The sequence below is a fragment of the Mycolicibacterium aurum genome (assembly GCF_900637195.1).
Taxonomy (GTDB): domain Bacteria; phylum Actinomycetota; class Actinomycetes; order Mycobacteriales; family Mycobacteriaceae; genus Mycobacterium; species Mycobacterium aurum.
The window spans coordinates 5777296-5833187 of sequence record NZ_LR134356.1 but is presented as its reverse complement, the minus strand read 5'-3'; the positions used below and the strand labels follow the sequence as shown (position 1 = coordinate 5833187).

Below are 55892 nucleotides of genomic sequence, written 5' to 3'. Positions count from 1 at the left end.
GCAGCCGCGAGGACGATGGGAGCGGCTGTTGCCAGCCGACGACCGATCTTGTGCATGTGCGAACCGCCTGTACTCGATCTCAGACCCCGCGGCCGGCTCCGTTGCCCCTGGGGACGGCGGGGTTGTACCCAGGGTATTCGAGGTCGAAACGCGGCGCCGTATGGTGGCACCGAATGACGGACCCGGCCGACCGTGGAGGAAACGCGTTGTCGAGCAACGAGCAGTTCTGGCAGGCCGCCGATCAGCATCTGGTGCGGTACGGGGCACCGTTCGTGCCGCGGATCATCGAACGCGCCAGCGGAAGCTACGTCTATGACAGCACCGGAGCGGCGATTCTGGACTTCACGTCCGGCCAGATGAGTGCGGTTCTCGGCCACGGGCATCCCGACATCGTGGCCACGGTGTCCGGCGCGGTGGCCAGCCTCGATCACCTCTACAGCGGGATGCTGAGCCGGCCGGTGGTGGATCTGGCCACGGCGCTGTCGGCCACGCTGCCTGCGTCGCTGTCCCGTGTCCTGCTCCTGACCACCGGGGCCGAGTCCAACGAGGCGGCCATCAAGATGGCCAAGCTCTACACCGGCAAGTACGAGATCGTGTCGTTCGACCGCTCGTGGCACGGGATGACCTCCGGCGCGGCGTCGGTGACCTTCAGCGCCGGGCGGCGGGGCTACGGCCCCGCCATGCCGGGCAGCCTGACGCTGCCCACCCCGAACTCCTACCGATCACCCTTCCGGCACCCCGACGGCACCCACGACTGGGAGTCCGAGCTCGACTACGGCTTCGCCATGGTCGATGCCCAGTCCTCGGGCAGCCTGGCGGCGTGTCTGGTCGAGCCGATCCTGTCGTCGGGCGGAATCGTCGAACTGCCCGCCGGTTACCTGCGCGGCCTCAAGGAGCGCTGCGCCGAACGGGACATGCTGTTGATCGTCGACGAGGCCCAGACCGGTATCGCGCGCACCGGCCTGATGTATGCGTTCGAGCGAGACGGGGTCGCACCGGATCTGCTGACGCTGTCCAAGACCCTCGGTGCGGGATTGCCGGTGGCCGCCGTCGTCACCAGCGACGAGATCGAAGCCACCTGCCACGACAGGGGATTCCTGTTCTTCACCACCCATGTCTCCGACCCCCTCGCCGCATCGGTCGCGTGCACCGTGCTCACCGTGGTCGACCGCGACGGACTCGTCGAGCGGGCCGGAGTGCTGGGCGGACAACTCGGCGAGCGCCTGGCAGACATGAAGGAGCGTCACGAGCAGGTCGGCGACGTCCGCGGACGTGGGCTGCTGCAGGGGATGGAGCTCGTCACGGACAAGGCCACCAAGGCTGCCGCCGACGACCTCGGCGCAAAGGTCACTGCGGCCTGCCTCGACCGAGGACTGCACATGAACATCGTCCAGTTGCCGGGCATGGGCGGCATCTTCCGCATCGCGCCACCGCTGACGATTTCCGAAGCCGACCTGCACCGCGGGCTCGACATCCTCGACGAGTCGCTCGCGTCGGTGCTGGGCAGCGTACGCTGAACCGGCCCGAGCACGCGTAGCGCCTGTCCGAAAAGCGAAATCCGCTATGGGCGTTGGCAACACGTTGAATCTGACGTCTTGGGCAAAGCTGTAACAGCACACCGCCCGGGGTCGATACACTGGCGACCGTCGACTTGTCCGACACGTTCTCCAACGACGCCGGAACGTCCGTTGCAGGCGTGACGCGGGCAGGCTTCTTGCGGGTCGGTCCCGCACAGCGTCACTCACTTTCGCCGGGGGAGCACTGTGCTGAGCCGGGCTGACGACGGATGACCGATCTTTGGAACAAAGGATTGCACCTTGTCACCCAAGTCCCCAGTGGACCGCCGCGGCGCGCTCAAGCTGCCGATCGTGCTTGCCGCCGGTATGGCGTTGTCGAGTGTGCCCCGGGCCTCTGCCGAGCTCACCCGCTGGTCGCCTGACCGCGCCCATCGGTGGCACCGGGCCCAGGGTTGGCTGGTCGGGGCGAACTTCACCCCCGCCAACGCCATCAACCAGCTCGAGATGTTCCAACCGGGTACCTTCGACCCGCGGCGTATCGACAGCGAGCTGCGGATGGCGAAGTTGATGGGCCTCAACACAATTCGCGTCTTTCTGCATGATCTGCTATGGGTGCAGGACCGCGTCGGTTTTCAGCGGAGGCTGGCCCGGTTCGTGGACATCGCGGCGCACCACGGCATCAAACCGCTGTTCGTGCTGTTCGACTCCTGCTGGGACCCGCATCCGCGGCTCGGTAAGCAGCGCGATCCGACCCCGGGCGTGCACAACTCCGGCTGGGTGCAGAGTCCGGGCGCCGAGCACCTCGACGACCGGCGCCACCGCCGGGTCATGCAGGACTACGTCATCGGCGTGCTGAGCCAGTTCCGCCACGACAAGCGGGTCCTCGGGTGGGACCTGTGGAATGAGCCCGACAACCCGGCCGACGCGTATCGCAAGGTCGAGCGCAGCGACAAAGTGGAACTGGTCGCGGATCTGCTGCCCCAGGTGTTCCAGTGGGCCAGGTCTGTCGACCCGATCCAGCCGTTGACCAGTGGCGTCTGGGACGGTGAATGGGGCGATCCGCGTCGTCGCAACACGATCAACCGTCTTCAGTTGGACCTCTCCGACGTGATCACCTTCCACAGCTACGCCGAGCCCGAGGGCTTCGAGGCGCGGCTGGAGGAACTCACGCCGCTGGGACGGCCGATGCTGTGCACCGAATACATGGCCAGGACATTGGGCAGCACCGTCGAGTCGATTCTGCCAATCACCAAGCGGCGCAACGTCGGCGCGTTCACCTGGGGCTTCGTCGCAGGCAAGACCCAGACCTACCTGCCGTGGGATTCGTGGGACCGACCGGTGATGGAGCCGAAGCTGTGGTTCCACGATCTGCTGAACACCGACGGCAGTCCCTATCGCGCGAGCGAGATCACCACGATTCAGGAACTGACGGGACGCCGGCGCCCCAGCTAGACCGGCGGGCCGGAGAGTCGCGACGGCAGGCACAGCACGGTGACCACCAGGCTCAGTGCTGCGGCAACCGCGAATGCCGCGTAGACGTTCAGAACGTCGGCGGTGCCACCGAGCACGGCCGCCGCGATGGGCCGCGAGCCCAGGAACCCGACGAGCCACAGCGCCATGATCCGCCCGCGAAGTTCCACCGGTGCCCGCTCCTGCACGACGGTCGCCAGCCCGGTCATCGCGCAGCCGAAGCCGAACCCGGCCACCACAAACCCGGTGAAGGCCACCCACGGCTGCATGCCGACGGCGAGTGTCACGCTGCCGGCGGTCAGCGCGACCATCCCGATGGACGAGACGGACGCCGACGCGATCCGGCCCCGCAGCAACGCCAGCGCGCCCATCCCCACGGCGGCGCCGACGCCGAAGACGGCCGACAGTGTGCCGACCATTCCCGCGCCGCCGCCGAGCTCGTCGGCCATCGACGGGGCGAGCGTGATGGACGGGTCCGACACGATGCCGACCGTCGTCACCGCGAGCAGTGCCAGAAGGAGCGGCCGGTCCCGCAGCACGTACCGGACGGCGACGCGTACGCGGTAGTCGGTGTCGGCCAGCTTCGCCGGCGGGGCCGGGAAGCGCACCGCGAGCAGGAAGATGGCAAACACCAGGTGCAGCACCGTGCTGACGGCGAAGGCCGGTGCCGGGCCGACGTGTGCGGCCAGGTAGGCGCCTGCGGCCGGTCCGAGGATCCGCCCGACGGTCATCGGGATGCTGTTGAGTGCCATGGCCGTCGGCAGCTCGCCGTCGCGAATCAGCGTCGGAACGATCGACTGCATGGCCGGGCCGCCGATGACGAAGCCGAACCCCACCAACGTCGTCCCGAGCAGGATGGGAATGGCCGCAGCGGTGCCGCCCGGGGAGGGTTGGGCGAACATCCACGCCGCGATCGACCCCGATCCGGCGACACAGAACACCCGCCCGAGCAGGATCTGTCGGGCGGGGTTGCCCGTGTCGGCCCATTTACCGCTGGTGGGACTCAGAATCAGCTGCGGCGCGAACTGCACGACGCCGACCAGACCGACCATCAGCGCCGACCGGGTGGCCTCGTACATCACGATCGCGGCGACGATCCCATGTGTCCAGACCGCGACGACGGCGAACATCTTGCCCCAGAACAACGCGCCGAACACCGGGTCGAACATCAACCCGAGCGCGCCACGCGACGGCAGCGCCTTCGCCGACGTCTCCGCGGTCACCGGCCTGCCTCCTGCTCGAAACGTCGCGTCAGGCGGTCCAGAAGTGCCACGAGGGTGTCGACGTCGGTGTCGGGCCAATCCGCAACGGTGTCTGCCACCAGGTCACGCCGGCGATCCGTCATGGCCGCCAATTCCTTGCGGCCGACGTCGGTCAGGGTCAACGCGCAGCGCCGTTGGTCATCGGCCGCCGACGACTTCGACAGCAGTCCGGCAGCGACGACGGCGGCGACTATCCGGCTGGCGGTGGAATGCTCCACGGCCAGGAAGTCGGCGACGTCGCGGATCGACGCGCCCCCGGCGTCCTGGCAGTGCTCCACCGCGCGCAGCGCCCGCAGGGTCGACACGGTCGACACCGGGCTGTCGGTGCCCAGCACGCGGTGCCGCCACTGGGGACGCTGCCGCGCGACGTGGATGCGCGTCAGCAGATCGTCGAGCTGGTCGTAGCGGGACGGCGGCACGAAATATGCATAGCACATACATGTTTGCCGTCCGCACTCTCCTAGGTGTGTGCCGGGGTGGCGGCGAACTGGTCGGTGATCGCCTGGCAGAACCCATCCAGATCCTCCGGCGAACGGCTGGTGATCAGGTTTCCGTCGATGCAGACCTCTTGATCGACCACGGTGGCGCCGGCGTTTCGCAGGTCAGTTCGCAGGCTGGGATACGACGTCAGCGTGCGGTCGCGGACGACGCCCGCTTCGATCAGCGCCCAGGGCCCGTGGCAGATGGCGGCGACGGGCTTACCCGAGCGGACGAAGTCGCCGACGAATGCCACCGCCGACTCGTCGAGTCTGAGCTTGTCCGCGTTGACGGTTCCACCCGGGATGACCAGCGCATCGAACTCATCGACACTGGCGCCGGCGACCGCGCGATCCACGGCGAACGTCCCGGCGGGTTCCAGGTCATGGTTTCGGGCCTCGATCTCACCCGTCTCCACCGACAGCAGTTCCACCTGTCCGCCGGCATCCTCGACCGCGGCGCGGGGGCGCTCCAGTTCCACCTTTTCGACACCGTCGGTGGCAAGGAAGGCGATTCTGCGGCCTTGCAGTTCATTCGGCATTCGCGTGCTCCTTTCGCTCCGGTAGGGCGGTTACCCGCTGCGGTGCGCCGGAATCCTGCTGATCTACCGTCGAACCCATGACCGCACAGTCCGACACCGACCGGCTCGACAACGTCGCCCCCGGTGACGTCATCTCGCTGACCCCGCCGAACGCGCCCGACGGCGACGCCCAGCAGTACAAAGTCGTGCACACCGACACCCGAGATGATCCGGCGGGTACGACGATGATCGTCACCGTGGAGAGCGACGACGGCCAGATGCGCGATCTGGAACTACCGGCCGACACCCTCGTCACCCGCACCCTGGAATCGAAATGGGAGTCGCCGCAGAGCCCGACTCCGCATGACGGCACCGGCGAGGCATGACGGCGCCGCGGGAGATCCCCGCGGCGACGGAAACCACCGCTGACCGCTGAAAAGGTCCGCACCTGTTGCACGTTCGTCCCGCGCCGTCACATTTCGGCCACCCGCATGGCCGTTTGGTCGGTCAGCAGCGGTGGTACGGGACACACGCGCACCTCTGTGTGCCCAGGTGGAAGGAATACGCATGAAGATCAGTCGAATTGCCGGCGCGACCAGCGCCGCGGTGGTGGGAGCATGGACCGCTGTACTCGGGTTGGGCGTACCGTCCGCCGTAGCCCAACCGCCGGCACCCGCGTGCCCGGATGTCGAGATCGTGTTCGCGCGCGGTACCAGCGAGGCGCCCGGAGTCGGTGGCGTCGGCCAGGGCTTCGTCGACGCGGTGCGCGCGCAGGCCGCACCCCGCACCGTCGGCGTCTACGCCGTGAACTACCCGGCGGGCAACAACTTCGCCGACCGTGAGGTCTTCGCCTCCACTGTCATCGACGGTATCCGCGACGCGGGCAACCGACTGCGGACCATGTCGGTGGACTGCCCCAACACGAAGATGGTGCTCGGCGGTTTCTCCCAGGGCGCCGTCGTGTCGGGGTTCGCAACCTCCGACACCGTCCCCAGCAGCGTGCCGGCAGCCGTCGCACCGGCTCCACTGCCGCCCGAGGTGGCCGACCACGTCGCCGCTGTGGTGCTCTTCGGCACCCCCTCCGGCCCGTTCCTGGAGAAGTACGGCGCACCGGCCATCACGATCGGCTCGCAGTACGCGGACAAGACGCTGCAGCTGTGCGAGCCCGGTGACACCATCTGCAACGGCGCCGCGGACGCCGGGCCCAACGTGGCCCATGCGCTCTACGGGTTCAACGGAATGGTGAATCAGGGCGCGACCTACGCGGTCGATCGGTTGTAGGGCGCATCCGCAGGGGAACGAACCGCAGACCGTCGAACACGGTCGTCGGCACTGGCGTCCTTCGGCGCGCACCCAAGGGCGCCTTTGTCGTGTCGATGGGTGCGGTCGTGGCCGGGTGTTCTCGCCGCGGCGTCGACAACCGTTGGCCGGGAAACGTTTGGGCGGTCCGTAAGCGGGCATCAAGAATCCGTGACGAGCGCATATACCGAATTCTTCGCCCCGGAAACCTCGGGAGAGGTCTATCCCCCGCAGGAGGATTCACTCCTGCTGATCGAAGCGATGACCGACGCGGGTCTGGCACCGGGAGCCCGGGTCGCCGATCTGTGTACCGGGAGTGGCGTCGTCGGGATCGCGGCCGCATCGGCGGGCGCGGAGGTGACCGCGTTCGACATCAGCGGAAAGGCAGTGCAGCGCAGCCGGGAGAATGCGCTGGCGGCGGGCGTCGACATCGACGTCCATCGGGGTTCGTGGGCACGCGCAGTCGAATTCGGTCCGTTCGATGTGGTGCTGGCCAATCCGCCCTACGTGCCACAGGCCCCCGCCGACGACTCCGGCATGATTCCGGCCACCGCGGGACCCGCGCAGGCATGGAACGCCGGCCCCGACGGCAGGCAGGTGCTGGACCCGATGTGTGCGGCGGCGCCGCTGCTGTTGGACGAGGGCGGCACGATGCTCGTGGTCCAGTCGCAGTGCTCGAACGTCGGGCGCACGGTGAGCATGCTGCGTGAGCAGGGAATGCGCGCGGAAGTGGTTGCCCAGCAGATGATCCCGTTCGGCCCCGTGATGTCGGCGCGCGCGCCGTGGCTGATGCGCACGGGTCTGCTGCCGCGGGGCAGTCGCCTCGAGCGGATCGTCGTGATCCGCGCGGACGCGCCGTGACCGACAAGCCGTCGCGGGCGGTCCGGGTAGTCCCCGGTGGCCCCGTCATGGTCGAAGGCCCTGTGCGCATAGAACTTCCGGATGGCAGCGCGGTGGAGTCAGATCGCTTCATGGTGGCGATCTGCGCGTGCCGTCGCTCGAAGACCTACCCCCTGTGCGACACCAGCCATCGTCGCCGTGAGCGAACCGGCGGCGAGTCAGCCCAGGGCGAATCAGTCCAGGGGGCGCCGCAGTGACGTGCGCCCGCCGCGCCAGCACTGCATGAGGTGATCCGCCAGGCGGTTCTCGACGAGATCGAAAGCCCGGATCCCGAACACGACGTCGCGGTCCAGGTGCGGCTCGCGCGCCACCAGATCGCCGACCACATCCGTACGCACCACCTGTTCGTGGACAGCGTCGGCCTCCACGTGCTCGGCGTAGAACCCGCGGCATTCCGCCGGTGCGCCAAGGCGTTCCAGCGCCTGCACCATGCGGCGCGATCCGGGGGGAGAGGTGACCTCGGTCGCGGCGAAGTGACCCACCGCCGCGCCGCGCAGGCGACGGTGCAACCCGAACAGTGACATCAGATTCACCACCGCCAACGCTTCGGCGGGCACGTGGTCGAGGTAGGCCAGGTAGGCGGTGTCCAGGTCTGCGGCCGCCATCAGATCGGCGAACAGCTGTTGGTGCAGCCGGGCACCTTTACCCGCGCCGAATTCGTCGTACTCGACCGCCACGAACGACGCCTTTGCCTGCCCGGTCAGGCGCGGAATGGCCCACGCATGCGGATCGCCCTCCTTGAGGTGATACAGCGACCGATGCGCAAAGTACTCGCGCATCTGATCCCAGCTGCCCTCGTCGCGCAGGAAGTACGACGGCCCGTCGCCACTGACCGGTTCGATGCAGAGCTTGTCGAGTTCGGCGAGGCCGGCGGCGTCGGGCTCGATCTCGCCGACACCGGAGGTGACGTCGCTCAAGAACAGGTCTTCCAGGCGGCCACGCAGGGCCAGCAGGCCGGGATTCCACTCCCAGCGGCCGTCGACACCGGCGAAGCTGCGGTAGTGCAGCTCGTAGCAGACGTAGAGCGCCAACTGCAGATCCAGGCCCGTCGGGTCGGCATCGGCCAGCGACGTCTCGACCTTCTGCAGATAGTGCAGCGGGGCCCGCTCGGCCAGTAGCTCGACCACCGAATTCGAGATGGGACCGCGAGGCTCGGGCAGAGTTGGTTGGACCAGCAGGGGCATCACGAGGCGGTAGATACCCGCCGGTTGGGACGCCAAACCGGATGGGGCGACTCGGCAGATCACCGCGGTCTTCCCGTGCGGTCGCGCGGGGGTACCCGCGGGGTGCACTTCTCTACACATCTTTGAATCGTTTGTCACAAGGTGCGCACAATCCGGTGCTGAGCGCCGCAGTGGGTAACCGATGAGGGAGTGCAAACCGAGCGCTGAACAATCGCGACACAAACCCACAATCGACAAGGGGTGACACCAGACTTATGGCTACACCAACCGCAACGATCGAGTCCACCACCGCCACACTGATCGCCCAGCTGCGCACCGTGCTGGACCTCACGCACACCGAGATCCAGGTCGCCGAGACCCGGGTGGCGCAAGCACGTACGGACGCCGTGCGCCGCGAGCTGACGCAGAACGCGGACAACGGGCGGCTGCGTGCCGCCGCGATCGAGAAGACCATCCGCGACCTCGGCGGATTCCCCGACGTCATCGGCCCGTTCCTCGGTCGCGCCGCGGCCGCGGTCAAGGCGCTGACCGAGCAGGCGGAGCCCTTCGACGAGGCCCTGCTGGGTGACCTCGCCCTCGAAGGTCAGCTGCTGGATCGCTCGCGTTACGTCAAGGCACTCGCGGTCGCCGCGAAGAACCAGGACGTCGAAGCTCTGGCCACCCGATTGATCACCGCGCACTCTGCCACCGTCGAGTGGCTGACGACCGTGCTCGCCGAGGACGCCCTCGGTGGCCCCGCGGCACTGCGGCGGACGCCGCTGCAGGCCGCCGCCGGGCTGGCCGTCAAGCTGGCCAACCTGCCGTTCACCTGGTCGACACGACGGGCGGACCAGCTCGCCGAGTCGCTGCGTTCGGTGCGTCCCGCGGTTGCCGAGCTCGTGGAGCGCGGTTCGCGCACCAGCGACGTTGCCGTCAAGGTGCTCTCGGGTGCGCGTGATTCGGCGCTGCAGACCGCCGAGCGCATCTCCCGCGAGCAGGGCGCCGAAGACGCCGCCGATGCGATCCACGCGGCCCGCGGGACGACGGGAATCCTTGCAGCCGAAGAACTTCCGATCGCCGACTACGACGACCTGAATGTGGCCGACGCTGTCAACGCGGTGAAGGATCTCGAGGATCCGTCCGACATCAGGGTGGTCGTGGCCTACGAGGAGGCGCACAAGAACCGTCAGCGCGTGGTTTCTGCGGCGCAGACCCGAGTGGCTGCCATCGCGCAGGACGTGGTGGGCATCAACAACTGAGATATCGATTCTCTCGCCGGGCCGGCACGGGATATCCGTGCCGGCTTCGGCGTGTTGACGGGGCCACCTAGTCTCGAACGGTGACGATCAGATACGACGACGCGCTGCGGAACCGGATCCGGGAGCACCTGACCCGACACGACCGGCGCGTCGTGTCGGACCCGTCCAAACGCCATGCCGCCGTCGCCGTGGTTCTGGTCGACTCGCAGGTCGGCGAGGACAGGGTGGACCCAGCGCCGGTCGAGGACTGGATCGCAGGCCGGCCGATGCCCGAGGACCTGGACGGGCGAATGGTCGACGTCTCCGGGGGTGCATCGTTTCTTCTGTGCCGCAGGGCATCTCGTCTCTCGTCGCACTCGGCACAGTGGGCGCTGCCCGGTGGCCGGCTCGATCCGGGGGAGACCGTGGTCGACGCTGCGCTGCGGGAACTCGACGAGGAGGTGGGCGTGGCGCTGACCGACTCGACCGTCCTCGGTCTCCTGGACGACTATCCGACGCGTTCGGGCTACGTGATCACCCCCGTCGTGATGTGGGGTGGAGGTCGGCTCGACCCGCGGCCCGCTCCCGACGAGGTGGTCGCCGTCTACCGGGTCGGGCTGCACCAACTCTTGCGTGAGGACTCGCCGCGGTTCATCGACATCCCCGAGAGTCCGCGACCGGTGGTGCAGATCCCCTTGGGCAACGACCTGATCCATGCTCCGACCGGTGCGGTGCTGTTGCAGCTCAGGTGGCTGTGCCTGGAGGGCCGCAACGACCCGGTGGCCGATCTGGAGCAGCCGGTCTTCGCCTGGAAGTAGCGCCGCACCGCTTCGGAAGGTGTTTCACTCCGCATCTGCGGGGTAGTCAGGAGTCGACAGCGAACATCGCCGACCTGGATGCGACGGATATGACAACCATTCATCACACCGGACGACACCGGCGCTCACGGTGGCGCCATCACGTCACCACGGCATCGATGATGGGCGTGGCCGGGGCCGCAGGCTGGTTGATCACTGCGCAGGCCGCACAACCGCAGGCCGCGCCGGAGGCCACGCCGCCCCCCGCCGCCGCTCCCACGCCGGAGCACATCCAGCAGACGGGCCAGGTGATCGCAGCAACCGAGGACGCGCTGACGACGAGCACTCCGGACGGACAAACCACCACGTTCCGCATCACCCCCGACACGGCCCAGATCGGCGCCCCCGGTCTGAAGAAGAACGTCGTGGTGCTCGGGCACGTGCACGACGGGGTGGCAGTGGCCACCGCCATCGCCGACCAGGCAGCCATCGGCCCCGCCGGACCGCCGATGGACTACGGGCTGCCGACCTGACGCACTGGCCACCGCGCCGTACTCATCGGCAAGAATCGACCCATGGAGCATGGGAGCGTCAATGCGATGGCGGTCAGCGCCACGCTGCACTGTCTCACCGGATGCGCCATCGGCGAGATACTGGGCCTGATCACCGGCACCGCCCTGGGTCTGGACACCGTCGTCACCATCGCGCTGAGCATCGCGCTGGCGTTCCTGTTCGGCTACACGCTGTCCACGCTTCCGCTGCTGAAGGCGGGTCTCGCACTGGGTTCGGCGCTGAGTGTCGTATTGGCGGCAGACACGCTGTCGATCCTCACGATGGAAGTCGTCGACAACGCTGTCATGGCCGTCCTGCCGGGCGCGATGAACGCCGGCCTCGTCAACCCGATGTTCTGGGTAGGCATGATGATCGCGTTGACCGCGGCGTTCTTCGCCGCGTATCCCGTCAATCGCTATCTCCTGCAACGGGGTAAGGGCCACGCGCTGACCCACCGGTACCACGGGGCGGGGCGCGAGGTCGGCGGCATGCGGCGGTACATCCCGTCGCTGAGCACGGCAACGCTGATCGCGGCCGTCGGAGCCTTCATGCTGGGTGGTCTGGTGGTCTCGATCGCCGATCAGCTCAGCTGAACGGCTCGGTGTCGCGCCACTCCTGCACTGCCGCGGTCATCGGGCCGGCCAGCAGTGGCAACTGGGGAACCAACGTGACGCACCCGACGAACTGCAGGCGTCGGGCACAGTCCATCACCCGCTGTACCTCCGGATCGGCGGTGCGCAGGCCGCGGGCACGCGCGGCACGGTTGTACTCGGCAACGGCGTCGGCGCCCAGCAGTGCGAGATCCCATTCCACCGGCCCGCACGACACGTCCTCGAAATCGGAGAACTTGATCCCCGTCTTGGTCCGGATCACGTTGTGCGACGGCCCGTCTCCCTGGATCGCCTGCACGGGCACATCGGGAAAGGCGGAGCGGAATGCGCCCCGATCTCGGAGGATCCGGCGCAGGCTCTCGAACTCCGTTCGGGCGCGGTCGATGTCGGCGGGGGTCAGTACCGCGTCCCGTCGTCGGTCTGCGGGCAGGTCGGCGAGCATGTCGGGCAGGCCGTCGTTGAACGGCGCAAGGAACGGCAGATCGCCCGGATATCCACCGAGGCGGCCGTGCAGTTCGGCACTGTAGGACACCTCGACACCGCGATAAGGCTCATGGTCGTCGGCGACGTCGGCCAACTCCCAGAACGTCATCGGGAAGCCGTCGCGGCGGACCGGCACGCGCGGAAGCCCGGGGGCGGGCGCCACCACCGGGACACCGTGACCGTCGAGCCAGGCGACGACATCGAGTTCGCGCTGCTGACGGGCGGCTTGCCGGTGCGGGTCCGTACTTGCGGTCAAGACCACCGGGATCCGTGCCACCACGGGTTCGGGTGCGAGGTGCACGACAACCGAGAAGACGTCATGCAGAACCGTCGCCTGCTCCACCCGCAGGCCGAGGTCGCGGCCCGCATCGACCGCCGCTCGGGTGGCGCGTCGCGTGCGGTCGGCGAGCTCGTCAGGCAACACGCGTCCATGCTAGGACGCCGGCTGTCGCCGCTAACCGTCGTAGTGCACGCCTGCCAGCGCCCGGCCGCGACGCTCCGCTTCGGCGTTCCCGCTGAACAGCCCGGAGTCGGCCTGTGACGTGCCCAGGTGCGCCACACCGTTCGACACGTCCCGCTCGGTGTCGGTCTGGTGCTCGATGCGCTTGCGGGGCAGTGCGCCCGGATTCGTGCGCTGCAGCCACTCGACCATGCCCTCACGGATATCGCACCTCAGATCGAACAGAGCGCCCGCGTTCGACGCGCTGACAAGCATGCGCACCCGGACCAAGCCTTCGACGGCATCGGTGACCTGCAGGACGCCGACCCGGCCGTCCCACAGCGTGTTGGCATGGAGTATCCGGTCCAGCTCGGCACGCATCGCAGCGAACGGAATCGTGAAATCGACATCGAGCTCCGCGGTGCCGAGCAGCTCGGTGGCGTTGCGGGTCCAGTTCTGGAACGGCGTCGTGGTGAAGTACGTGCACGGCAGCACCAACCTGCGTTCATCCCACAGGTGTACGACCACATAGGTCAGCGTGATCTCCTCGATCCGCCCCCACTCCTCCTCCAGCACAACGACATCGCCGACGCGGATCGCGTCGGAGAAGGCGATCTGGATTCCCGCGAACACCGAACCGAGCGACGTCTGCGCGGCCAGGCCGGCGACCACGGTCAGCACCCCGGCCGAGGCGAACAGTGTCTTACCGATGTCGCTGAACGACGGGAAGGTCATCAGCGCTGCTGCGGCGCCGAGCACCACCACGATGGCGACGACGATTCGGCGCAGGGTCAACACCTGGGTCTTGATCTTGCGGCGGTGCCGGTCGGCGTCGGTAAGCCCGGTGTCACCACCGGCGAACCGGGCGATGACCTGCCGCTCGGCGACCCGCACGAGGCTGACCAGCACCCAGGTCAGCGTGCCGATGAGGAGGATGACCAGCATGTGGTCCACCCAGCCCCGCCATCCCGACGCCGGATCCGTGGCGTGCCTCAGGGCTGCGCCGGCCGCGATCACCACCAGGGTGGCGCGCAGCGGAAGACGGGTCAGGGAAGCGACGTCGGAGAGCACCGCGCTGCGTCTGCCCAGCCGCTGGAGCAGCCACGAGATGGCGAGGCCCACCACATAGGCGACGGCTATCGCGCCGGCCAGCCACGCTGCGGTGACGGCGAGTTGGGTTGCAGAGTCGAAGGGGATCGCGTCGTCCATGCCAGAGAAGAGCTCCTGGGTCGGCGTCGAGGAATCTCGGAAGCGCGACAACAGCGTCGCGTCCTGAAGGCGTTCCCGGCAGCCACGGGTGACCAAACCGGCCGTCGTCGTCGCCGGCCGGTTTGAGATTCAGTTCACATCGGGCTGCATGCCCGGTCGATCGGGCGGGCGGTCCGACGCGGGCCTCAACTGTGCTTGGCCACCTGCTGCTTGATCTTGTCGGGCAGCGCATCGGCGGGGGCCAGTGCCGGCCACAGCGTGCGTTCACCCATCAGCGCGCGGAACACCATGCCGATGGTCACCGCATGGTCGGGACGCGACACCACCTCGATGCTGTCACCGGCCCGCACCGTGCCCGGCTCGATGACCCGGAAGTAGGCGCCGGGCAGGCCCGCGGCGGTGAACGTCTTGATCCAGCCGGGGATCTCCAGCCGCTTCACGAACGTCTGGCAGGGGGTGCGCGGGCTGGTGACCTCAAGCAGCAGGCCGTCATCGCCCACCGACCAGCGTTCCCCGATGAGGCACGCGGTCAGGTCCGCCCCTGCGGTCGTCAGGTTCTCCCCGAACATGCCGTTGGACAGTTCACGGCCCAGCTCGCCCTCCCAGCGGTCCAGGTCCTCCCGCCCGTAGGCGTACACGGCCTGGTCGTCGCCGCCGTGATGCTTGCTGTCGCAGACGGAATCACCCACGACGCCACTGCCGAGGCCGCCCTTGCGCGGGCCCGGCGCGCGCACGGCCAGCGGCTCGGCGCTGGGCCGCTTGTCGATCCCCGAGCGGCGCGTACCGAGGCGGATAGGGGCTGCCGCCATGTTCACCGTCAACACCGATGCCATACCGAAAGCTAACCGCATCTCGCGGGGACGGATTCCTACCGGCTACCCGGAACCGCGATTTGCGGCCAGCAATGGCGACACGGTGTCCCGCGAGGACGAGGGTCGAGGCATGACCCAGACATCGGCGACACCGGACACCGACGGCGCCCACCTGGTCGTGGAGGCGCTGAAGCGCAACGGCGTGTCCACGATCTATGGACTCGTCGGGATCCCCATCACCGACCTGGCGCGGCTGGCCCAGGCCGAAGGGATCCGCTTTCTGGGCTTCCGCCACGAGAGCGCGGCAGGCCACGCCGCCGCGGCAGCCGGGTTCCTCACCGGCAGGCCGGGCGTCTGCATGACGGTGTCGGGACCGGGCTTCCTGAACGGCCTGGTGGCACTGGCCAACGCGACCACCAACTGTTTCCCGATGATCCAGATCGCCGGCTCCAGCGACCGGGCGATCGTCGACCTGGGCCGCGGCGACTACGAGGAACTCGATCAGCTCGCGGTCGCCAAGACCCTCGCGAAGGCTGCCTATCGGGTGAACCGCGCCGCCGACGTCGGTCTGGCGGTCGCGCGGGCCATCCGCACCGCGACGTCAGGCAGGCCCGGGGGCGTCTACCTGGACATCCCGGCCGCCGTGCTCAGCGAGGTGATCGACGGCGACGTCGGCGCGGCCTCCCTGCGCACCGTCGTCGACCCGGCACCGCGGCAGTACCCGTCCGACGCTGCCGTCGACCGGGCCGTCGCGCTGCTGTCCGGTGCCGAGCGGCCCCTCGTCGTCCTCGGTAAAGGCGCCGCGTATTCCAGGAGCGAGGGCTCGATCCGTCGTTTCGTGGAGGCCACCGGGGTGCCGTTCCTGCCGATGTCGATGGCCAAGGGACTGCTGCCCGACGACCATCCCCAGTCGGTGGCAGCCGCGCGGTCGCTGGCAATGCGGCAGGCCGACGTCGTCATGCTGGTGGGCGCCCGGTTGAACTGGCTGCTGGCTCACGGGGATGCGCCCCGCTGGAATCCGGAGGCACAGTTCATCCAGGTCGAGATCGACCCGACCGAGCTGGACAGCAATCAGACCATCGCGGCCCCGCTGGTCGGCGACATCGCCTCGGTGATGGAGGCGGTGAACCGCCACCCGGGAACGGCGCGCATCGCCGTGCCGCCGTCCTGGCGGGACCGGCTGGCGGAGAAGGCCGCCGCGAACAAGGCAGCGTTGTCGGCCAGACTGGCCGTCGACACCGACCCGATGGGTTTCTACCCGGCGCTGCGTGCGATCCGCGACGTGCTCGCCGACCATCCGGACGTCCACCTGGTGAACGAGGGCGCCAACACCCTCGACCACACCCGCAACGTGATCGACATGCCCTTGCCGCGGCACCGCCTGGACAGCGGCACCTGGGGGGTGATGGGCGTCGGACTCGGGTATGCGGTGGCGGCGACTGTCGAGACCGGGGGACCGGTGGTGGCGATCGAAGGCGACAGCGCATTCGGGTTTTCGGGAATGGAGATGGAGACCATCTGCCGCTACGGGCTACCCGTCACCGTCGTGATCTTCAACAACGGCGGCATCTACCGCGGCGACGAGGCCGACCCGGCGTCCCCCGACCCCGCACCGACCCGGTTGCTGCAGTCGACGCGTTACCACGTGCTGGCCGAATCTTTCGGGGCAACAGGTTATCTCGCCACCAACCCGGCCGAACTGGGATCGGCGCTCAGTGCGGCCATCGCCTCACGCACACCGACGCTGATCAACTGTGTCATCGATCCCACGGACGGCACCGAGAGCGGCCACCTGACCGACCTCAACCCTGTACTGAACGGAGCCCGGCGATGACGACCATTGCGGACCACCCCCCGCACGCGACGGCACTGATCGTGGGCGCCGATCGAGAGGTCCTGACCTACGCCCGGCTACACGACGCGGTGGGCGAGGTCAGCCGCACCTTGCTCGGGCACGGGTTGCGCACCGGCGACGTCGTCGCGGTGCTCGCGGAGAACACCGTGGAGTTCGTGGTCGCCCTCCTCGGTGCTGCGCGGGCCGGGCTGGCCGTGGCGCCGATGGATCCGGCACTGCCCGAGGCGGGAATCCGCAGCCGTCTGGACATGAGCGGAGCGCGAGTGGTGCTGGCGGGACCGGTTCCTGCTGCAGAAAGCCTTGCCGGCCAGCGGGTCTGGAAGGTGAGAGGACTGCGCGTGCACGCCGACGGGCCACCGCGGACGGCGGCGCCGCCCGTCGGCCTGACCCCCGACGATGTCCTCATCATGTTCACGTCGGGCACCACCGGGACCCCCAAGATGGTGCCGTGGACCCGTCAGGCCCTCGGCGCGTCCGTCGCGACGATCGCCCACACCTACGGGCTGACCTCGGGTGACGCGACGGTGGCCGTGATGCCGCTGTTCCACGGACACGGGCTGGTCGCCGCCCTGCTCACCAGCCTGTCGGGGGGCGCCGCCGTGCTGCTGCCTGCAGGCGGCAGGTTCAGCGCGGGCACGTTCTGGGACGACATGGCTGCCGCGGGTGCGACGTGGTACACGGCGGTGCCGACGATCCATCGGATCGTCCTGGATCGAGTCGACGACCGCGACGTCGGCGCACTGCGCTTCGTCCGCAGCTGCAGCGCGCCGCTGGCCCCGGAGCTCGCCGCACGGATGGAATCCGTCTACGGGGTGCCCGTGCTGGCGGCATACGGGATGACCGAGGCCACCCATCACGTCACCGGATGCACACCGGCCGACAGCGCCGCGGTCCGCCGGACCACGGTCGGGGTACCGACAGGCGCGAGGGCGACGATCGTCGACGGCGAGGTCTGGTTGTCCGGGCCCACCGTCGCGCGTGGATACCTGGGGGACCCGGCGCGCAGTGACGGCGCATTCACCGACGGTTGGCTGCGCACAGGAGATCTCGGGACGCTCGACGACCGCGGCAACCTGGCCATCACCGGGCGGATCAAGAACGTCATTAACCGCGGCGGCGAGAAGATCTCACCCGAGCACGTCGAGCAGATCCTCGCCGGATACCCCGGCGTCGCGCAGGCGGCGGTGTTCGGAATGCCCGACACCGTCTACGGCGAGCGGGTGGCGGCCGCCGTCGTCGCGGCGGCGGGAACGCGATTCAGTGAAGCGGATCTCGGTTCCTACACCCGCACGCGACTGGCGAAATATGAAGTGCCTGAACGTCTCTCGATCGTCGAACGGCTACCCCTGACCGCAAAGGGGGATGTCGACCGCACCGCTCTTCGGGAGGCGATCAGTTGAGCAGTTCCCAGCTGTCGTCCTCGCCGACCGGCGCCGCGGTGATCTGCACCGTGCGTTCCAACCCTTGCGGATCGGTTGCCGTGCAATCGAGCGTCTTGCCGACCTCGACCGTCGCGAGCCCCTCACCGCAGTCGACGGTCACCGGGAACCCCACCTGCCGCGACACCTCATCCGACAGGGTGGCCGACACCGTCGGCAGGTCGTACAGGGTGTCCTTGGTCTCGTAGGCCACGTTGTTGTACTCATCGTCTTTGACGTCGACAACCACCCGCACCGTCTGGCCGCCCACCTCGGCCGTGCACTCGAACGTGTCGCCCGCCTTCGGGCTCGGGGACTGTTCGGGACAGTTCACAGCCGAGACCTGCTGATCGATCGACGAGTAATTGCTGTTGAGCTCGTTGGTGATCTCGCTCTCGAGCTTGTCGTAGTCGAGGCCGCCGATCGAGAAGCTGCACGCGGACAGCGCCGCGGCGGCGCCGCAGCCGAGCAACAGGGCGGGTGCGGTGCGCGTCCGAGACAGGGCCATGAAACCAGGATGGTATTGACGAGGGGGTCACATGTAAAGGGCGGGCTCTCGCCACTGGCGTTTGCTACAACCCCGCAAGGTCATCGGGCACGTCCACTGCGTAGCGCGCAAGCACGTCCAAAGCGACCACGTCGAGCGTCCGTTCGTGTGTCGAGGCGAGCACCACCGGGCACGCCCGTCCGTCCTCATGGGCGCGTAGCCAGTTCAGCGCGGTCACGCACCAGCGGTCGCCGGGGGACAACCCAGGGAACCGATAGGCGGGCATGGGCGTCGACAGGTCGTTGCCGATGGAGCGCTGATGAGCGAGGAACTCCTCCGTCACCACGGCGCAGATCGTGTGCCTGCCGAGGTCCTCATCGCCGGTGCTGCAGCAGCCGTCCCGGTAGAAGCCCGTCACGGGGTCGGTGCCGCAGGGGTCCAGTGGGCCGCCCAGCACATTTTTCTCCAGCATCGACCCAGTATCACGTAGCGTCGCCGGATGAGGTCGGCGCGATACGTGGCGTGGCTGCGGGGCATCAATGTCGGCGGGCGCAACAAGATTTCGATGGCGGACCTGCGCGGGATCTTCGACGATGCCGGCTTCGCCAACGTCAGCACCTACATCCAGTCGGGCAACGTCGCGTTCGAATCCGCCGCTGCGCCCGCGACGCTGGAATCCGAGATCGAGGCGCTCCTGACCGAGCGGCTGGAGAGCCCGCCGGTGGCTGTCGTGCGCTCACACCGCCAGCTGCGCAGCGTCGTCGTCGACGCCCCCGCAGAGTTCGTGGAGCGCACCGCCGACCATCACCGCGACGTGGTCTTCCTGAAGGCGCCGCTCACCGCGGAGCGGGCGATGGGTGTGGTTCAACTACGGGACGGGGTCGACGACGCGTGGGCCGGTCCGGGGGTGGTGTACTTCAGCAGGCTGATCGCCGAGAAGGCCAAGAGCAGGATGAGCCGAATCGTCGGAACCCCCGAATATCGGCTGATGACCATCCGGAACTGGGCGACGACGTCGGCGATGCTGCGGGTGCTCGACGGGATGCCCTGAATCAGATGCTGAGCCGGCGATAGCGCTGGAGCCGTCGAATGCCCTGTGCGGGTGTGGTTCCGGTGACAGGTGCCAGGGCGCAGCGCATGCGCTCCCGCACGTCGTCGGTGTCGAGGTTCATCCCGATCGCGACGAGGCTGTTGGCAGTGGAACGAGAGGGCGCCACGGCGATGTGCACCGACGGACCCACCACGTTCACCGTGTAGTTGCGCGTGCCGGCCCGGTAGCGGACACCGACGGTCCCCTTCATCCGGTACACCCCGGCCGGCGGCTGCTCAAGAAGGTCGATGACCGCGGCGGGATCGACACAGCCCTCGCCAATCACGGTGACCGAATCGGCATGGACGTGGTGGTGGTCGCCGTCACCGTGGCCGTGTGCGGCCGGTGCGGGCTCGGCGTCGAACAACAACTCGCGGAACGTGAGCTGGCCGGCCTCCTCCGCGGCGGCGGGGACGTCGTAGAGCAGTGCGGGGTCGATACGTCCGCCAACCGCCCCGACGACGTACGCGTGCGGGTTGAGTGCGCGGACCCGGCTCTCGATGCGCGCCAGCGCGGCCGGCCGCTCACCCTCGGGGACCTGGTCGAGCTTGTTGACCACGACAAGGGTGGCGGCGCCATAGCGTGCCGGCGGGGTGGCGTCACGGTCGACGATGTGGAAGTGGGTGGCTGCGTCGAGCACGTCGACGACACCGCCGGGACGGACGCCGTCGACGCCGCTGAAGCGGATGATGCGGGACACCGCGACAGGATCGGCGAGGCCACTCGCCTCGACGATGATCGCGTCGAGGCGGAGCTTGGGGTCGGCGAGGCGTGTCAGTGCGACGTCGAGGCCGCCGTCGTCGGGCAGGCAGCAGATGCAACCGCCCGCTATCGAGGCGGGTTCGTCCACCTGACCCGTGACCAGTCCCGCGTCCACGTTGAGTTCGCCGAAGTCGTTGATGACGACGCCGATCCGGGCGTTCGGGCTGCGCAGCACGTGGTTGAGAAGCGTCGTCTTACCTGCGCCGAGATAGCCGGTGAGGGCGATGACGGGAATCGGCTGCACAGCACCGCAGGCTACCGTTCCCCATCCCCCGCCGACCACGCGCGGCGGCGCAGTGATGTGGGTAACATGACTTTCCGTATCGTCAGCATCGGGGCGTTGGGGGATCTCAGTGCACGGGCCCGCAGCGCCATATGAGGCCTCGATCGAGGTGCCCGTCCTCAGAGCTCTGCTCGGGATCTCCGAAGCTGTGCTGCGCGCAGACTATTTCGACGAGGTGCTCGAGGTCATCGCCGAGCAGGCACGAACTGCGTTGGCAGCCGCGTCCCTGTCGATCTGCCGGTGGGAACCCGACCGCGCGGCGATGCGGATTCTCGTCAATGTCGGTGATCTCGCTCCGCACGAACAGCGTTGGCCCGAGGACGTGTTCTACCCCGTCGAGTCCTACTCGAACATCAACGCATTGCTCAGGCAGGGCGTCTCCTACGCGTTCGCACTCGACGACGCGGACTGCCCACCCGAATCACGGCGCGCGCTGGTCGGCCTCGGCAAGGAGAGCGAACTGGCCGTTCCGGTGATGGTCGCCGAATCGATGTGGGGAATCATCTGGGCCACCGGTGCCGGCAGTCGGAAGTTCGGCAGCGCCGACATCCAGCTGCTGCAGGCCATCGCTGCACACACGGCCGTGGCGATCGGCCGCTCCGAGCTGCTGACCACGGTGTGGCGGTACGCCTACGAGGATCCGCTGACCGGTATCGCCAATCGGCGGGTGATCGACCAGCGGCTCGCCGAGATCGACTGGGAGCGTGCCTATCCGGTTGTCCTGCTGTGTGACCTGGACGGTTTCAAGCGGATCAACGACCGCAACGGTCACCCTGCGGGCGATCAGCTCCTGCGCGACGTCGCCCGCGAGCTGGACCGGCAGACCGCCACGATCGACGGAGCCGTCGCCGGGCGCCTCGGCGGGGACGAGTTCTGCGTGCTGCTTCCCGATGGCACGCTGGCCTCAGCGCAGGTGTTCGCCATCGACGCGACCAAGGCGATCCGCGGCGCGGTGGGCCCCGATGTCAGCCTGTCGTGGGGAGCCGCGGCCGCCGGTCCCGATATCCGCGACGGCCAGCATCTGCTGGCCGCAGCGGATGCCGCGCTGATGGAGTCCAAGCGGCAGGGGCCCGCGCGGTTCAGCACCGGGGTGTCGACGACGATGGTGCCGGGTGGCATCGACCGTCGCGACCGTCTGCAGGGTGAGCTGCGCGGAGTCGAGCAGCTGGCCGGCATCGTCGTCCACGCCCTCGACCGCCAGCCGGAGTTGACCGTGCCCGCCGCGCTGGAGATCCTCGCGATGCAGGTGCAACAGGTGATCAGTACGTCCGGCTGGTCCATCTCGGTGTGTCCGGAGGGCTCCACGACGCTGCGTGCGGTTCGCAGCGTCGACTTCGTGCTGCGGCCGGAGTCCGGTCTGTCGGTGATGACCGAGCTCGGGCCGGGTGCGTACGACGTGGCCGACTACCCGGCCACGGCGCAAGCCCTGGCCGAGGGCACCACGTTCGTGGCGGCCGTCGGTCTGGAGGGCTCCGATGCCGCGGAGATGGCGCTGCTGTCCAGATTCGGGTATCGGGCGGTTCTCGGCGTGGGGGTGCCCGCCGGGCGGCAGGCATTCCTGCTCGAGTTCTTCTCACACGGCGGCCATCAGGAACTTGTCGAGATCGCGCCGCTGATACGGGTTCTCGCCAACTACTGCGCGTCGAAGCTCAGCGGAAGCCCGCTGCCCCACCGTCCAGCATGATGGTCTGCGCGGTGACGAATGACGCCTCGTCGCTGAGCAGGAAGCACACCGCGGGCCCGATGTCGTCGGCGACGTGGCCGAGCCGGCCCAACGGCACCGCGCGCACGGTCCGCTCGTAGGTCTTGGGGTCCCACTCGCTCCACGCCTTGATGCTCTCAGTCTCGGCGTACGGGCACACCACGTTGACCCGGATGTTGTGCTTGCCCCACTCCAGCGCAGCAACTTTCGACATACCCCGGATCGCCTCCTTGGCCGCCGCGTACGCGCCGAACCTGGGCAGCCCGATGGTGCCCGACCCCGATCCCAGGTTGACGATGCTGCCGCCGCCGTTGGCGAGGAACACCGGGTACACCGCCTGCATCAGCTCGAACGTGGCGCGGGGGCCGACGTCGAACACGAGGTCGTAGTCCTCACGGGTGATGTCCTGCAGTGGTTTCGGTTCGTTGGTGGCGATGGCATTGTTCACCAGCCCGTGCACGGTGCCGAATGCCTCGATCGCGGTCGCCACTATGCGCTCGGCACAACCGGGCTCACGCAGGTCGGCCACCAGTGGCTGCACCGGCCTGCCGGACTCGCGGAATGATTCGGCGGTCGCGGCCAGGGCTGCGTCCTCCCGGTCGACGATGAGCACCGATGCTCCGCGTTCGACCAGCGCCGTGGCGATGCCCTTGCCCACCCCACGCGCGGCACCGGTGACGATCACGGTGCGGCCGGCCAGCAGCGTGGTCGGAACCTGAGTGTTCACGTCGCCACCGTAGTGCGGGGCACGCGGTTCTCGACGGCGACACCTCCGAGCGCGCGCAGGAGGTGCGCTGCACACCAGAAAGGCCGAGCCCGTGTGGGGCCCGGCCTTTCCGAAGCGGTTATGTGCTGGTGGACAGATCAGGGAGCGGGAATGGTGGCGCAACCGATGCCGGGGATGCAGCCCGAGGCTCCACCCGGTCCGGCGGTGCCGGAGGGCCCGCCCGGAATGGCGCCGGTGGCACCCTCAGGTCCCGCGGCGCCGGAGACACCGCCGGGGTTGGTGCTGCCGCTGACGCCGCCGGGGCCGGCCTCGCCTGCGGGGCCGCCGGGGATGGCACCCGCCGCGCCGCCGGGGCCGGCTTCACCGCCGGGGCCACCGGGGTTGGTGCTGCCGCTGACGCCGCCGGGGCCGGCTTCGCCGCCCGGTCCGCCGGGGATGACGCCCGCGGCGCCGCCCGGTCCGGCCTGGCCGCCCGGTCCGCCGGGAATGGCGCCGGCGGCTCCGTCAGGTCCGGCCGTGCCGATGCTGGCGCAGGCGGTGCCGTCCGGGTTGACGCACGGCGGCGGTGCCGGCTGCGCGAACGTCAGGGGCGCGGTTGCGATGGCGGTAGCGGCAGCGCCTGCGAAGAACAAGGATCCGAGGTTCAGAGTCTTATGTCGCATGACAGTTTTGTTGCCCGGCGGTCGATGCTTGAAACCATTTCGATTCTGAAGGTTCTCTAAGCAAGGCATGAGGTCCGGCAGTGGCATTGTGGCGGTGTGGGCCTCGTCATCCGACTGATCGAACTGTTGCTCATCCTGCTGCCGCTCATCGGCGTGGGCTACGCGACGTTCAAGGGCATCGTCGCGCTGCGGGGCCGCTCCACGCCCGAGATCGCCCCGGTATCCGATCCGGTCCCCGGTCCCGCTGCCGATCCCGGCGCCGCGCAGCGTCGGGCGATCAGCCGCGCCATGGAGGAGCACGATCGCACGCACACCCGCTGGCTCGACTACGAGATCGACGTCGCGAAGCTGCTCGACTACCCCCTGATGACCGACATGCGCAACCCGCTGACCGAGCGGTTTCACCGGGCGAAGCTGCGGGCGGACTTCCACCGTCCCGACAACGTGGCCGACCTCCTCGACGACCGCGACACCGCGCGCGACTACCTCGACGCCGTCCAGGAGTACGTCACCGCGTTCGACATCGCCGAGTCCGAGGCGATCCGCCTGGGCCGCGCCGCCTTCACCCAGGAGAATCAGGAACGCCTCGAGAGGGGGCAGCGCCTGTTTCGCGTCGCGGCCGACGGCGGCGCGACACAGCAGGAACGCGACCGGGCCTACCAGCTCGCACGGCGCGAGCTCGACGGGCTCATCGTGTTGCCCGAGCGAGCTCGCGCCGCGCTGGAGCGCGGGATCAGCGGGGAACTGGACTAGGCGTCGGCGATCGCCGCGTCTGCGACGTCGAGGGCGCGGTCCAGGATCGCCAGACCTTCACGTGCCTGTTCCTCGGTGACGATGCACGGCGGAACGACGTGGATGCGGTTGTAGTTGGCAAAGGGCAGCAGGCCCAGCTTCTTACACTCGGCGATCACCGAATTCATTGCGGCGCTGGAACTTCCGTAGGGTGCCAGTGGTTCGCGGGTCTGCTGGTCTGCGACAAGTTCGACCGCCCAGAACACACCCGCGCCGCGCACCTCACCGACGCAGCGGTGACGGGCCGCCAGATCGGTGAGCGTGGGACCGATCACCTCGCTGCCGATGCGCGCCGCGTTCTCGACGATGCCCTCCTCGGCCATCGCGTTGATCGTGGCCACCGCGGCGGCGGTCGCGAGTGGATGGCCCGAGTACGTCAGGCCACCCGGATATGCGCGGTGGGCGAAGGTTTCGTAGATCGTGGGACTGATGGCCACGCCGCCCAGGGGGACGTAGCCGGAGTTGACGCCCTTGGCGAAGGTCAGCAAGTCCGGGACGACGTCGAAATGGTCGATGGAGAACCACTTTCCGCTGCGCCCGAAGCCGGCCATCACCTCATCTGCGATGAAGATGATGCCGTACTCGTCGCACAGTGCGCGTACGCCCGCGATGTAGCCGGGCGGCGGCACCATGATGCCCGCGGTGCCGGGAATGGACTCGAGAATGATGGCCGCGATGGTCGACGGGCCCTCCATCCGGATGACGTTCTCCAGGTGGGCCAGGGCGCGCTCACTCTCCTCTGCCTCGGTGGTGGCATGGAACTGCGACCGGTACAGGAAGGGGCCGGAGAAGTGGACCACACCCGCGTTGCCGTGGTCGTTGGGCCAGCGCCTCGGGTCGCCGGTGAGGTTGATCGCCGTCTCGGTGCCGCCGTGGTACGAGCGGTAGCGGGCCAGCACCTTGTAGCGGCCGGTGTGCAGACGGGCCATCCGCACCGCGTGCTCGACCGCGTCCGCGCCGCCGTTGGTGAAGAAGATCTTGTCGAGCTCGCCCGGGGTGCGCTCGGCGATCAACCGCGCCGCCTCCGAGCGGGCGTCGTTCGCGTGCTGCGGTGCCACCGTGCACAGTTTGGCGGCCTGGTCGGCTATGGCGGCAACGACTTTCGGGTGCTGATGGCCGATGTTGGTGTTCACCAGCATGGAGGAGAAGTCGAGCAGCTTGTTGCCGTCGCCGTCCCAGACATGGCAGCCCTCGGAGGCCACGATCGTCATCGGCGAGATGTCGGCCTGGGCCGACCACGAATGGAAAACGTGGGCGCGATCGAGCTCGTACGTGCGAGCGGCTTCCGCGCGCGCCGCCTCGACGGTCAGGCCATTGGGAAGCAGGGTTTCTTCAAGAGTCTCGTTGAGCACAGTCAAACGGTAGATCCCCGACGTCAGAACCGGAAACTGCCCTACGGATCTGTCAGTCCACGACAGAAGAACAGGCCCATTGTCGGGAGGTTGGCAGTACTTCAGGCCCGACAGTTGTCGGTGGCTGCTGGCATACTCGAACACATGTTCGACAGATCGCTTCCGGAGCCGACGGAACTGGCTGCTGCCAGCGACGCCGCGCTGGCGGCGGCGGTCTCGGGCTGGGCCGCCGCGTCGGCAGCCGCGGAAGCGCGCAAGTTGGCCGCGATCGCGGAGGTGCAGCGCCGGGCTGCGACCGCAGGAGTGCGGGACCTGGACGGCGTCGATGATGTGGACGCCGCCGCAGCGGTCGTGTCGTGCGCGTTGACCGTCAGCCACGGCAAGGCGGTGCATCTGGTCGATGTCGCGCTCACCTTGCGGGATCGCCTCCCGATGACCGCAGCGCGGTTCCTCGCCGGCCAGATCAGCGGCGCGATGATCGCCACGATCTATGACCGCACGTTGCTGGTCACCCCTACCGCACTGCCCCACATCGACTACGAGGTCGCCCAGCGCGCCTCCGCGTGGGGGGTGCTGACGAAAACCAAGCTCGAACACGCCATCGATGTGTGGATCGACCACTATGACCCCGATGCGGTACGCCGCACCCGTGATGCGATGCGCGGCCGCTACATGAAGGTCGGGTCACGCACCGATGCGGCCACCGGCACAGTCAGCGTGCACGGCCGGTTGTCGGCCGGTGACGCCGCCATCGTGGCTCAGCGGCTTGCGGCGATGATCGGGTCGGTGTGCCAGGACGATCCCCGCACCAAGGACCAGCGCCGGGCAGATGCCACCGGCGCGGTCTACGCGGGATCGTTTTTCCTCGCGTGCAAATGCGACAACCCGGACTGCGCCGCCAAAGTCGATGACGGGCGCGCCAGCAGCATCGTGATCCACATCGTCGGCGAGAAGGAGTCCCTCGACGCTGCCGAGGACCCGCTGATGGACGGTCCCGAACCCCAACCCGAGCCCGAACCTGCACCGGCTGCGTCGAAGCCCGAACCTCCGGCGCGGCGCAAGGCAGCGCTGATCCCGTCGCTGCACGGTGCGATCGTGCCTGCACCGCTGCTGGCCGAGCTGATCGCCCACGGCGCGAAAGTCCGTCTCGTCGCCCTTAAGGACTGCACCGCCGAGCACCGCTACCGCCCCTCGGCCGCATTGCAAGAGTTCGTCCGCACCCGAGACCTGACCTGCCGCTTCCCCGGGTGCGACCTGCCCGCCGTCAACGCCGACATCGACCACACCGTGCCGTATCCCGCCGGCGCCACCCACCCCGCGAATACCAAGTGCTACTGCCGAAAACACCACTCGATCAAAACGTTCCTCGCCGGCTGGCGTGACCGCCAACACCCCGACGGCACCGTCGTGGTCACCACCCCCGCCGGGCTGTCCTACGCCACAACTCCGTTCAGCCGCTTGCTCTTTCCCGGTTGGAACACCCGCACGCCGCCGCCACCACCCAGCCAGGCGCCATCGGCACCGGCCCACCCCGGCCGGCACCTGATGATGCCCACCCGTCAGCGCACCCGCGCCCAGAACCGGGCCGCCCGCATCACCGCCGAACGCCGGCACAACGCCCTCGAACGCGCGCGCAAACGCGAAAAGGCTTCGGCGGCAACGCCGACAGCCTGGCACGACGACTACTGGAGCTTCCTCGACGAACCTCGACCCGATTACGGCGATGACCCTCCGCCGTTCTAGTGGCCTAGTCCTCGGAGGCCTTCTCCAGTGCGTCAAGGGCGTCACCGGTGTACACGGCCAGACGCTGCAGATGCGGCAGACGGTCGCGGCAGCCGACGAAACCGAAGTTGATGGTGTCGGCATAGCTCTGCAGCGTGATGTTCAGCGCCATGCCGTGGATCGGGATGGATACCGGGTAGGTGGCTTCCAGGCGAGAACCCCTGAAGTACAACGGCTCCCGAGGTCCCGGCACGTTGGAGACGCACAGGTTGAAGGTGTAGGGCCACGGTGGCTGCACACCCGTCAACGCCCCGGCGATCTGACTGCCCGCAGGAGCGAGAAGCGCTGCGCTGTAGGCGATGATCGCCGCAGGCGACATCGTCTGCAACTGGGCCTTGGACGCCCTCGTCGCCGAGGTGATCGCCTGCAGCCGCTCCACCGGGTCCTCGATGTCGGTGCCCATGGGCGCCAGGATCGCCCCCACGGCGTTGCCGCCACCCTCGTCTCCCTTGGGGCGGACATTGACCGGCAGGAAGGCGACCAGCGACCGGTCCGGGAGCTTGTCGAAGTCGGTGAGGAACTTACGCAGTCCGCCGCCGATGAGCGCCAACGCCACATCGTTGATCGTCGAACCATGCTGCGCACTCAGCTTCTTGAGCCGGTCGAACTCGTACTGCTGGGTGGCGAAGCGGCGATTGCGGCTGATGCGGGCATTGAGAATGCTGTGCGGCGCCGACGCGGAGCCCGCGATGTGGCCGTAGTCGCCGTCCCGCCGGATCTGCGTCTTGACCAGTGCCGCCGTCAGGTCGAGCGCCGAACTGACGCCCCCGGATACCGTCGCGCCCACCCCGCTCAGCGCGCGCAGCGTCGCGGTGAGGGGATTGGCAGGCTCCGCCGCCGCGACGGCGCGGCGTTCCCGCGGCGGCACCGGCACGTTGAAGAACATCTGGGTCTGCCGGTCCTCCGGATCGGTCGACATGCTGCGGCCCAGCATCCGCATCGCGCTGTAACCATCGACGAGCGCGTGGTGGATCTTCAGATACAACGCGAAGCGACCACCCTCGAGACCCTCGATGACGTGGAGCTCCCACGGCGGCCGGGTCAGATCCAGGTGGTTGCTGTGCAGCCGCGACACCAGGATGCCCAGCTCCCTCTCGTCACCGGGGCTGGCCAGCGCGGAGCGCCGCACGTGATAGTCGAAGTCGAAATCCCGGTCGGTCACCCAGCTGTGCAGCGGACTGAACTGCAATCGCGGATTGGCGAGCTTGCGGTTCCACGGCGCCAGCACTTCCTGCCGGCGGGCTTCGTCGACCATCTGCCGCAGGTAGTCGCGTCCTGCATCCGCGGGCGGCGTGAACGGCAGCAGCCCGCCGACGTGCATCTTCGAACTCGACGTCTCGCCGTAGATGAACATCAGATCCTGCAGTCCGAGACGGACACTGTTGGCGCTCACCGTTGCACGCTATCGGTACCGCTCAGGTTCCACAGAACGTTTGGAAGGAGGCGCTGAACTCCTTCTCGCCAGGTTCGGCATAGCGCTGAAGATGCGGGCGCTCGTCGAACGGCGACCGCACCGCATCGAGCAGCAGTCCCAGCGGCGCCAGGTCGCCGCCCGTCGCAGCGGTCAACGCCTCCTCCACGAGATGGTTGCGCGGCACATAGACGGGGTTGACCCGGTCCATCGCGTCGGGATCCGGCCCCAGCGCGCGCCACCGATCCAGCCAGGCGTCGAAACCGGCGAGGTCGATGAACTCGCCGCGTACCGGTTCGCTGTCACCCCGGGCGGCCGTCGCGAGTCGCCGGTAGAACGACGTGTGGTCGACCCCGCTCTGCTGCAACTGCGTGAGCAGCTCCTGGATCAGCGCAGCGGAGACCTCGGGAGGGGCTCCGGGCACGCCGAGCTTGGCCAGCATGCCCTCGGTCCACGCGGCCTCGTAGGTCTCCTTGAACTTGCCCAGCGACGCCTCGGCGAGCGCGATGGCTTCGTCGGCGTCGGGAGCGAGCAACGACAGCAGCGTCTCGGCGAAACGAGCCAGGTTCCACAGTGCGATCGACGGCTGGTTGCCGTACGCGTAGCGGCCCCAGCTGTCGATCGAGCTGAAGACGGTCGCAGGGTCGAACGCCTCCATGAACGCGCAGGGCCCGTAGTCGATGGTCTCGCCCGAGATCGTCATGTTGTCGGTGTTCATCACCCCGTGGATGAAGCCGACCAGCATCCACCGTGCCACCAGCCGCGCCTGCACCGCACTGACGGCCTCGAGCAACGCCAGGTAGGGGTGCTCGGCATCGGCGGCCTGCGGGTGATGCCGGGCGATCGCGTGGTCGGCGAGCCGGCGCAGCAAGGGGGCGTCGCCCGTCGACGCGGCGTACTGAAACGTGCCGACCCGAAGATGACTCGATGCCACCCGGGCCAGCACGGCGCCGGGCAGTGCGGTCTCCCGGTACACGGTCCTGCCGGTGGCCACCACGGCCAGGGCGCGTGTGGTCGGGATGCCGAGCGCGTGCATCGCCTCGCTGATGATGAACTCGCGCAGCATCGGTCCGACCGCCGCCAGCCCGTCGCCGCCCCTTGCGAACGGCGTCCGTCCCGAGCCCTTCAGGTGTAGATCGCGCAGTTGCCCGGAGGTGTCGGTCAACTCGCCGAGCAGCAGCGCGCGACCGTCGCCCAGCCGTGGCTGGAAGCCGCCGAACTGATGACCGGCGTAGGCCTGCGCGACGGGCGTCGCATCGGCGGGGACCATCGTCCCCACCAGGAGGCCCAGGCCGTCGCGGCTGCGTAGCCACTCCGGATCGAGGCCGAGTTCGGCAGCGAGGGGCTCGTTGAGGGTCAGCAATCGCGGTTCGGGTGCCTCCTCGGCCTTCCATTGCACGGTCAGCTCGGGTAGCTCACGGACGAACCGGCCCTGCAGCGAAAGAGTCACCCCACCAAGCCTACGGAGACGGCTCGATCACCGCGATGGCGTCGACATCCGGTTTGAGCGGGATCCGTCGCGAACTCTCCTCGAACACCAGCGCGCCCGAGAGTTCCGTCGGTGCGTCGCTGCGCGGCAGGATCAGTGCCCGCTGCCCCGGCGCGATCTCCGCGGCCTGCAGGGCGGACGTGGGCGGCGTCGTCTGGGCGATCTGGTCACCGGACACCTGCCACACGACCGGCGGGTACGTCTGCGGCTGGCCGCACTGCCAGGTGGTCAGGCTCAGCTTGGGCGCGCCGGCAGGCGGCCACCACAGTTTGGTGACCCGGGAGCCCGCGCTGGCATCGGCACCCGCGACGTCGAACGTCTGCTGCGTACCGTCGGCGCCGGACGTCACCACGGCCGCCGTTCCGCACCCGCTGTCCGTTCCGCGATACAGCGCGTACGCCAGCTGTGCCCCGTCGGGGCTGAGCCGGGCGACCGAGACCGGACTGTTCGCATCGGCCTGGCCGAGTGGGGCGGGCGCGCCTGGCCCGCGAACCGCGTAGAGGGTGTCCGGCCCGCCGAACGGCGAGGGCGGGGCCTCCAGCCGGGCCAGCACAGCGGTGCCGCCGCGCGCGACCAGCAGACGCGGTTCACCCGGCCGCACTCCGGCGACGGGCGGCAGGTCGACGATCTGACCCAGTTCGGGCTGGGAGTTCGGGTCGGCCAGATCCAGCCGCATCAACCGGTTCGGCTGCTCCCACCACACGATCGTGCTGGCACCGCCGGTGCCAACCGACGGGCCGACCGCCACCGGGCGCAGGGTGCCCGTGCCGGTGGCGACGTCGAGCGCAGCGAGTTGATTGTCGGTGGTCCGGGCGAAGACGAACTTGCCGTCCTCGGTGGTGATCAGGTCGTTGGACGGGCCGAACGTGCCCGGTACCGATCCGACCACGGTGGTGCCCTCGATCACGCCGATCTCGTCGGCGGCACGGTAGGCCAGCAGCGGACCTGTCAGCTCGGGCCGTGGGCGTGATGTCGTCGGGTCGAACGGTGAACCGGTGGTGGTGGTGGCCGACGTGGCCCCGGGTGGGCTCTCCACGCCGGTGCAGGCGGCCAGCAGGCTCACGAGTAGGGCCAGCGCTACGACGAGAAACGGATGTCTTCTGGGTGTGTGTGTCTTCTGCGGCATTGTCATGGGGGATCTACCCCATGAAAGCTCACTCAGGCGCCGGGTGTCGCCCCAGGTATGGTGATTTTTCCCCGCCCAAGGGGGGAGTGCGAGGCCACGACGACGAAGTCTGCTGGCCGCCGGGGGACAAGCCATCGGATCTGGAGCAACGCTGTGAGCCTGAACACCATCGCCCTTGAGCTCGTTCCGCCGAACGTCGAGCGGGGTCGCGAACAGGCAGCCGAAGACGCCGAGAAGGTGCTGCGGTGTTCGGCCGAGGCGGGCCTGGCCGGCCGGGTCCGGCACGTCATGATCCCGGGAATGATCGAAGAGGACGGCGACCGTCCGATCGAGATGAAGCCCAAGCTCGATGTCCTCGACTTCTGGACGATGATCAAGCCCGATCTGCCCGGTATCAAGGGACTGTGCACCCAGGTGACCGCGTTCATGGACGAGCCCACGCTGCACAGCAGGCTGACCGAGCTTGGCGCCAGCGGGTTCGAGGGAATCGCCTTCGTCGGTGTCCCGCGCACCCTCAGCGACGGTGAAGGCTCGGGAGTGGCACCGACCGACGCGCTGTCGATGTTCGACGAGGTCGTCGACAACCGCGGCGTGATCCTGATCCCGACACGCGACGGCGAGCACGGCCGGTTCAACTTCAAGTGCGACCGCGGCGCCACCTACGGGATGACGCAGCTGCTGTACTCCGACGCGATCGTCGGCATGCTCACCGAGTTCGCCGACAAGACCGATCACCGCCCCGAGATCCTGCTGTCGTTCGGCTTCGTGCCGAAGGTGGAGAGCCGGGTCGGCCTGATCAACTGGCTCATCCAGGACCCCGGCAACGAGGCCGTCGCGCGGGAGCAGGAGTTCGTCCGGACCCTCGCCGAGACCGACCCGGCGGGCCGCCGCAAGCTGATGGTCGATCTGTACAAGCGGGTCATCGACGGGGTGGGTGACCTCGGGTTCCCGCTGAGCGTGCACTTCGAGGCGACCTACGGGGTGAACACCGCGGCCTTCGAGACTTTCGCCGAGATGCTGGCGTACTGGGCTCCCGACGCCCCCTGACCGCCGCTACTGCGGGACGGGCCCGAAAACCCCGGCCGGACCTTCGCGAACCGTTCCCGGCGTCTCCAGGATCGGCGCCGGGTAGCCGCCCGGGGTGCTCAGCTCCTGGGGCTGGTCCGACTCGATCGGCGCTGAGGTCTGCGGTGGCTGACCGGTCGGCGACTCGCCGGCCAGCTCGCCCGCGATACCGGCCCGGGCGTCGATGCCGGGGTTGGCCGGCTGCGGCGGTTCGGCTCCCGCGGAGATGCCGTACCGGGAGTTCGACGACACCAGAGGGCCGTCCGCCTGCGGGGAGTTGCCCAGGCTGCTGCCGGGCAGACCGGTCGATTTCATGTCGGTGTCGACCGACGCGCTGATCCGGGTGCCGCGCGAATCCGTCGCGGGCGGCGGCCCCACCACGATGACGTTGTACGGATACGAGAAGCTGCCGGGCTCGACATCGGGCGCGCCGGGCACATATCCGGGGGCGCCGGGCGTGGTCGGCTGTGCGCCGGCAGGCGACGCCAACGACAGTGCGACGCCGGCGACGGATGCCGCCAGCAGGTGCCGCGTCACGTGCCCCACAGCTCCGCTCCTCAGATCTTGATCGGATCGCCGTAGACAGCGAACTGGGTGTGTGCCGCTTCGGTGGAGATCCGCAGGTAGGCGTACGACCGGACCGTGACGTCGCCGCCGCACGCGTCGGCCTTGATGTGGATGTTGTCGATGTCGAGCATGGCCTGACCGTTCGGGCTGAGCGTCATGTTCGACAGCGGTAGGTCCACGATCACGCCGGGCTGCAGCACCGTCTGCACGAACCCGGCCGCGCCGCCATCCAGGCCGACCGATGCGCTCGGCAACACACCACCCCCGACACCGATGGCCCCGACCGGCCCGACGCCGGCCGTCCCGCCGTACTGCAGACCCGCGGACACATCGGACTGACAGCCGAGCTGGTAGCCCAGGATGAAGATGCTGTCGGTGATCGGGTTGGCGCCGCCGACGGCCGTTGCGGTCGCCGATGCCGTCACGAAACCCTCGCGCGAGTCCCGCGCGTTCGCCAGGTTGGGGATGGAGTTGACGATCTCGTTCTCCACCCTGATGTTGAGCTGCCAGCCGTCCCGGGAGGTCTTGTCCGCGCTGAGCGGCCGCATCGGGACGGGCTCGGCCCCTGCGGGAGCGACGCCGACCGCCGCCATCAGCGCCGCCAGCGCAGTGCCGAGCCACATCCGCCACTGCACGGGCATCTCCTGGGTGTTCGGCCGACCAGCAAACCCCCGTCGGCAATGCGCTTAGCGGGATTCTAAGCAGAAGCGGGGCCGCGGCGCTTGCTGCATCCGAAGTCGAGATCTGTCCGCGATGAAGTTTGGCTCCAGGCGTTGTCTACTTGGGTATGCAGCCCCCGCAGTGTGCCGACGGGCGATGAACGCCGCCGTCCGCGCCGCAGGCGCCGCGCTTGCCGTGGGTTCGGCTGTCCTGCACGGCACTTCGCTCAGCGGCGTGGCCCTGGCCATGGCGGCGGTGTGCCTCTATTGCGCATACGAACTCTGGCGTTTCGACACCGTCCGCAGCTGGGTGCTGGTGGCGGTCATGAACATCGCCATGATCGGCGTGCACCTGCTGACGACGGGCGGCCACCACCACAGCGCGGCGGTGCATGCGCTGCCTGCGGCGCCGGCCGTCGACATGGGGCCGGCGATGGGGCTGGCCACCACGGTGGCGATGGTCGAGATCCTGCTGGCGGCGACGGTGTTGTTCGTCCGCACCCGCCCTCCTCGATGAGGGCATGCCGCCTATCCTTGCCGGAGTGTCCGAACCGCCCACCCCCGACCTGCGCGCGTTGCGCGCACGCCTGGACGGTCTGACCCTGCGCGACGCCGCCCGGCTGGGCCGGCGACTGCGCCAGCTGCGGCAACCCACGGACGAACAGCTGGCCCGGATAGCCCAGCAGGTCAGCGCGGGCGAAACGCTGGTGGCCAATCGGCTGGCCGCGGTACCGGCCATCACCTACCCCGAGTTGCCCGTGACGGAGCGCCGGGACGAGATCGCTGCGGCCATCGCCGCGAATCAGGTGGTGATCGTGGCGGGCGAGACCGGTTCGGGCAAGACCACGCAGCTGCCGAAGATCTGCCTCGAGCTCGGCCGGGGCATCCGCGGCACCATCGGGCACACACAGCCACGCCGGCTGGCCGCCCGCACCGTGGCCGCCCGCATCGCCGAGGAACTGGGCACACCGCTGGGCGAAGCGGTCGGATACACCGTGCGATTCACCGACCAGGCCGGCGATCGCACCCTCGTCAAGCTGATGACCGACGGGATCCTGCTGGCCGAGGTGCAGCGGGACCGCCGCCTGCTGCGGTACGACACCCTGATCATCGACGAGGCCCACGAGCGCAGCCTCAACATCGACTTCCTGCTCGGCTACCTGCGGCAGCTGCTGCCGCGGCGGCCCGACCTGAAGGTGATCGTGACGTCGGCGACCATCGAACCGGCGCGCTTTGCGGCGCACTTCGGCAACGCCCCGATAGTCGAAGTCAGCGGTCGCACGTACCCGGTCGAAATCCGTTACCGCCCACTGGAAGTGACGGTTCCGATCCCGGGCGACGAGGACCCCGACGATCCCGACCACGAGGTGGTGCGCACCGAGCTGCGTGATCCGACGGAGGCCATCGTCGACGCGGTGGCCGAGCTGGAGGCCGAACCGCCCGGGGACGTACTGGTGTTCCTGTCCGGTGAGCGGGAGATCCGGGACACCGCAGAGGCGTTGCGAGCGGTCACCGACCCGTCCCACACCGAGGTGTTGCCGCTGTACGCCAGGTTGCCGACAGCCGAGCAGCAGAAGGTGTTCCAGCCGGCCCGCACCGCGCGCCGAATCGTGTTGGCCACCAACGTCGCCGAGACATCGCTGACCGTTCCCGGGGTCAGGTACGTCGTCGATCCCGGCACCGCCCGCATCTCGCGCTACAGCCGCAGGACCAAGGTACAGCGACTGCCGATCGAGCCGATCTCGCAGGCCTCGGCGGCGCAGCGTGCGGGCCGGTCCGGTCGCACCGCGCCGGGTGTGTGCATCCGGCTGTATTCGCAAGAGGATTTCCTGGCGCGGCCGCGCTTCACCGATCCGGAGATTCTGCGCACCAATCTGGCCGCCGTGATCCTGCAGATGGCGGCACTCGGATTCGGTGACATCGAGGGCTTCGGCTTCCTGGATCCGCCCGACGCCCGCAGCGTCCGCGACGGCGTATCGCTGCTCCAGGAGCTCGGGGCGTTCGATCGCGGCGGGGAGCTGACCGACGTCGGTCGCAGGCTGGCGCAGATCCCCGTGGACCCGCGGCTGGGGCGGATGATCCTGCAGGCGCAGGAAGAGGGCTGTGTCCGTGAGCTTCTCGTGCTGACCGCCGCGCTGTCGATTCCGGATCCGCGGGAGCGGCCGGCCGACCGCGAGGAGGCGGCCCGGCAGAAGCACGCACGATTCACCGACGAGCATTCGGACTTCACCTCGTTCCTGAACCTGTGGAGGTACCTGACCGAGCAGCGGAAGGAGCGCTCCGGCAGTTCTTTCCGCCGGATGTGCCGCGACGAGTTCCTGCACTACCTGCGTATCCGCGAGTGGCAGGACCTGGTGGGCCAGCTCCGCGGCATCTGCCGGGACCTCGGCATCAAGGAGCAGGACGAGCCCGCCGACATCTCCGCCGTGCATGCCGCACTGACGGCAGGTCTGTTGTCGCACATCGGTATGCGGGACACCGACGGTCGCACCTACGAGGGCGCCCGCAACGCCAAGTTCGTGCTGGCCCCCGGTTCGGCCCTGAGCCGGCGCCCACCCCGATGGGTGGTGGTGGCCGACCTCGTCGAGACCAGCAGGCTGTTCGGCAGGACAGCGGCGCGTATCGAGCCCGAGGCCGTCGAGCGGGTCGCCGGTCATCTGGTCCAGCGGACCTACAGCGAGCCGCACTGGGACGCCGCGCGTGGGGCGGTGATGGCCTTCGAGCGGGTCACGCTCTACGGGTTGCCGCTTGTCGCGCGGCGCCGGGTCGGATACGCCGACGTCGATCCCGAGGTGGCGCGCGATCTGTTCATCCGGCACGCCCTCGTCGAGGGGGATTGGCAGACCCGGCACCACTTCTTCCGCGACAACGTGCGCCTGCGCGAGGAACTCGCCGAGCTGGAGGAGCGGGCACGCCGCCGTGACCTTCTCGTCGGCGACGAGGAGGTGTTCGCGTTCTACGATGCGCGCGTCCCCGCCGACGTGGTGTCCACCCGGCATTTCGACAGCTGGTGGAAGAAGCAGCGCCACCGCACCCCCGACCTGCTCACGCTGACGCGGGATGACTTGCTGCGCAACGAATCCGACGCGGACCAGCCGGATGCGTGGCAGGCCGGCGACCTCTCGCTGCCGCTGACCTACCGCTTCGATCCCGGTGCCGCCGACGACGGCGTGACGGTGCACGTACCGGTCGACGTGCTCGCCCGGTTGGGTGGCGACGACTTCGCCTGGCAGGTACCCGCGCTGCGTGAGGAGCTGCTGACCGCGCTGATCCGGTCGTTGCCGAAGGACCTGCGCAGAAACTTCGTGCCCGCGCCCGACACGGCCCGGGCACTGCTGGCTTCCATCACCCCGGACAGCGGTCCGCTGCTGGACACCGTGCAGCGTGAGTTGCGGCGCCGCACCGGCGTTCTGGTGCCGATCGACGCTTTCGACCTGGACAAGTTGCCGCCGCACCTCCGGGTGACGTTCGCGGTGGAGAAAGCGGACGGAGCGGTGGTCTCTCGGGGAAAGAGTCTCGACCAGTTGCAGCGCGAACTCGCCGCTCCATCCCGCCAGGCCGTCGCCGAGACCGTCGCGGGCGATCTGGAGCGCAGCGGTCTGCGGTCGTGGCCCGACGACCTGGACGAGCTCCCGCGCGTCGTCGAGCGCACCGGGACGGCGGGCCACCTCGTCCGCGGATACCCGGCGTTCGTGCCGGCAGGCGCGGCGGTGGACATCAGGGTGTTCGCGACGGAGGCCGAGCAGGCTGTCGCCATGCCGCGTGGCAGCCGCCGCCTGCTCCTGCTCGCCGCGCCGTCGGTCGCCAAAAGCGTTGAGAAGGGCCTGGATACCCGCACCCGGTTGATGCTGGGCAGTAACCCGGACGGATCGCTGTCGGCGCTGATCGAGGACTGCGCGGACGCGGCGGTGCAGACGCTGGTGCCCGCACCGGTGTGGACGAGGGCGGAGTTCACCGCGGCCCGTCAACGGTTGTCCAGTGGGCTCGCCGGCGCCACGGCGGACGTCGTGCGCCGCGTCCAGAAGGTCCTCGCCGCGCTGCACGACGTAGAGCTGGCCCTGCCCCAGAAACCGCCCGAATCCCAGGCCGCCGCGATCGCGGACATCCGCGCGCAGCTGGCGCGGTTGGTCGCGCCGGGATTCGTCGCCGCCACGGGAGTAACCCACCTCGCGGACCTGACCCGCTACCTCACCGCGATCGGCCGCCGGCTGGAACGGCTTCCGCACGGACTCGGCGCCGATCGCGAACGGATGGACCGGGTGGCCGCGGTCCAGGACGCCTACGACGAACTGCGGCGCGCACTCTCGCCGGCCCGCGCCGCTGCGCCCGACGTGGCGGACATCGCGCGGATGATCGAGGAGTTGCGGGTGAGCCTGTGGGCTCAGCAGCTCGGGACGCCGCGCCCGGTGAGCGAACAGAGGATCTTCCGCGCACTGGATGCAGTACACGATTAGAGTTGACGAGGGACATGCCTGCTCAGTGGGAATTCGTCGATCCAGCGGTGCCGCAGGAACTTCGGGAGCGCGTGCTGGCGGCTGCCCTCGATGAGGTAGTCCGTTGGGGCGTCGAACGTTTCAGCGTCGGCGCACTCTCTGATCGGCACGGAATCGATGTGGAGGCCGTGGTCCGGTACTGGGGCAGCGGTCAGCGGTTGCTGCTGGACACCCTGTTCTATCGGTGCGAGGACATCATCGTCGCGCCCGACACCGGATCGTTGCGCGAAGACCTGAAGACCGTGGCGCTGTCGGTGGCCCGATACCTGAACACCACCGACGGCCGTCGTCTTCTGCGCGCCATGGTCCTGGATGACCGGGCGGCGCAACACCCCGACGACACGCGGATGGTGTACTGGCGGCGCCGCTTTGCGACGGTGCGGGCGATCCTCGACCAGGCGGCGGTCCGCGGCGAACTGAGAGAGGGTGTCGACCCGGTGACCGGAGTTCAGGTCCTGTTGGCGCCGATCAACATTCGGGCGCTGTACACCGACCAGCACATCGACGACGCGTACTGCCTGTCGGTGGCCGACATGGCGTGGCGGGCGCTGGTACGGCGGTGACGTGACGGGTCACTGCACTGCCGCGATCCGGGCCACGGTGAGGGCCGCGGTCAGCTGCAGCAGATCTCCCGGCCGCGCCAGATCGAGCTCGGTCAGCTCCTCGAGTCTACGGACCCGCTGCGCGACGGTGTTGGGGTGCAGGTGCAACGCGGCGGCGGCGGCACGCCGGTCCAGACCGTGGTCGAGCAGCACCCGTGCGGTGTGGAGCAACTCGGTGGAGCGGGTGCGGTCGTAGTCGACCGCGCGGCCGAGAACCGACGACGCGAACTCCCGCAGGCGCCCGGGGTCGTCGAGCTGCAGCAGTAGGTGGTCGATGGTGATGTCGTGGAGATCGATCACCGTCGAGGTGCCCGTGTCGCCGGCAAGATCGAGCGCACCGCGGACCGTGCGGAAGGCGCCGGGCAGCTCGCGGGCCGCGACCTGGCGGGACACCGCGGCGGTCAGGTGTCCGGCGGCGGTGGTCGACAGCATGTCCACGAGCCGGCCGGCGATGTCCACGGCAGAGCGGCCGGCGGCCGGCCACACAAGCACCAGGTCGCCGCGGTGCAGCGCGGCCAGTGGCCGGGGGGAGACCCCGGAGAGGAACCTGTCCGCGGCGGCGAGGGTGCGTTCGGCGGCGGGCCGGACCGCGATCAGGGTCTGGACGCCGGACAGGTCCCAACCGAGGCGGCGGGCGCGGTCCAGCAGTGCGGGCATTCCGGCGTCGTCGGAGCCGAGGAGATCGGCCACGAGCGAGCCCCGGATGCGCTGTTCTACCTCGGCGGCGGTACGCGCACGCAACAGCTCCAGCGCGGTGACGACCGTCGCATGTTCGACGGCCCGCACGTCGAGCCCCGACAACTCGGAATCCGTTGCCGCCACGTGAATCCGCGCGACGGCCTGGCCGTCGAGCAACACCTCGGCCACGACGTGCGCATCAGAGACCTCGTCGCCGGCGTCCTGCCATCCGGCGTCGGCCAGCGGCTCGTCGTAGACGTCTTCGATCAGCACTGCGCGCCCGAGCAGCTCGGCCAGTGCCGTCGCGACACCGGTGACCCCTTCGCCGCGCAGTGCCGTCGCCGTCAGCAGGGTGTGCACTTCCTCGGCGCGACGCAACTCCCGGATGGTGGCCTGTTCCTGGGCGCGTAACTGTGCGGTGCCGAGTGCGATCGCGACCTGGGTGGCCAGCGTCGTCACCAGCGTCACCTCGGCGCGGTCGAACCGGTGCGGGGTGGTGCGGTACCCGTTGAGCGCACCGACCACCGACCCGCCGCGCCGCAGCGGCACCGAGATCAACGACCGGTAGCCCTGCTCCTGGGCGACACCGCCCCAGGTGAAGTCGGGTACCAGCGCGATGTCCTCCAACGTGACGACGTCGCCGCTGCGGAAGGCGAGGCTGGTCGGCGCCTCCCGCTCGCCGCGCATGTCCAGCAGGATCGGCCGATCCGCGTTGACCTGCGCGACGTAGTCCGCAGACAGCCCATAGGAACCCTGGATGGCCAGGGTGCGCCCGTCATCGGTGGGAAGGAATACCGCGCAGAAGTCGTAGCCCAGCAGCGTGCACGCCGTGCGGGCCACCCGGGCCAGCACGTCGGCGACCGGCTCGTCCCCGCCGACCGCCTCGCCGATCTCGGCGAGCGCGACCAGCCAGCGCTCCAGCGGCGGCACCCCAGATGTGTCATCAGACATAGCCACGAGCATAAGTATGTCTGGCTGAACATTGCCGGGAATGGTCCATACCCCGCATCGTGAACATCGTGATCACCGTCACAAACAAGGAGGTACCGGTGGCCCTATCGCTTCGCACCTGCGTCAGAACCGCGGCGGCAACTGCCGCGGCGGCGATGCTCGCGCTCACCACCGCATGCTCGGCCGGCCTCGGCGGTCCGGCCTCGTCGAGAACCGCTCAGGACGGCGTCATCCGCTTCACGTTCGCCCCGGACCCGATCTGGGACTACATGCACGACACCGGCATCGTCGACCAGTGGCAGCGTGACACCGGCTACTCCATCGAGACCAGCGCCACCTGGGACGAGTTCGGGCTGTTCGCCGGCGGCCACGCCGACATCATCTCCACGGCGTCGTTCGAGGTGCCCGGTTTGGAGGAGCAAACCCAGCGCGAAACCGTCATCATCGGCCGCTACAACGCCGAGCGCAGCCGCATCATGGTCCGCGCCGACGATACCGCGCAGTCGCTCGCCGATCTGCGGGGCCGGCGCCTCGGGGTGTTCACCACCGTCTCCGGGACACTCGTGTGGAGCGCGCTGGTGGCGCAGATGCACGACATGAAAGTGCTCGACGGCGACTTCGACATCGTGGTCGCCGACATCCAGAACCTGTCGAACCTGTTGGCGCGCGGCGAGATCGACGCCTGCATCTGCTATCCGGACCTGTCCGCGCGCGAGCTGCGGGACGGCTCGGTGCGGCCGCTCTACGACGGCAAGTCCTCGGCCGACCTGTTCGCCGAGCTGAACGCTCCCGGCCACGACGGCCCGATGGGCAACGTCTTCGTGGCGCGCAAGGACTGGGTGGACGGCCACCCGGGCGAGGTGTCGGCGTTCCTGGACCTGTGGGACCGCGGACTCGCCGAGTGGCAGGAGCACCGCGACGAGATGATCGAGCGATACCCCCAGCACTTCGCGGTGGCCACACCCGAAGACATCGCGTTCATGAAAGCCTATGTCGCCGAGCATGACTGGGTGACCGACGAAGTCCGCTTCGACGAGCAGTGGGCCGAGGACGAGAGCTCGATCTTCGACCTGATGCGCACCACCGGCGTCATCTCCGACGACATCACCGACCCGCAGTTCCTGCCGACCGAAGGAGTCCAGCCGTGACCCAGGCTGTCGCCCCGCCGGACACCCGGCCCGAGCCGGCGCCGCCGGCGTCCCGCCGGCCCGCGAAAGCACCTCTGCAGCAACGACGCTGGCTGGTCTCCGGCCTCGCGCTGCTGCTCGCACTCGGGGCGTGGGCCGCCCTGGCCGCCTGGGTCGACGACCCGATCCTGCCGCGGCCGGCGCAGGTCGGCGAGCAGGTCTACGCGATCGTCGTCTCGGGGGAGGCCCTCTCCAACTTCGCGATCAGCATCGCCAAGATCGCGGTCGGCTTCGCCATCGCGATGGTCGGCGGCCTGGTGATCGGGTTCGTGATGGGCCGGTCCCGGTTCATGACGGCGTACTTCTCGCTGCCACTGTTCGTGCTGGGCAACATGCCGGGCCTGACGTACGCGGTGTTCGGATTGCTGATCTTCGGCGTCGGGGCAGGCGGGCCAATCGTGGTCTCGGCACTGGTGGCCCTGCCCTTCATCGCGATCAACGTCGCCGAGGGCGTGCGATCCGTGGACGGCAACCTGCTGGCGATGTGCCAGGCCTTCGAACGCGACCGCACCGACGTCATGCGCCACCTCTACCTGCCCGCGCTGACCACCTTCGTGTTCGCCGGCGTGCGATACGGCTTCGCGATGGCGTGGAAGGTCGAGGCGCTCACCGAGGTCTTCGGTGCCAGCTCCGGTGTCGGGTTCATGATCCGCAAGGCCTACCAGGAGTTCCAGGTTGCCGACATGCTGGCCTGGACCGCCCTGTTCATCGTGACCATGATCCTCATCGAACGAGGCCTGGCCCATCTGGAAGACCGATTCTTCGCATGGCGGAAGGACGTGGCATGACCACCACCCAGACCTGGCAGCGTCAGCTGCGTGGGCAGACCACCACCGTCACGGCGACCCTGGCCGCGGTGCTGAGCATCCTGGCGGCCTGGCAGTTGGCCGTCGTGATCGGGAATCGCGTGCCCTCGGTGGGCGACACCATAACGCGGCTCGGCGCAGAGGCGACAGCCGGAGAGCTCTGGCACAACCTCGCCATCAGCATGAACCGCTTTCTCCTCGGCCTGGTCGCGGCGCTGGTGGTGGGCGCGGCCCTCGGGGTCCTGATGGGGCTGTCCCGCATCGCGGATCTCGCCTTCTCCGATCTGAACGCGGCGGCACTCGCCATCCCCGCGGTCATCTGGGCGCTCCTGACCACCATGTGGTTCGGGTTCGGCTGGCTGACACCGGTGGTGACGGTCTTCCTGTCCGGTCTGCCGTTCGTCGTCGTCAACATCGCCAAGGCCACCAGGGCGGTACCCGCCGATCTGGTCCTGATGGCCAGGTCGTTCGGGGTGCCGCGGGCGCGGGCGCTGCGCGAGATCGTGGTACCCGCAGTCGCCGGATCCACCGTCGCCGCAGTGCGTTTCGCGATCATGAGCGCGTGGAACGGGCTACTGCTGGCCGAATGGTTCGGCGCCACCTCCGGGGTGGGATGGCGGGCGCGCTACTGGTACGACGCCAACCAGCTCGACGGGTTCCTGGCCTGGGTGCTGGTGTTCATCCTGCTGCTGGTCATCGCCGACCTGCTGCTCCTCGGTCCGATCGAGCGCTTCGCCACCCGCTGGCGCAACGCCTAGTCACCTCAGTCACCGCTCACCTCTGAAAGCGAGAAACCATGGCCTCCATCGAAATCCAGAGTCTGGTCAAAGAGTTCACCGACCGGCGCGGCGCCGTGACCCGCGTCATCGACAAGATCGACCTGACGATCTCCGGCGAGACGTTCGTGTCCGTCGTCGGCCCCTCCGGCAGCGGGAAAACCACGCTGCTGAACATCGTGTCCGGTATCGAAACCCACACCTCGGGCACCGTGTCGCTGCGCGCCGGCTCGCGGGATGCACGAGTGGGGTACGTCTTTCAGGATCCGCGCCTGCTGCCGTGGCGTACGGTGATGGCCAACCTCGGCTTCGTCCAGCATGAACGGGCCGGCTGGCAGGACCGGGCCGCGCACTACCTGGACCTGGTGGGGCTGAGCCACTGCGCCGACCGGTTCCCCGCCCAACTGTCGGGCGGTCAGCAGCAGCGCATCGGGATCGCCAGGGCATTCGCCGTCGAGCCCGACGTGCTGCTGATGGACGAGCCGTTCAGCCACCTCGACGCCATGACGTCGCGCACGCTGCGCGAGCACCTGGAGCGGATCTGGCTGGAATCCCGGCGCACCGTCATGTTCGTCACCCACGACGTCACCGAGGCCGTGCAGCTGTCCGACCGGATCGTCGTACTCGAACCGGGTGGCCGGATCCACGAGATCATCGACGTGGACCTGCCGAGGCCGCGGCGGGCCTCCGACCCCGCGGTCGCGCTCCTGCAGGCCGAGGTGCTCGCCCGCTTCGAGGCGCTCGAGGCGAAAGCGTCGGCCGCGTGAGCATCCGGCCGGGACCCATCGACGTCCACGCACACTGGTTGCCGCAGAACCTGTTCGGGCTCGCCCCTGGCTCGCCGGTGCCCGCCCTGCGTGACGTGGCGGGACAGCTGCATCTCGGTGATCTGCCGCTGTCCATCGAGACCGACGCGATGAGCGACGTCACCCGGGTACTGGGTGACACCGACGCCGCGGGGCTGGGCTCCAGGGTTCTCTCGGCGCCGCCGTTCGCCTTCCCGGTCGTCGACCACGCCGGCGTCGACGACTTCGTCGCAACGTTCAACGAGGACCTGGAGAAGGTGTGCCGGGACAGCGGCGGCCGACTGCTCGGTCTCGCGCTGACGTCGCTGCACAACCCGGAGTCCGCGCGGAAACAGATCGCGGCGATGGCAGATTCGGCGTACGTGCGCGGCATCGCGGTACCGCCGCTACTCGGCACGACGTCCTTCGACGTCGCACCGATGCGCGAGGTGCTCTCGGCTGCTGCCGAATACGACGTCGCGGTGCTGGTGCATCCGATGCAGCTGGCGCGGCCGGAGTGGACGTCGTATTACCTGACCAACCTGATCGGGAACCCGGTCGAGTCGGCGACGGCCGCCGCCGCACTGACCCTCGGCGGGGTGCTGGACCAAATCGAGGGTCTGCGCATCTGCCTGGTGCACGGCGGTGGGTGCGCGCCCGCACTGGTGGGGCGCTGGCAGCACGGCTGGCAGCAGCGGGCCGACGTGCGGTCCGCCGGCACCCGAGCGCCGCGGGAGGCCTTCGCCGACCTGTGGTTCGACACCCTCACCCACGACGTTCCCACGCTCAAGCTCCTTGCCGCGCAGGCCGATCCGACACACCTGATGTGCGGCAGTGACTACCCGTTCGACATGGGAACCCACGACCCCCTGCAGCTACCACACGCGGCGGGCATCGACGACGCCGTGCTGGAGACCAACGCCCGCGCATTCCTCGGGCTCGGATAAGGAGACACACATGTTTGACTGGAGTGGACACCGCGCGATCGTCATCGGCGGGTCGATCGGCGGCCTGACCACCGCGCTGCTGCTGCGCCGGCTCGGTTTCGACGTCGAGATCTTCGAGCGCACCCCCACCGACCTCGACGGGCGTGGCGGCGGCATCGTGCTGCAGCCCGACACGCTGCGCTGGTTCGTCGAGTGCAGCCAGCAGCATCCCGAAACCGTGAGCACGTCAACGCAATTCGTGCAGTACCTGGACATGGACAACACGGTGGTGCACCGCGAGGTGGCCCCGTGGAGCTACACGTCATGGGGCACCTTCTACCGGGCGTTGCTGGCCGATTTCGGAACCGAGGGCTATCACCTGGGCGCGTACGCCGCCGGCTTCGATCAGGACGCCGACGGCGTCGAGGTACGGTTCACATCCGGCCGGCGTGAGCGCGCCGACCTGGTGGTGTTCGCCGACGGCATCGGCTCACCGAGCCGGCGGCGCATCTCGCCCGACTCGACACCGGAGTACTCCGGGTACGTCGGGTGGCGCGGCACTGTTGCCGAAAGTCAGGTCACACCGCAGACATTCGAGCTGCTGCGCGACTCGATCAGCTACAGCTTCGGCCCGCACACCCACATCAACGTCTACCCGATCCCGTCGTCCGACGGTGGCCTCGCCCCGGGGCAGCGGCTGCTGAACTACGTCTGGTACCGCAATGTCACCGAGGGCTACGCCCTCGACGAACTGATGACCGACAAGCGCGGCTTCATCGCAGGCGTGTCGCTGCATCCGGGTCAGGTGCAGGACCGCTTCGTCGACGAGATGCGCTCGGCGGCAGCGCAGGTGCTGGCGCCGGCGGCGGCTGAGGTGGTACTGCGCACCGAGCAGCCCTACCTGCAGGCGGTCTATGACGTCGAGGCGCACCAGATGGCCATGGGCCGGGTCGCTCTGGTCGGCGACGCGGCCAGCGCCGCCCGCCCGCACGCCGCGGCCGGCACCGCCAAGGCGGCGGCGAATGCATGGGCCCTCTACGACGCACTGTCCGAGAGCGACGACATCGCTGAGGCACTGGCCAAGTGGGAGCCCGGGCAGCTCGAACTCGCGCAGCGGCTCATCCGGCGCGTCAAGGAAATGGGCACCCGCTCGCAGGTCACCGGCACCTGGGTGCCCGGCAGTCCCGACAACCGGTTCGGCCTCTACGGGCCAGGCCGTTAACCGCACACCGAGGAGAGGAACCGCACACGATGACGAGCACCAGAGAATTCCTGACAGACGCACCCCTGGCGGGCACGCTGGTCGGCACCGACTTCGACGGATGGACCGACGAGCTGCGCGCCGAGTTCGACACCCACTCCCACGACGGCAACGTCGGATCGCGGCTGCTGAGTGAGAACGACCGCGTCCGGGTGTGGGAGATCCGGCTGTCGCCCGGGCAGCGTTTTCACGCCCACCGGCACGTGCTGGACTACTTCTGGACCGCGGTCAACGCGGGCACCAGCAGGCAGCACACATCCGACGGCACCACCCGTGACGTCTCCTACGGCGCAGGTGAGACACGGCATTTCAGCTTCGCGGCGGGCGAGTACCTGCTGCACGACATCGAGAACGTCGGCGATGAGGAGCTCGTCTTCACCACCGTCGAGCACCTCGACTCGGCGAACGAGCCACTGCCGATCTAGGGGGCGACGGCGGCGCTGGCCGGGTCGATGAGGATCTTCGCGTGCGTCTCCGGGTCGCCGAGTGCCTCGAAGGCCGCGGCCACGCCGCCGAGTCCCACGGTCCCGGTCACCAGCGCCGACGCGTCGACCTTGCCGTCGGCCAGCATGTGCAGCGTGTCGCGGAACTCCAGGGGCGTGTATCCGAACACGAACCGCAGGTCGATCTCCTTGCCGATCGCCATCGCCGGACGCAGCTTGTCGTCGCCCATGCACACCCCGACGACGATGACGCGCGACGCCAGCGGCGCCGCGCCGATGACGCCGTCGATCATTCCGGGCACGCCGACGCATTCGAAGATCACCGGGCGCTTGGGAGCCGTGCCGCCGAGACGGTCGGCCACACGGTAGACGTGGGACCAGCCGGGGACCTTGCGCAGTTTCTCCATGGAGCCGATGCCCAGCTCGTAGAGCGCGGGGAGTTCGGTCAGGCCGCGCTGCTTGGCGGGGACGGCTTCGTACGGGGACTCCGCGGCGGGATCGACGACGACGTCGGCGCCGCATCGGGTAGCCAGGGCGCGCCGGCCGGGAGAGAAGTCGCTGGCGACGATGGTGCGCACACCGCGCGCTTTCAGGTGGGCGATGACGGCCAGTCCGACCGGGCCGCAGCCCAGCACGATCGCGACGTCCTTGGTGGTGATGTCGCTGCGGCGGACCGCGTGAAACGCCACGGCCATCGGCTCGGTGAGCGCGGCGATCGCCGGGTCGAGACCGTTGGGGACCGCGAACGTCAAGGCCGCCTCGGCGACCACCTGTTCGGCGTACCCACCGGGGGCGACCGGCGAGAGCCCGGTCAGGTGCACGCCGCCGGCGGCCCTCACCAGCGGGAACGACACCACCGTGGTGCCCGGGGTGAACTCCTTGCCCACTTTGCGTCCCCGCTCGGCGACGACGCCGCAGAACTCGTGCCCCATGACCACCGGGGTGTCGCTGCGCATGAAGTCGTGGTAGCCGCCTTCGGCGAAAACGTCGGTGAGTTCGTCGGCGTGATCCTTGGCGTGGAGGTCGGATCCGCAGATGCCGCACCGCAGCACGTCAAGCACCAGCTGACCGTCATCGGGGCGCGGAGAGGGTAGGTCGACGACCTCGAGTGAGCTGTTGACACAACTGACCGCTTTCATTCCGCCATCGTCGCACGGTAGAACTCCGGTATGACTCCCTCTTCTCCCAGGGCCGTGCGGCGGGTGTGCGCGGCGCTGACACTCGCGGTGGTGGCGGGGTGCTCGTCCCCGCCGGTCGCGCAGGCCGGCCCCCCTCCCGTCGTCGAGCCGGTCGTGCTGGCGGAGATCCCGCACGACCCCGGTGCGTTCACCCAGGGATTCGAGATCAACGGTCCGGTCCTCTACGAAGGCACCGGGCTTGCCGGCGAGTCGCAGATGCGCGAGCTCGATCCGGACACCGGTGAGGTCGGCCGCGCCGTCCCCGTCCCGAGCGACTACTTCGGGGAGGGCATCACCGTTGTCGGTGATCGGATCTGGCAGCTGACCTATCAGGACGGTATGGCCGTCGAATGGGACAGGACCACCATGGCGCCGGTCCGCGAGGTTCCGCTGTCCGGGGAGGGGTGGGGACTCTGCTACGACGGGCAGCGACTGATCCGCAGCGACGGCACCAGCCGGCTCACGTTCCATGACCCGACGGATTTCTCCGAGATCGGCGGCGTCGATGTCACCAACGACGGCGGTCAGCTCAAGGGCCTCAACGAGCTGGAGTGTGTCGACGGTCAGGTCTGGGCGAACGTGTGGCCGACGGACACCATCGCGCGGATCGACCCGTCCAGCGGTGCGGTCACGCTGATCGTCGATGCCGCGCCGCTGCGGGAGCGCGGCATCCCCCCGACCGCCCAGGTGCTCAACGGCATCGCGCACGTTGAGGGCTCAGAGTTCCTGCTCACCGGCAAGGACTGGCCGAAGACGTTCCGGGTGACGCTCGATGGGTAAGGCACGATCCCTGGCCGTCGTCACCGCCGCCTACGTCATGGCTGTCGCCGCTGCAGGGGCCTGGTTGTTCCTGGGACCGACCACCGGCAGGCTGTGGCTGGACACCTTGATCGCCGACCTCGTGGCCACCGTGGTGGTGTTCACCTTCAGCCGCGTATACCGCAACTCCAGCTTCTACGACGCGTACTGGAGCGTGATCCCGCCGCTGCTGCTGTTCTACTGGTGGTACGAGAGCGGCGTCACCACGCTCAGTACGTGGCTGCTGGCGATCCTGGTGGTGACGTGGGCGGTGCGGCTGACCGGCAACTGGGTGTACGCGTTTCCCGGTCTGCACCATGAGGATTGGCGCTACCCGATGTTTCGGGAGCGGGCCGGCCGCTTCGAGTTCGTCGCCGACCTGGTGGCCATCCACCTGATTCCCACCATGCAGGTGTTCCTCGGCATGCTGCCGGTCTACGTCGCCGTCACGGCGCCGGGAGAAACCCTCACCTGGCTGGCGGTCCTCGCCTTCGTCGTCGGAATGGCGGCTGTGGCACTGGAATTCGTGGCGGATCTGCAGATGCATCGCTTCGTCGCCGACCGGCGGCCCGGAGAGGTGATGGACCGCGGACTGTGGAGTTGGTCGCGGCACCCGAATTACTTCGGCGAGTTCGGGTTCTGGTTCGCGCTGGCGCTGTTCGGGGTGGCTGCGTCGCCAGGTGACTGGTGGTGGCTGTTCCTCGGGGCGGCGGCCATGCTGGCCATGTTCCTGGGCGCCAGCATCCCGATGATGGAGGCGCGCAGCCTGGAACGCCGGCCCGGATACCAGGCCGTCGTCGACCGCGTCTCCCGGTTCGTGCCCTGGCCGCCGGCGAAGGTCCGCGCGTGACGGGCCGTCGGGTGGTGATCGCCGGGCTCGGCGACGTCGGGGTGCTCACGGCCATCAAGTTGGCCAAACATGCTGACGTGGTGGGGATCTCCGCCAAGCCCGGCCTGGTCAGCGGGCAGGAACTCGGCTGGCGGCTGGCCCGCCCGGACGAGTGGGCGCGGCACAACTGGATCCCGTTCGCCCGGTTCCGCGGACTGGACGGGGTCCGCACCGTGCACGGCACACTCACTGGCGTCGACCTGGACGCCAGGACCGTGACCGTGGAACTCCCGGACGGGACCGCCACGGAGGTGCCGTACGACGTGCTGGTCATCGCGACCGGGGTCACCAACGGATTCTGGCGCAGGCCGGCGCTGCAGACCGCCGCCGAGATCGGTGACGATCTGCGGGGTCCGCACGAAAAGCTGGCCGCGGCACGGTCGGTCATGATCGTGGGGGGCGGTGCCGCCGCGGTCAGCAGTGCCGCCCAGATCGCGACCGCGTGGCCGGACAAGCGGGTCGAGCTGTACTTCCCCGGCGACCGCGCCCTGGTCGGGCACCACCCGAGGACCTGGGCGAAGGTCCAGCGCAGGCTCACCGACGCGGGAGTGCAGCTGCGCCCCGGGTACCGGGCCGCGTTGGTGCCCGGCTTCGCCGGCGACGAGCTGACCAGCGATCCGGTGCAGTGGACCACCGGGCAGCCGCCGGCGACCGCGGACGCGGTGCTGTGGGCGATCGGGCGGGTGCGGCCCAACACCGACTGGCTGCCCGCCGACCTGCTCGACGAGCACGGATTCGTCCGCGTCACGCCCGAGCTGCGGGTGCCCGGCCACCCCGAGGTGTTCGCGGTCGGCGACGTCGCGGCCAGCGATCCGCTGCGCAGCTCGGCCCGTAACCGCGCAGACGGCCTGCTGGCCCGCAACATCCGCGCCGCCTTCGACGGAAAGCCGCTGCGGGATTACCGCGCACCGAAGCGGCGTTGGGGATCGGTATTGGGCATCCAGCCCGACGGACTGGAGGTGTTCGCGCCCAACGGCACGGCATTCCGGTTCCCGGCCTGGGCGTTCGATCGGGTGCTGATGCCGGTGATCGTGCGCTGGGGCATCTACCGCGGTGTGCGACAGGAGAAGTCATGACCCATTCGTTCGATCCGCACGCGTTGCTGGCCGAGGCCCGGCTCGGGGTGCTGGCCACCATCAAGGCCAGCGGGGTGCCGCAGCTGTCGCCGGTGACGCCGTTCTACGACCGCGGTGCGGGCGTGATCTACGTGTCGATGACGGAGGGCCGCGCCAAGACGGCCAACCTGCGCCGCGACCCGCGTGCCGCGCTCGAGGTCACCAGCGGCGACGGCTGGGCGTGGGCTACCGCCGAGGGCTCCGTGTCGTTGACCGGGCCGGGCACTGATCCGCAGGGCCCGGAGGTGGAGGCGCTGGTGGACTATTACCGCGCTGCCGCGGGTGAGCACCCGGACTGGGACGAGTACCGGTCGGTGATGGTGTCGGACCGTCGGGTGCTGATGGCGCTGACGGTCGAGCGGGTCTACGGCGAGAAGCTGCGCTAGACGCGTGGATCAGACGGTGGCGCGCATGGCGGCGACCACCTCGTCGGTGCGGACGACACCGTGGGCGAGGAAGGCGTAGTTGACCAGCGCGGCCTGATACCCGTCGCCCCACTCGGGGTGGCGTGGACCCGCGACGGCATCCCGGACGACGTAGACCTCGAATCCCTGCTCCAGCAGGTCGCGAAGGTGCGACTCGACGCACATGTTCGCGAGCATCCCGCCCAGCAGCACCTTGCTGATGCCCCGCTTTCTCAGCTGGAGAACCAGGTCGTTGGTCTGTGAGCCGAAGACCTTGTGCGGACTGACGACGACCGTGGCCGGATCCTCGATGTAGGGCTTGAACTCTTCGAGCCAGTCGGCGCCCGACCCGGTCAGGCCGTCGAGATTCAGCGGACCCGGCCGGTCGAAGGTGCCGGTGCGCAGTTCCTCGGCTTCCAGTGCGCCGTTGAACAGCCAGCCGTGATCGGTGGGATAGAAGTAGTGCGGCGAGATGAACATGCCGAATGATGCGGCCTTGGCGGCTTCGAAGATGGCGAGCATGTGCGCCACGGTGTCGTTTTCGGTGACGCTGGCACCGGTTGCCGCCCAGTTGATCCCGGTGGGGCTGAGCACGTCGTTCTGTGGATCGATGAAGACGACGGCGGTGTCGTTTCGGTTCCAGCTCATCTGCGGTGCCTCTCTCGGCGGGGTCGGGTCGGATCTCTCGTCGATCATGTCGCGACCGCCCGCCGATGTCGTCAGTGCTCGCGTCCAGTGCGCACTGCCTGCTAGCGGGTATATCAGCGGACGCGGGGAATCTCGGCGTTGATCCGGTCCAGCAGCTGCGGGTAGCGCTTCGCTTCGCGATGCCCGCCGGGCTTCCCGCTGCTGACCACGGCCACCGACAACGCCCGCTCCGGGTCGGCCCACACCGCGATGTCGGTCAGCCCGGTGTGGCCGAACGCGCCGGCGGCGTCACGGCCGAACGGACCGAATCGCTTGGAGCCCAACATGTATCCCGTACCCCACCGCATCGGCGCCATCCCGGTGGCGAGGTCCGGACGCAGACGGCGCGCCTCTGCGGTTGCGGCGCGCAGGGTTTCGGGTGCCATCACCCGGACACCGTCGAGCTCGCCACCGCGGCGCAGGATCTCGGCGAAGCGGGACAGCTCGTTGGCATTGGAGACGGTGTTCGACGACGGGATGACGCCCGTGAGGAACTCGCGCGTGTTCGAGAACGGGATGATCTGCTGCGGCGTGCCACCCACCGCGGCCTTGAACGCCTTGGCGATCGGCGGCGGTAACGGCTTGCCGGTGACATGACTGGGCGCCACCAGCGGAACATCCTGTGCCGCAACGCCGTAATTGGTCCAGCGGAACCCCAGCGGATCCAGTATCTCCTCGGCCAGAATCTCGCGGATGCTGCGTCCCGTCGCGGCGAAGATGATCTCGCGCATCAGCGGTCCCCACGTGACGCCGTGGTAGATGTGGATCCGTCCCGGGGGATAGACCGGCTTCATCCGGCCCAGCATGTCGCGGGTGTACTCGCTGTCGTCCATGCGCCTGAGGTCGGGCTTGGGTCCGGTCGCGAACGGGATCCCGGCGCTGTGGGTGATCACGTGCCGGATCGTGGTGCGGTCCTTGCCGTGGCTGGTGTAGGTCGGCAGGTAGTCACACACCCGGTCCTCGAGCGAGAACGCGCCGCGTTCGACGAGCATGTGCGCGACGGTGGTGGTGATCGCCTTCGCGGTCGAGTACACGCAGAATGGTGTGTCGGTGTCGACCGGGACCTTGTCGGCGTCGGGGCCGTCGTCGGGGCCGTTACCCCAGGCGTGGCCGATCGCCCGGTCGAGGATGACGTGGCCGTTGCGCCGTAGGCACACCTGGATCGCGGGCTGCATCCCCGCGCGGTACCAGTGCACGGCGGCCTGCCAGATCCGCTCGATCGCGGCAGCGTCGACCTCGGAGTGGTCTTCGGGTCCCACCGAGGTGACTGCGTCGAGATCGGCGGGAACAGCGATGCGGCCGTCGGTCAGGGCGGGCCCCCGGAGAACATCCCGCTGCCGATCGCCTGCGTCAATTCGCCGAGCAGGGAGCCCGGCCCGGGCTCCGGCGGCATCGGTGCGTTGGTGAGCTGCCACGCCTGGCAGTCGCTGGTGGTGAAGGTGGTATCGGTGGGCATGATCTGCACGAACGACGGCTTCTTCGTCAGACGGTTGTCGACAAGCTGGTCGCCTGCGGTGCGCTTCCAGTAGCAGGCGCCGGCGTCCACCGGGCCCGCCGACTGGTAGACACCGGGCGCGATGTCGGTGCCGACGGCGTAGGAGCCGTCTGCGTCGATCGTGGTCTTGAGCCCCTCGGCGGGCACCGCGGGTGCCGCGGGCGAACCGGCCGCCGCCTCGGCGGGCAGCGGCGGCGGTGGCACCGGCGCCGGGGGTGCGGGCTGAGCCTGCGCCACCGGGGCGAGAGCGCACCAGACCGCCACTGTGGCCGCGGTCGCGGCGACCGCACCAGGTTTGTTCAGCCTCATAGGTAGCGAGTCTAAGGTTCGCGGCGGCGTGCCGCCAGAAAGTTCACGGCGGCGAGACGAAACCCGCCGCCGTGAACGTCGAAAGGTCAGCTCAGCCGGCCATGAACGTGTTGTACGCCGACTGCAGGTCGGCGGGCAGCACGGTCACGTTGCAGTTGTTCTGTGCGTCCCCGATGGGGGCCAGGATGCCGCGCAGCTCGTAGTACTCGGTCGGGTTGGCGGTGAAGTACCCGCGCAGGTTGGCTTCCGCCTCCGGGCGCGGCTGGTTCATCGCGGCGGTCACCGCCTGGTTGGCCCCGGGATGGGCGTCCAGGTACTGGCGTGCCCCGGCGGTGACCGAACTGACGGTCCCGCTCAGCGAACTGGCCGTGCACTGCGCAGCGGGTTGCGCACCGGCCGTGGGGGCCGCGACGGTTGCTACAGCGAGGCCCCCGAACAATGCTGCGGCGCCGACGCCTGCCACCGTGCTCCGCTTCACCTGCATGGCGATACCGTGGAAATTCATGATCTGTTGGTCCTTCGGATTGAATCGATGTACTGCTATCCCCGCCCGAAATCCAAGGTAACCGTCCCCCAGAGTGGCCAAACGTCGTTGTCGGACACCGATTCTCGACAATGCTGCGGCGTTACATTCCGCGGCCGTGATGTTGGCCTCAATCGGACCGGCGGATGACACTTTTGACGGTCTCGCCGTCTCGAGATCGTGAAGATTCTCAACATTTGCCGGCTTTACTTAAATGATCGTGATCTGGGTTGATTCCAAATCGTTATCGAATGAAGGCGGCCACACCCTGCGGCCGCCCGGCCGATAGCGTGTTCCTGTGAAACTCGACCTGTTGATGCCCGGCATCGAAGTCGGACTGGTGACCACCGATCTGGACCCGATGGTGGCTTTCTACGAGGGCTTCCTCGAACTCGAACCGCAAGGCGAGATCGAGTTCGTCGGCGGTTCGCAGCGGCGGTACTCGCTCGGCAACTGCGTGGTGAAGCTGGTGACCTACACCTCGCCACCGCCGGCGCCGGTCGCGCCCGGCGGCGGCCGCACGCAGGCCGGGCTGCGGTACTTCACGATCGGCGTCAACGGGTTGCGCGCCGTCTCGGAGGCCTTCGAGGCGTCCGAATACCAGATCGTGGAACCCCTCACCGAGTTCGCGCCGGTACCCGGGATGGGCTTCATGTTCGTCGCGGATCCCGACGGCAACCAGATCGAGCTGTTCGGGACACTGTGAGCGAGCGAACGATGGGGCAGAAGTGAGTTACCAGCCCGCGCCGTACCAGCAGGTCCCCACCTGCTACCGGCATCCCGACCGGCAGACCTACGTCCGCTGCGCCCGGTGCAACCGCTTCATCTGCCCCGAGTGCATGCGCAGCGCCGCCGTCGGTCACCAGTGCGCGGACTGTGTGGGGGAGGCCGCCCGTTCGGTGCGCCCGGTGACCAACGCGTTCGGCGCGCAGCGTCCGAAGTCGATGACGCCGCTCGTGACGTATGTGCTGATCGGCGTCAACCTGCTGATGCTGGTGTTGCAGATGGCGCTGCCCGGTCTCGATCGCGCGCTGGCGCTGTGGCCGCCCGCCGTCGCCGACGGCGAGATGTACCGGCTGCTGACGTCGGCCTTCCTGCATTTCGGCCTGACCCACATCGCGTTCAACATGCTGGCGCTCTACTTCGTGGGCCCACCGCTGGAGCTGGCGTTGGGCCGGGTCCGGTTCATCGCGCTGTATCTGCTCAGCGCACTCGGCGGCTCGGTGCTGGTGTACCTGCTGACGTTCAACGCCCTGACCGCCGGGGCCTCCGGTGCGGTGTTCGGGTTGTTCGGCGCGACGTTCGTGGTGGGCAAGCGGCTCAACATGGACGTGCGTTCCGTCGCCATGATCATCGGCCTGAACCTGGTGTTCACGTTCGTCTATCCGCTCTTCACGTCGCAGAACATCAGCTGGCAGGGCCACATCGGCGGTCTCGTCACCGGCGCGGTGGTGGCCGCGGCGTTCGCGTACGCACCGCGGCAGCAGCGCACCCTCGTACAGGCCGGGGCAGCAGTCGCGCTGCTGGTCGTGTTCGTCGGGCTGGTGGTGTGGCGGACCGCCGAGCTGCGGGCGTTGTTCGGACTGGCCTAACCCAGACCGACGCTGT

General features: G+C 68.8%; 59 protein-coding genes (2 of these 59 only partly in view). 33 read left to right on the top strand and 26 right to left on the bottom strand.

Going from position 1 to position 55892, the window contains the following annotated elements:
- On the bottom strand, nt 1-56 hold the start of the coding sequence (locus EL337_RS27705; protein ID WP_048635451.1) for a cutinase family protein. 670 nt of this gene lie to the left of the window's left edge; the window shows 56 of its 726 coding nt (coding positions 1-56); its start codon is at nt 54-56; its stop codon lies beyond the left edge, outside the window.
- A 117-nt stretch (nt 57-173) separates the two neighbouring features.
- Between EL337_RS27705 and EL337_RS27700 the strand changes: the two genes are divergently transcribed.
- Entirely contained in the window at nt 174-1517 is a 1344-nt protein-coding gene (locus EL337_RS27700) for an aspartate aminotransferase family protein (protein ID WP_048635450.1), read from the top strand.
- 366 nt (nt 1518-1883) lie between these two features.
- Entirely contained in the window at nt 1884-2969 is a 1086-nt protein-coding gene (locus tag EL337_RS27695; RefSeq protein ID WP_370737231.1) for a glycoside hydrolase 5 family protein, read from the top strand.
- Here the strand turns inward: EL337_RS27695 and EL337_RS27690 are convergent.
- From EL337_RS27690 to EL337_RS27680, 3 genes are read right to left on the bottom strand one after another with little or no spacing between them, the layout of a single operon-like run.
- On the bottom strand, nt 2966-4210 hold the full coding sequence (locus tag EL337_RS27690; RefSeq protein WP_048635448.1) for an MFS transporter: 1245 nt from the start codon (nt 4208-4210) through the stop codon (nt 2966-2968). The genes EL337_RS27695 and EL337_RS27690 overlap by 4 nt on opposite strands.
- On the bottom strand, nt 4207-4686 hold the full coding sequence (locus EL337_RS27685) for a MarR family winged helix-turn-helix transcriptional regulator (protein ID WP_048635447.1): 480 nt from the start codon (nt 4684-4686) through the stop codon (nt 4207-4209). The genes EL337_RS27690 and EL337_RS27685 overlap by 4 nt, the downstream gene beginning before the upstream one ends.
- A 23-nt stretch (nt 4687-4709) precedes the next feature.
- Nucleotides 4710-5267 (bottom strand): type 1 glutamine amidotransferase domain-containing protein, encoded by a 558-nt coding sequence (locus EL337_RS27680; protein WP_048635446.1) that lies wholly within the window; start codon nt 5265-5267, stop codon nt 4710-4712.
- Nucleotides 5268-5344: 77 nt separating this feature from the next.
- On the opposite strand from EL337_RS27680, the gene EL337_RS27675 reads away from it, so the two are divergent.
- The 4 genes from EL337_RS27675 to EL337_RS27660 all read left to right on the top strand — a co-directional run bounded on the left by EL337_RS27675 (nt 5345) and on the right by EL337_RS27660 (nt 7642).
- Nucleotides 5345-5632, top strand: coding sequence for a hypothetical protein (locus EL337_RS27675; RefSeq protein WP_048635445.1), 288 nt, complete (start codon nt 5345-5347; stop codon nt 5630-5632).
- A 181-nt stretch (nt 5633-5813) separates the two neighbouring features.
- Nucleotides 5814-6527 (top strand): cutinase family protein, encoded by a 714-nt coding sequence (locus EL337_RS27670; protein ID WP_048635444.1) that lies wholly within the window; start codon nt 5814-5816, stop codon nt 6525-6527.
- A 189-nt stretch (nt 6528-6716) separates the two neighbouring features.
- Entirely contained in the window at nt 6717-7406 is a 690-nt protein-coding gene (locus tag EL337_RS27665; RefSeq protein WP_048635443.1) for a HemK2/MTQ2 family protein methyltransferase, read from the top strand.
- The gene (locus EL337_RS27660) at nt 7403-7642 is read left to right on the top strand and encodes a CDGSH iron-sulfur domain-containing protein (RefSeq protein ID WP_083443302.1); all 240 of its coding nucleotides are present in this window, start codon (nt 7403-7405) and stop codon (nt 7640-7642) included. Before EL337_RS27665 ends, EL337_RS27660 begins: the two co-directional genes overlap by 4 nt.
- Here the strand turns inward: EL337_RS27660 and EL337_RS27655 are convergent.
- On the bottom strand, nt 7619-8629 hold the full coding sequence (locus tag EL337_RS27655; RefSeq protein ID WP_048635442.1) for an iron-containing redox enzyme family protein: 1011 nt from the start codon (nt 8627-8629) through the stop codon (nt 7619-7621). The genes EL337_RS27660 and EL337_RS27655 overlap by 24 nt on opposite strands.
- A gap of 254 nt (nt 8630-8883) precedes the next feature.
- On the opposite strand from EL337_RS27655, the gene EL337_RS27650 reads away from it, so the two are divergent.
- The 4 genes from EL337_RS27650 to EL337_RS27635 all read left to right on the top strand — a co-directional run bounded on the left by EL337_RS27650 (nt 8884) and on the right by EL337_RS27635 (nt 11788).
- Nucleotides 8884-9867 (top strand): hypothetical protein, encoded by a 984-nt coding sequence (locus EL337_RS27650; RefSeq protein ID WP_048635441.1) that lies wholly within the window; start codon nt 8884-8886, stop codon nt 9865-9867.
- Between the two features lie 80 nt (nt 9868-9947).
- Nucleotides 9948-10664: an NUDIX hydrolase gene (locus EL337_RS27645; protein ID WP_048635440.1), complete on the top strand. Its 717-nt coding sequence runs from the start codon at nt 9948-9950 to the stop codon at nt 10662-10664.
- 89 nt (nt 10665-10753) lie between these two features.
- The gene (locus tag EL337_RS27640; RefSeq protein ID WP_083443301.1) at nt 10754-11176 is read left to right on the top strand and encodes a hypothetical protein; all 423 of its coding nucleotides are present in this window, start codon (nt 10754-10756) and stop codon (nt 11174-11176) included.
- Between the two features lie 42 nt (nt 11177-11218).
- Nucleotides 11219-11788, top strand: a complete 570-nt coding sequence (locus tag EL337_RS27635) for a DUF4396 domain-containing protein (protein ID WP_232786931.1) — start codon at nt 11219-11221, stop codon at nt 11786-11788.
- Here the strand turns inward: EL337_RS27635 and EL337_RS27630 are convergent.
- The 3 genes from EL337_RS27630 to EL337_RS27620 all read right to left on the bottom strand — a co-directional run bounded on the left by EL337_RS27630 (nt 11781) and on the right by EL337_RS27620 (nt 14770).
- The gene (locus tag EL337_RS27630) at nt 11781-12713 is read right to left on the bottom strand and encodes a phosphotransferase (protein WP_048635437.1); all 933 of its coding nucleotides are present in this window, start codon (nt 12711-12713) and stop codon (nt 11781-11783) included. The two genes, EL337_RS27635 and EL337_RS27630, sit on opposite strands and share 8 nt — an antisense overlap.
- 30 nt (nt 12714-12743) lie before the next feature.
- Nucleotides 12744-13937, bottom strand: a complete 1194-nt coding sequence (locus EL337_RS27625; RefSeq protein ID WP_048635436.1) for a mechanosensitive ion channel family protein — start codon at nt 13935-13937, stop codon at nt 12744-12746.
- A 185-nt stretch (nt 13938-14122) separates the two neighbouring features.
- Complete coding sequence (locus EL337_RS27620) at nt 14123-14770, bottom strand: MOSC domain-containing protein (protein ID WP_048635435.1); 648 nt, start codon at nt 14768-14770, stop codon at nt 14123-14125.
- Between the two features lie 109 nt (nt 14771-14879).
- Between EL337_RS27620 and oxc the strand changes: the two genes are divergently transcribed.
- Nucleotides 14880-16583 (top strand): oxalyl-CoA decarboxylase, encoded by a 1704-nt coding sequence (oxc, locus tag EL337_RS27615; protein ID WP_048635434.1) that lies wholly within the window; start codon nt 14880-14882, stop codon nt 16581-16583.
- Nucleotides 16580-18004 carry an AMP-binding protein gene (locus tag EL337_RS27610; protein ID WP_048635433.1) on the top strand — a complete coding sequence of 475 codons (1425 nt, stop codon included), beginning with the start codon at nt 16580-16582 and terminating at the stop codon, nt 18002-18004. The genes oxc and EL337_RS27610 overlap by 4 nt, the downstream gene beginning before the upstream one ends.
- Here EL337_RS27610 and EL337_RS27605 read toward each other — a convergent pair.
- Together EL337_RS27605 and EL337_RS27600 are read right to left on the bottom strand one after the other, a co-directional pair.
- On the bottom strand, nt 17997-18530 hold the full coding sequence (locus tag EL337_RS27605) for a DUF4333 domain-containing protein (protein ID WP_048635432.1): 534 nt from the start codon (nt 18528-18530) through the stop codon (nt 17997-17999). The genes EL337_RS27610 and EL337_RS27605 overlap by 8 nt on opposite strands.
- Before the next feature lie 64 nt (nt 18531-18594).
- Nucleotides 18595-18981 (bottom strand): DUF2237 family protein, encoded by a 387-nt coding sequence (locus tag EL337_RS27600; RefSeq protein ID WP_048635431.1) that lies wholly within the window; start codon nt 18979-18981, stop codon nt 18595-18597.
- A gap of 27 nt (nt 18982-19008) precedes the next feature.
- On the opposite strand from EL337_RS27600, the gene EL337_RS27595 reads away from it, so the two are divergent.
- Entirely contained in the window at nt 19009-19560 is a 552-nt protein-coding gene (locus EL337_RS27595) for a DUF1697 domain-containing protein (protein ID WP_048635430.1), read from the top strand.
- Nucleotide 19561: 1 nt separating this feature from the next.
- On the opposite strand, the gene EL337_RS27590 is transcribed toward EL337_RS27595, so the two are convergent.
- Nucleotides 19562-20605, bottom strand: a complete 1044-nt coding sequence (locus EL337_RS27590) for a CobW family GTP-binding protein (RefSeq protein WP_048635429.1) — start codon at nt 20603-20605, stop codon at nt 19562-19564.
- A 148-nt stretch (nt 20606-20753) separates the two neighbouring features.
- Here EL337_RS27590 and EL337_RS27585 point away from each other — a divergent pair, with 148 nt between their 5' ends.
- Nucleotides 20754-22328 carry a diguanylate cyclase domain-containing protein gene (locus tag EL337_RS27585; protein WP_232786930.1) on the top strand — a complete coding sequence of 525 codons (1575 nt, stop codon included), beginning with the start codon at nt 20754-20756 and terminating at the stop codon, nt 22326-22328.
- Here the strand turns inward: EL337_RS27585 and EL337_RS27580 are convergent.
- A complete protein-coding gene (locus tag EL337_RS27580; protein ID WP_048635427.1) occupies nt 22294-23073 on the bottom strand; it encodes an SDR family NAD(P)-dependent oxidoreductase in 780 nt (259 codons plus the stop codon). The two genes, EL337_RS27585 and EL337_RS27580, sit on opposite strands and share 35 nt — an antisense overlap.
- Nucleotides 23074-23210: 137 nt before the next feature.
- Nucleotides 23211-23735 (bottom strand): hypothetical protein, encoded by a 525-nt coding sequence (locus EL337_RS27575; RefSeq protein ID WP_126316710.1) that lies wholly within the window; start codon nt 23733-23735, stop codon nt 23211-23213.
- Nucleotides 23736-23831: 96 nt separating this feature from the next.
- Here EL337_RS27575 and EL337_RS27570 point away from each other — a divergent pair, with 96 nt between their 5' ends.
- The gene (locus tag EL337_RS27570; protein WP_048630807.1) at nt 23832-24488 is read left to right on the top strand and encodes a hypothetical protein; all 657 of its coding nucleotides are present in this window, start codon (nt 23832-23834) and stop codon (nt 24486-24488) included.
- Here EL337_RS27570 and EL337_RS27565 read toward each other — a convergent pair.
- Nucleotides 24485-25879 carry an aspartate aminotransferase family protein gene (locus EL337_RS27565; protein WP_109519763.1) on the bottom strand — a complete coding sequence of 465 codons (1395 nt, stop codon included), beginning with the start codon at nt 25877-25879 and terminating at the stop codon, nt 24485-24487. The genes EL337_RS27570 and EL337_RS27565 overlap by 4 nt on opposite strands.
- A gap of 144 nt (nt 25880-26023) precedes the next feature.
- On the opposite strand from EL337_RS27565, the gene EL337_RS27560 reads away from it, so the two are divergent.
- A complete protein-coding gene (locus EL337_RS27560) occupies nt 26024-27622 on the top strand; it encodes an HNH endonuclease signature motif containing protein (RefSeq protein WP_048630806.1) in 1599 nt (532 codons plus the stop codon).
- Between the two features lie 4 nt (nt 27623-27626).
- Here EL337_RS27560 and EL337_RS27555 read toward each other — a convergent pair whose 3' ends face one another.
- The 3 genes from EL337_RS27555 to EL337_RS27545 are packed head-to-tail and all read right to left on the bottom strand — an operon-like array spanning nt 27627 to nt 31693.
- The gene (locus EL337_RS27555) at nt 27627-29054 is read right to left on the bottom strand and encodes a WS/DGAT/MGAT family O-acyltransferase (protein ID WP_048630805.1); all 1428 of its coding nucleotides are present in this window, start codon (nt 29052-29054) and stop codon (nt 27627-27629) included.
- A gap of 22 nt (nt 29055-29076) precedes the next feature.
- On the bottom strand, nt 29077-30522 hold the full coding sequence (locus tag EL337_RS27550) for a protein adenylyltransferase SelO (RefSeq protein WP_048630804.1): 1446 nt from the start codon (nt 30520-30522) through the stop codon (nt 29077-29079).
- Between the two features lie 10 nt (nt 30523-30532).
- Nucleotides 30533-31693, bottom strand: coding sequence for a lactonase family protein (locus tag EL337_RS27545; protein WP_048630803.1), 1161 nt, complete (start codon nt 31691-31693; stop codon nt 30533-30535).
- Nucleotides 31694-31840: 147 nt separating this feature from the next.
- Here EL337_RS27545 and EL337_RS27540 point away from each other — a divergent pair, with 147 nt between their 5' ends.
- Entirely contained in the window at nt 31841-32734 is an 894-nt protein-coding gene (locus tag EL337_RS27540; RefSeq protein ID WP_048630802.1) for a mycobacterial-type methylenetetrahydrofolate reductase, read from the top strand.
- Between the two features lie 6 nt (nt 32735-32740).
- Here EL337_RS27540 and EL337_RS27535 read toward each other — a convergent pair whose 3' ends face one another.
- A complete protein-coding gene (locus EL337_RS27535) occupies nt 32741-33289 on the bottom strand; it encodes a hypothetical protein (protein WP_048630801.1) in 549 nt (182 codons plus the stop codon).
- A 20-nt stretch (nt 33290-33309) separates the two neighbouring features.
- The gene (locus EL337_RS27530) at nt 33310-33960 is read right to left on the bottom strand and encodes an MspA family porin (protein ID WP_048630800.1); all 651 of its coding nucleotides are present in this window, start codon (nt 33958-33960) and stop codon (nt 33310-33312) included.
- A gap of 175 nt (nt 33961-34135) precedes the next feature.
- Between EL337_RS27530 and EL337_RS27525 the strand changes: the two genes are divergently transcribed.
- The 3 genes from EL337_RS27525 to EL337_RS27515 are packed head-to-tail and all read left to right on the top strand — an operon-like array spanning nt 34136 to nt 39034.
- The gene (locus EL337_RS27525) at nt 34136-34495 is read left to right on the top strand and encodes a hypothetical protein (protein ID WP_048630799.1); all 360 of its coding nucleotides are present in this window, start codon (nt 34136-34138) and stop codon (nt 34493-34495) included.
- A 4-nt stretch (nt 34496-34499) separates the two neighbouring features.
- Nucleotides 34500-38432: an ATP-dependent RNA helicase HrpA gene (gene hrpA, locus EL337_RS27520; protein ID WP_109519762.1), complete on the top strand. Its 3933-nt coding sequence runs from the start codon at nt 34500-34502 to the stop codon at nt 38430-38432.
- A gap of 14 nt (nt 38433-38446) precedes the next feature.
- Nucleotides 38447-39034, top strand: coding sequence for a TetR-like C-terminal domain-containing protein (locus EL337_RS27515; RefSeq protein ID WP_048630797.1), 588 nt, complete (start codon nt 38447-38449; stop codon nt 39032-39034).
- A 9-nt stretch (nt 39035-39043) separates the two neighbouring features.
- Here EL337_RS27515 and EL337_RS27510 read toward each other — a convergent pair whose 3' ends face one another.
- Complete coding sequence (locus tag EL337_RS27510) at nt 39044-40702, bottom strand: helix-turn-helix domain-containing protein (protein ID WP_170216941.1); 1659 nt, start codon at nt 40700-40702, stop codon at nt 39044-39046.
- Between the two features lie 68 nt (nt 40703-40770).
- On the opposite strand from EL337_RS27510, the gene EL337_RS27505 reads away from it, so the two are divergent.
- Genes EL337_RS27505 through EL337_RS27475 form a run of 7 tightly spaced genes read left to right on the top strand, consistent with a single transcriptional unit; the run spans nt 40771 to nt 46868 of the window.
- Complete coding sequence (locus EL337_RS27505) at nt 40771-41850, top strand: ABC transporter substrate-binding protein (protein ID WP_232786707.1); 1080 nt, start codon at nt 40771-40773, stop codon at nt 41848-41850.
- A complete protein-coding gene (locus EL337_RS27500) occupies nt 41847-42677 on the top strand; it encodes an ABC transporter permease (RefSeq protein ID WP_048630795.1) in 831 nt (276 codons plus the stop codon). Before EL337_RS27505 ends, EL337_RS27500 begins: the two co-directional genes overlap by 4 nt.
- Entirely contained in the window at nt 42674-43453 is a 780-nt protein-coding gene (locus EL337_RS27495; protein WP_048630794.1) for an ABC transporter permease, read from the top strand. Before EL337_RS27500 ends, EL337_RS27495 begins: the two co-directional genes overlap by 4 nt.
- 38 nt (nt 43454-43491) lie before the next feature.
- The gene (locus EL337_RS27490; protein WP_048630793.1) at nt 43492-44238 is read left to right on the top strand and encodes an ABC transporter ATP-binding protein; all 747 of its coding nucleotides are present in this window, start codon (nt 43492-43494) and stop codon (nt 44236-44238) included.
- Complete coding sequence (locus EL337_RS27485; protein WP_048630792.1) at nt 44235-45203, top strand: amidohydrolase family protein; 969 nt, start codon at nt 44235-44237, stop codon at nt 45201-45203. Before EL337_RS27490 ends, EL337_RS27485 begins: the two co-directional genes overlap by 4 nt.
- Before the next feature lie 10 nt (nt 45204-45213).
- Complete coding sequence (locus tag EL337_RS27480; protein WP_048630791.1) at nt 45214-46404, top strand: FAD binding domain-containing protein; 1191 nt, start codon at nt 45214-45216, stop codon at nt 46402-46404.
- Nucleotides 46405-46433: 29 nt separating this feature from the next.
- Nucleotides 46434-46868, top strand: a complete 435-nt coding sequence (locus tag EL337_RS27475) for a cupin domain-containing protein (RefSeq protein WP_048630790.1) — start codon at nt 46434-46436, stop codon at nt 46866-46868.
- On the opposite strand, the gene EL337_RS27470 is transcribed toward EL337_RS27475, so the two are convergent.
- On the bottom strand, nt 46865-48025 hold the full coding sequence (locus EL337_RS27470; protein ID WP_048630789.1) for a zinc-binding dehydrogenase: 1161 nt from the start codon (nt 48023-48025) through the stop codon (nt 46865-46867). The two genes, EL337_RS27475 and EL337_RS27470, sit on opposite strands and share 4 nt — an antisense overlap.
- Nucleotides 48026-48055: 30 nt before the next feature.
- Between EL337_RS27470 and EL337_RS27465 the strand changes: the two genes are divergently transcribed.
- Genes EL337_RS27465 through EL337_RS27450 form a run of 4 tightly spaced genes read left to right on the top strand, consistent with a single transcriptional unit; the run spans nt 48056 to nt 51252 of the window.
- The gene (locus EL337_RS27465; protein WP_048630788.1) at nt 48056-48844 is read left to right on the top strand and encodes a glutaminyl-peptide cyclotransferase; all 789 of its coding nucleotides are present in this window, start codon (nt 48056-48058) and stop codon (nt 48842-48844) included.
- Complete coding sequence (locus EL337_RS27460; protein ID WP_048630787.1) at nt 48837-49712, top strand: DUF1295 domain-containing protein; 876 nt, start codon at nt 48837-48839, stop codon at nt 49710-49712. Before EL337_RS27465 ends, EL337_RS27460 begins: the two co-directional genes overlap by 8 nt.
- A complete protein-coding gene (locus EL337_RS27455) occupies nt 49709-50827 on the top strand; it encodes an FAD-dependent oxidoreductase (protein ID WP_048630786.1) in 1119 nt (372 codons plus the stop codon). Before EL337_RS27460 ends, EL337_RS27455 begins: the two co-directional genes overlap by 4 nt.
- Entirely contained in the window at nt 50824-51252 is a 429-nt protein-coding gene (locus EL337_RS27450; RefSeq protein ID WP_048630785.1) for a PPOX class F420-dependent oxidoreductase, read from the top strand. Before EL337_RS27455 ends, EL337_RS27450 begins: the two co-directional genes overlap by 4 nt.
- Nucleotides 51253-51261: 9 nt before the next feature.
- Here EL337_RS27450 and EL337_RS27445 read toward each other — a convergent pair whose 3' ends face one another.
- The 4 genes from EL337_RS27445 to EL337_RS27430 all read right to left on the bottom strand — a co-directional run bounded on the left by EL337_RS27445 (nt 51262) and on the right by EL337_RS27430 (nt 54266).
- Complete coding sequence (locus EL337_RS27445) at nt 51262-51918, bottom strand: cysteine hydrolase family protein (protein WP_048630955.1); 657 nt, start codon at nt 51916-51918, stop codon at nt 51262-51264.
- Nucleotides 51919-52031: 113 nt separating this feature from the next.
- Nucleotides 52032-53216: a lipase LipE gene (gene lipE / locus EL337_RS27440; RefSeq protein WP_407662574.1), complete on the bottom strand. Its 1185-nt coding sequence runs from the start codon at nt 53214-53216 to the stop codon at nt 52032-52034.
- Between the two features lie 47 nt (nt 53217-53263).
- Nucleotides 53264-53761, bottom strand: a complete 498-nt coding sequence (locus EL337_RS27435; protein ID WP_048630784.1) for an Rv1352/Rv1906c domain-containing protein — start codon at nt 53759-53761, stop codon at nt 53264-53266.
- Nucleotides 53762-53852: 91 nt separating this feature from the next.
- Nucleotides 53853-54266 (bottom strand): heme-binding protein, encoded by a 414-nt coding sequence (locus tag EL337_RS27430; protein WP_048630783.1) that lies wholly within the window; start codon nt 54264-54266, stop codon nt 53853-53855.
- A 334-nt stretch (nt 54267-54600) separates the two neighbouring features.
- Here EL337_RS27430 and EL337_RS27425 point away from each other — a divergent pair, with 334 nt between their 5' ends.
- Together EL337_RS27425 and EL337_RS27420 are read left to right on the top strand one after the other, a co-directional pair.
- Nucleotides 54601-54990, top strand: coding sequence for a VOC family protein (locus tag EL337_RS27425; RefSeq protein WP_048630953.1), 390 nt, complete (start codon nt 54601-54603; stop codon nt 54988-54990).
- A gap of 22 nt (nt 54991-55012) precedes the next feature.
- A complete protein-coding gene (locus EL337_RS27420; protein WP_048630782.1) occupies nt 55013-55876 on the top strand; it encodes a rhomboid family intramembrane serine protease in 864 nt (287 codons plus the stop codon).
- Here the strand turns inward: EL337_RS27420 and EL337_RS27415 are convergent.
- Nucleotides 55873-55892 carry the end of an LLM class F420-dependent oxidoreductase gene (locus tag EL337_RS27415; RefSeq protein ID WP_048630781.1) on the bottom strand. It continues 847 nt past the right edge of the window, so 20 of the gene's 867 nt are visible here — the last part of the coding sequence; its start codon lies beyond the right edge, outside the window — the gene reads right to left on this strand; it ends in the stop codon at nt 55873-55875. The two genes, EL337_RS27420 and EL337_RS27415, sit on opposite strands and share 4 nt — an antisense overlap.

What these genes read in the sequence shown, in the direction of transcription:
- EL337_RS27700 (WP_048635450.1), top strand. Translation starts at nt 174, where the DNA reads ATGACGGACCCGGCCGACCGTGGAGGAAACGCGTTGTCGAGCAACGAG.
- EL337_RS27695 (WP_370737231.1), top strand. Translation starts at nt 1,884, where the DNA reads ATGGCGTTGTCGAGTGTGCCCCGGGCCTCTGCCGAGCTCACCCGCTGG.
- EL337_RS27685 (WP_048635447.1), bottom strand. Translation starts at nt 4,686, where the DNA reads ATGTGCTATGCATATTTCGTGCCGCCGTCCCGCTACGACCAGCTCGAC.
- EL337_RS27680 (WP_048635446.1), bottom strand. Translation starts at nt 5,267, where the DNA reads ATGCCGAATGAACTGCAAGGCCGCAGAATCGCCTTCCTTGCCACCGAC.
- EL337_RS27675 (WP_048635445.1), top strand. Translation starts at nt 5,345, where the DNA reads ATGACCGCACAGTCCGACACCGACCGGCTCGACAACGTCGCCCCCGGT.
- EL337_RS27670 (WP_048635444.1), top strand. Translation starts at nt 5,814, where the DNA reads ATGAAGATCAGTCGAATTGCCGGCGCGACCAGCGCCGCGGTGGTGGGA.
- EL337_RS27655 (WP_048635442.1), bottom strand. Translation starts at nt 8,629, where the DNA reads ATGCCCCTGCTGGTCCAACCAACTCTGCCCGAGCCTCGCGGTCCCATC.
- EL337_RS27650 (WP_048635441.1), top strand. Translation starts at nt 8,884, where the DNA reads ATGGCTACACCAACCGCAACGATCGAGTCCACCACCGCCACACTGATC.
- EL337_RS27640 (WP_083443301.1), top strand. Translation starts at nt 10,754, where the DNA reads ATGACAACCATTCATCACACCGGACGACACCGGCGCTCACGGTGGCGC.
- EL337_RS27635 (WP_232786931.1), top strand. Translation starts at nt 11,219, where the DNA reads ATGGAGCATGGGAGCGTCAATGCGATGGCGGTCAGCGCCACGCTGCAC.
- EL337_RS27625 (WP_048635436.1), bottom strand. Translation starts at nt 13,937, where the DNA reads ATGGACGACGCGATCCCCTTCGACTCTGCAACCCAACTCGCCGTCACC.
- EL337_RS27620 (WP_048635435.1), bottom strand. Translation starts at nt 14,770, where the DNA reads ATGGCATCGGTGTTGACGGTGAACATGGCGGCAGCCCCTATCCGCCTC.
- oxc (WP_048635434.1), top strand. Translation starts at nt 14,880, where the DNA reads ATGACCCAGACATCGGCGACACCGGACACCGACGGCGCCCACCTGGTC.
- EL337_RS27610 (WP_048635433.1), top strand. Translation starts at nt 16,580, where the DNA reads ATGACGACCATTGCGGACCACCCCCCGCACGCGACGGCACTGATCGTG.
- EL337_RS27605 (WP_048635432.1), bottom strand. Translation starts at nt 18,530, where the DNA reads ATGGCCCTGTCTCGGACGCGCACCGCACCCGCCCTGTTGCTCGGCTGC.
- EL337_RS27600 (WP_048635431.1), bottom strand. Translation starts at nt 18,981, where the DNA reads ATGCTGGAGAAAAATGTGCTGGGCGGCCCACTGGACCCCTGCGGCACC.
- EL337_RS27595 (WP_048635430.1), top strand. Translation starts at nt 19,009, where the DNA reads ATGAGGTCGGCGCGATACGTGGCGTGGCTGCGGGGCATCAATGTCGGC.
- EL337_RS27575 (WP_126316710.1), bottom strand. Translation starts at nt 23,735, where the DNA reads ATGCGACATAAGACTCTGAACCTCGGATCCTTGTTCTTCGCAGGCGCT.
- EL337_RS27560 (WP_048630806.1), top strand. Translation starts at nt 26,024, where the DNA reads ATGTTCGACAGATCGCTTCCGGAGCCGACGGAACTGGCTGCTGCCAGC.
- EL337_RS27545 (WP_048630803.1), bottom strand. Translation starts at nt 31,693, where the DNA reads ATGACAATGCCGCAGAAGACACACACACCCAGAAGACATCCGTTTCTC.
- EL337_RS27530 (WP_048630800.1), bottom strand. Translation starts at nt 33,960, where the DNA reads ATGCCCGTGCAGTGGCGGATGTGGCTCGGCACTGCGCTGGCGGCGCTG.
- EL337_RS27525 (WP_048630799.1), top strand. Translation starts at nt 34,136, where the DNA reads ATGAACGCCGCCGTCCGCGCCGCAGGCGCCGCGCTTGCCGTGGGTTCG.
- hrpA (WP_109519762.1), top strand. Translation starts at nt 34,500, where the DNA reads ATGCCGCCTATCCTTGCCGGAGTGTCCGAACCGCCCACCCCCGACCTG.
- EL337_RS27515 (WP_048630797.1), top strand. Translation starts at nt 38,447, where the DNA reads ATGCCTGCTCAGTGGGAATTCGTCGATCCAGCGGTGCCGCAGGAACTT.
- EL337_RS27510 (WP_170216941.1), bottom strand. Translation starts at nt 40,702, where the DNA reads ATGTCTGATGACACATCTGGGGTGCCGCCGCTGGAGCGCTGGCTGGTC.
- EL337_RS27495 (WP_048630794.1), top strand. Translation starts at nt 42,674, where the DNA reads ATGACCACCACCCAGACCTGGCAGCGTCAGCTGCGTGGGCAGACCACC.
- EL337_RS27490 (WP_048630793.1), top strand. Translation starts at nt 43,492, where the DNA reads ATGGCCTCCATCGAAATCCAGAGTCTGGTCAAAGAGTTCACCGACCGG.
- EL337_RS27480 (WP_048630791.1), top strand. Translation starts at nt 45,214, where the DNA reads ATGTTTGACTGGAGTGGACACCGCGCGATCGTCATCGGCGGGTCGATC.
- EL337_RS27475 (WP_048630790.1), top strand. Translation starts at nt 46,434, where the DNA reads ATGACGAGCACCAGAGAATTCCTGACAGACGCACCCCTGGCGGGCACG.
- EL337_RS27470 (WP_048630789.1), bottom strand. Translation starts at nt 48,025, where the DNA reads ATGAAAGCGGTCAGTTGTGTCAACAGCTCACTCGAGGTCGTCGACCTA.
- EL337_RS27465 (WP_048630788.1), top strand. Translation starts at nt 48,056, where the DNA reads ATGACTCCCTCTTCTCCCAGGGCCGTGCGGCGGGTGTGCGCGGCGCTG.
- EL337_RS27460 (WP_048630787.1), top strand. Translation starts at nt 48,837, where the DNA reads ATGGGTAAGGCACGATCCCTGGCCGTCGTCACCGCCGCCTACGTCATG.
- EL337_RS27450 (WP_048630785.1), top strand. Translation starts at nt 50,824, where the DNA reads ATGACCCATTCGTTCGATCCGCACGCGTTGCTGGCCGAGGCCCGGCTC.
- EL337_RS27445 (WP_048630955.1), bottom strand. Translation starts at nt 51,918, where the DNA reads ATGAGCTGGAACCGAAACGACACCGCCGTCGTCTTCATCGATCCACAG.
- EL337_RS27435 (WP_048630784.1), bottom strand. Translation starts at nt 53,761, where the DNA reads ATGAGGCTGAACAAACCTGGTGCGGTCGCCGCGACCGCGGCCACAGTG.
- EL337_RS27430 (WP_048630783.1), bottom strand. Translation starts at nt 54,266, where the DNA reads ATGAATTTCCACGGTATCGCCATGCAGGTGAAGCGGAGCACGGTGGCA.
- EL337_RS27425 (WP_048630953.1), top strand. Translation starts at nt 54,601, where the DNA reads ATGCCCGGCATCGAAGTCGGACTGGTGACCACCGATCTGGACCCGATG.